The organism is Reyranella sp., from assembly GCF_965229815.1.
In the GTDB taxonomy this organism is placed as follows: Bacteria; Pseudomonadota; Alphaproteobacteria; order Reyranellales; family Reyranellaceae; genus Reyranella.
On sequence record NZ_CBDDJN010000006.1, the window covers coordinates 617,435 to 671,745 of the forward strand.

A 54,311-nucleotide genomic window follows, 5' to 3' on the forward strand; every position below is an offset into this window, starting at 1 on the left:
GCTCTACGACCTGCTGCTGCAGGACGATCGCCGGGCCAGCCCGTACTGCTGGCGCATCAAGCACGTCCTGAAGCACAAGGGACTCGCCTGGCGCGACGAGCCGGTGGGCTTCACCGAGAAGGAGAAGATCGCCTTCGCCCAGTCGAACACCGTGCCGGTGCTGCACGACGGGCAGACGGTGGTGAAGGACAGCTGGGCGATCGCGCGCCATCTCGACGCGGCCTATCCCGATAAGAAGCTGTTTCCCGACGAGGCCGCGCTGGCCTACGCCCAGTTCGTGGCCGGCTGGGTCGACACGGCTGTGCAGCCGGCCCTGTTCCCGATCATCGTCGGCGACCTCTACGGTCGCGTGCGCAAGGAGGACCAGCCGTACTTCGCCGAGACCCGCGGCAAGCGGCTGGGCACCACCGATTTCGCCGGCTTCCAGGCCAAGGCACGCGACAAGGGCGTGCCGGCCTTCCGTGCCGTGCTGGAGCCGGCGCGGCGCATGCTGCGCGAGCGGCCGTTCCTCGGCGGCACGCAGCCGGCCTATCCCGACTTCGCCCTGATCGGCGCCTTCCTGTGGGCCCGCGTCGCGAGCCCGCTGGAACTGCTGGAGGCCGACGACCCGGTCGCGGCGTGGCGCGAGCGCATGCTCGACCTGCACGATGGAATGGGCCGCAAGGCCAAGGCGGCGTGAAGTACGACGCGGTCGTCTTCGACCTGCTGACGGCCCTGATCGATTCCTGGACGCTGTGGAACGACGTGGCGGGATCGCCGGAGACCGGCCTGCGCTGGCGCCGCCGCTATCTCGAGATCACCTACGGCCGCGGCGCCTACCGGCCCTACGAGACGCTGGTCCGCGAGGCGGCGGCCGATAGCGGGCTGCCCGCGTCGCTGGGCGAGGCGCTGGAGCGACGCTGGGACGAGCTGCGGCCCTGGCCGGAGGCGCGGGACGTCCTGGCCGGCCTGCGGGTGCCGCTCGGCGTGGCGACCAACTGCTCCGTGCGTCTCGGCGCGCGGGCGGCCGCCGCGGTCGGCGTGCCGTTCGCGACGGTGGTGACGGCCGAGAGCGCCGGCTTCTACAAGCCGAGGCCCGAGCCCTACCGCGCGGTGCTGGCGGCGCTCGGCACGGCGCCGGCGCGCACCCTGTTCGTCGCCGGCTCGCCGTCGGACGTGCCGGGAGCGCAGGCCGTCGGGATGCCGGTCTTCTGGCACAATCGCATCGGGCTCGCGGCGCCGGCAGGCGCCCAGCCGCAATACCATGCACCGTCGCTCGAGCCGCTGGCCCGCCTGTTGGCGGCCGGCGGCGAGGGCTAGGATGAGGAAACAAGAGGAGGAAGCCGTGGCTGAAGCCGCCCCATTCCGGCCCGAGGAGCATCGCTTCGGGCCGACCCACTGGTTCGAGGACCTCGCGGTCGGCCAGACGTTCTACATCAACTCGCGCACGCAGACGGAATCGATGTTCGCGGCCTTCCAGCTCGCGAGCGGCGACAATCATCCGATTCATTACGACCGCGAGTACTGCCGCGCGCGCGGCCACCGCGACATGCTGGCCCACGGGCTGCAGGTCGCCATCCAGGGCGCCGCCGGCGGCGGTATCTTCCCGCACGTGATCGGCGACGCGCTGGTCGGCTTCCTCGAACAATCCTCGCGCTTCCTGAAGCCGGTCTATTGCGGCGACACGCTCTATCCGATGCTCGAGGTGACGGCGCTCAAGCCCGGGCGCACGACCGGCGTGGTCACCATGAAGCTCACCATCCACAACCAGGCCGGCGTGCTGGTCTGCGACGGCGAACACAAGTACCTTGTGCGCAAGCGGCCGGAGGCCGGAAGGGAAGGGTCATGATCGGCGTCATCGCCAAGCTCACCATCAAGCCCGGCAGCAACGCCGATTTCGAGGCCACCATGAAGGCCTTGCAGGCGAAGGTCCGGTCCGACGAGCCCGGCAACAAGCTCTACGCCCTGCACAAGACCGACGACGCCAACGTCTATGTCATGCTGGAGCGTTACGAGGACCAGGCGGCGCTCGACGCCCATCGCGCGGCGCCGCACTTCAAGGAGCTCGGACGGAAGCTCGGCGACTATCTCGCCGGCCGCCCCGAGGTCCAGGTGATGCAGGAGGTCTGACGCCGGCAACGGCGCGATCGGCTGCATGGACGGATTGTTCCACCGCCATACCAAGCCCGGCACCGCGCCGGGCACGCTCGCCGGCCGCGCCCCGGTCGCCGACGAGGCGCTCGACTTCACGCTGGTCGAGTACACGCCGGACGACGTCCAGGTGCTGCACGGCGTCGAGGTCGACGAGTGCCGCTTCCATCTCGGCACGCCCGGCCATACCTGGATCGACGTCGCCGGCCGGCCGAGCTCCGACATGCTGCGCGACCTCGGCATGGCCTTCAACCTGCACCCGCTGGCGCTCGAGGACGTGTTCCACGCCAACCAGCGCAGCAAGCTCGATCTCTACGAGGGCCAGGGCTTCATGGTGCTGAACGATCCCGCCTACGAGGACGGCGTGCTGATCCCCCGCCAGGTCAGCATCTTCTTCGGCGAGAACTACGTGATCTCGTTCCACGACCACAAGATCGACATCTTCAAGCCGGTTCGCGACCGGGTGCAGACCGCGGGCTCGCGCCTGCGCACCTTCGGCGTGGACTATCTCGTCTATGCGCTGATCGACCTGGTCGTCGATCGCAAGTTCCCGCTGATCGAGGCGATGTCGACGCATCTCGAGGCGCTGGAGGACGAGGCGCTGGAGAGTCCGACGCCCGACACGCTCTACCACATCCACCAGGCGCGGCGGGCGCTGGTCGTGTTCCATCGCGTCCAGTGGGCCGAACGCGAGACGGTGCTGGCGGTGATGCGGCCGGAAGTGCCCTTCATCATGCCCGAGACCCGCACATATCTGCGCGACTGCTTCGACCATGCCGTGGCCGTGCTCGAGCTGGTCGAGAGCTACCGCGAGATGTGCAACGGCCTCATGGAGGTCTACCTGATGTACGCCTCGAACCGCATGTCCGAGGTCATGAAGACGATGGCGGTGATCACCGTCTTCTTCATGCCGCTGAGCTTCCTGGCCGCCGTCTACGGCATGAACTTCGACCGCGAATCGGGGAACATGCCGGAGCTGGGCTGGCGGTACGGATACGATTTCTTCTGGGTCGCCGTCGCCGTCATCGTCGCCGGCCTGCTCTTCTGGCTGAAGCGCAGGCGGTGGCTATGAAGCATCGACTGTTCGGCTCGGAGCTCTCGCCCTACTCGGTGAAGGTGCGCTCCTATCTCCGCTACCGCGGTGTCGATCACGACTGGATCCCGCGCTCGCCCGCCGTGCAGGCGGAGTTCCAGAAATACGCCAAGCTGCCGCTGGTGCCGCTCCTGGTGACGCCGGACGGCGAGGGGCTGCAGGATTCGACGCCGATCATCGAGCGCTTCGAGGCCGCCAGCCCGTCGCTGGCGCCCGAGGACCCGGCGCTCGCCTTCCTCTCGGCGCTGCTGGAGGAGTACGGCGACGAGTGGGGCAACAAGTGGATGTTCCACTATCGCTGGCGCTATGCCCCCGACATCTGGTCGACCGCCGAGCGCATCGCGCGGCAGATGATGGAGGCCGAGGGCACGCTCGCCGTGGCCCGCGCCCGCGCCGCGGTGGCCGAGCGCATGACGGGGCGGCTGGGCTTCGTCGGTTCCAGCGCGGCGACCGAGACGGCGATCGAGGCGTCGTTCCGCCGCGCGCTGGATCTGGTCGAGGCCCATCTCCAGCATCGCCCGTACCTGCTGGGCGGCCGCCCGGCGATGGCCGATCTCGGCCTGTGGGCGCAGTTCTACGAGGCGGCGACCGATCCCACGCCCGGCGCGATCATGCGCGAGGTCGCGCCCGCGGTGATGGGCTGGGTGCAGCGCATGCTCGACCCGAAGGACGAGGGCGGCTTCGAGGCCTGGCCTGCCCTGGCGCCGACCCTGATGCCGCTCCTGACGGAGGAGGTCGCGGGCTGGTTCCTGCCCTGGTCGACCGCCAACGCCGCCGCCATCGCGGCCGGCGACAAGAGCTTCACGATCCGGCTGGGCGACACGGAATGGACCCAGGAGCCGCAGAAGTACCACGCCCGCTCGCTTGGCGAGCTCCGCCGCAAGTATGCGGCGGCCCGCGGCGCCGAAGGCCTGGAGGAGATCCTGGAGAAGGCGGGCTGCGCGACGTACCTGGCATGAGGCTGCGCCGGCTCGGCGTCGCCGCGACGCTCGCCTGCGTCCTGGCGACGGCCGCCTCGGCCAACGACACGTCGGCGGCGCTCGGCGCCGGCGGCCTGCAGTTCGTGCAGAACGACGACGTCGAGATGCGTTCGGAGGATCTGTTCGTCTCCGCCGCGGAGATTCGCGTCCGCTACGTCTTCCACAACAGGTCGGCGCGGGACGTCACGACCATCGTCGCCTTCCCGATGCCCGAGATCCCCTACAGCGAGAGCGCGTCGCTGAGCATTCCCGATCCGGCGGCCGAGAACTTCCTCGACTTCCGCACCGTCGTCGACGGCCGTCCCGTCGAGGCGGCCGTCGAGCGGCGGGTGATCTCGCTCGGCCTCGACCGCACCGGGCTGCTGGAGGGGCTCGGCGTGCCGCTGATGCCGTACAGCGAGAAGACGCGGGACGCCCTCGACGCGCTGCCGGCCGACAAGGCGGCGGAGCTGATCCGGGTCGGTCTGGCGCGCGCCGAAGAGTACGACCTCGGCAAGGGCATGAAGCAGCATCTCTCGCCCTTCAACTGGACGCTGCGGACGACCTACTACTGGACGCAGACCTTTCCGGCGGGAAAGGACATGGTGATCGAGCATCGCTACCGGCCGAGCGTCGGTTCCTCGGTGGGAACCCGGCTCGGCGAGGAGCCGCGCGATCCGCCGCACGTCGCCGAGCGCCGCCGCATCGTCGAGACGTTCTGCCTCGACCGCGCATTCATGACCTCGGTTGCCCGCGCGAAAGGGCAGTTCACCGAGGAGCGCATCCGCTACATCCTGCGGACCGGTTCGAACTGGGCCGGGCCGATCGGCGACTTCACGCTCACCATCGACAAGGGCGCGGCCGCGAACCTCGTGAGCTTCTGCGGCACCGACGTGCGCAAGATCGGGCCGACCACCTTCCAGATGAAGGCGAAGGAGTTCTATCCCGCCCATGATCTCGACGTGCTGATCCTGAAGCCGGCCCGCTGATCCGGACTGGCGGCCGGTGGTCCCCGAGCCTCAGCCCAGCGACGTCACGACCAGCACGACGCCCGACAGGCCGAGGAAGCCCAGCACCAGCCAGCGGAAACCCGTGTCGCTGACCCGGCCATAGACGGCGAGACCCAGCCGCGCGCCGGCGAAGCTGGTCGGCACGGTGATGAGGGCCCACAGCAGGAACGTCTCGTCGAGCAGCCCGGCCACGGCGGCGGCCAGCAGCGCCGTGGCCAGGATGGTCATGTTGAACGGCTGGTTCACGCCGCGCTGCTCGTTGCGGTTCCAGCCGCGCAACTGCGTCCAGATGATCGGGGCGGGACCGCTCAGGCTCGCCATGCCGCCCATCACGCCCCCCAGCAGGCCGATCGCGCCGTCGGCCAGCCGGCCGCCGCCGGTCACGATCGGCGGATGGCGCACGAACGCCATCCAGGCGCTGTAGAGGATGAGCAGCAGGCCGACGCCGAGCTTCAGCGGCTGGACGTGGATGTACTGCAGCAGGGTAATGCCGATCGGCACGCCGGCGACACCGGCGGCGAGGAAGGGCCACAGCCGCGGCCAGCGCACGCCGTGCCAGATGCGGCGCAGCGCCTGCAGGTGGCCCGTTACGGAGCACAGCGCCACCAGCGGTGCGGCGGTCACCGGCAACATGGCCTGCAGCCAGAATCCCATCGCCACCAGCGCGTAGCCGGTGCCGGTGAGGCCGTTCACGAAGCCCGCGGCGAGGGCGCCGCCGACGACGATCGCGATGTCGCCGGTCGGCGGCAGGGTCACCCGGTCAGGCCCCGGCGGTGAAGGCCTGGATGCCGGTCATGGCGCGGCCGAGGATCAGCGCGTGCACGTCGTGGGTGCCCTCGTAGGTGTTCACGGCCTCGAGGTTCATGACGTGGCGGATCACGTGGTACTCGTCCGACACGCCGTTGCCGCCGTGCATGTCGCGGGCGACGCGGGCGATGTCGAGCGCCTTGCCGCAGTTGTTGCGCTTGATCAGCGAGATCATCTCCGGCTGGGCGTGGCCCTCGTCCTTGAGGCGACCGACGCGCAGGCAGGCCTGCAGGCCGATGGCGATCTCGGTCTGCATGTCGGCGAGCTTCTTCTGCACGAGCTGGTTGGCGGCCAGCGGCCGGCCGAACTGCTTGCGGTCGAGCGTGTAGTTGCGCGCCTGCTTCCAGCAGAACTCGGCGGCGCCCAGCGCGCCCCAGGCGATGCCGTAGCGGGCGTTGTTCAGGCAGCCGAACGGACCGCCCAGGCCCGAGACGTTGGGCAGCATGTTCTCGACCGGCACGAACACCTCGTCGAGCATGATGGCGCCGGTCACCGAGGCGCGCAGGCTGAACTTGCCCTCGATCTTCGGCGTCTCCAGCCCCTTGAAGCCGCGCTCGACGATGAAGCCGCGGATCGCGCCGCCGTCGAGCTTGGCCCAGATCACCAGCACGTCGGCGATCGGCGAGTTGGTGATCCACATCTTGGAGCCCGAGAGCTTGAAGCCGCCGGGTACGGTCACGGCACGGGTCTTCATGCCGCCCGGATCCGAGCCATGGTCGGGCTCCGTCAGGCCGAAGCAGCCCACCCACTCGCCGGTGGCGAGCTTGGGCAGGTACTTCATGCGCTGCTCCTCGCTGCCGTAGGCGTAGATCGGATGCATGACCAGCGAGGACTGGACGCTCATCGCCGAGCGGTAGCCGGAATCGACGCGCTCGACCTCGCGTGCCACCAGCCCGTAGCTCGTGTAGTTCGCGCCGGCGCAGCCATATTTCTCGGGCAGGGTCGAGCCCAGCAGGCCGAGCGCGCCGAACTCGTTCATGATCTCGCGATGGAACTTCTCGTGCCGGTTCGCCTCCAGCACGCGGCTCATCAGCTTGTCCTGGCAGTAGTCGCGCGCCACGTCGCGGATCGCGATCTCCTCCTCGGTGAGCTGGTCGTCGAGGAAGAACGGGTCCTCCCAGTCGAACGGCTTGGCGTCGGCGCGGGTGCCCTTGGCGGCGCTCTTCATCGGGGTGGCGGCGACTGACATTGGCTTCTCCTGGCGGTGTCCGCCGGGGTTTAACAGGGACGGGAAGCCGCGCCAACCGCGCTCGGCCGGCGGGGCCGGGCTCAGAGCGTGCCGCCCGTGCTCTCCCGGCCGGTCAGCGCCCGGAAGATCTCGAGGCTCAGCCGCCCGAAGGCCTCGGAGGCGCGCAGTTCCACGGTGCGCGGCCGCGGCAGGTCGATCGCGAGATCGGCCGCGATCCGGCCGGGCCGGGGCGACATCACGACCACGCGATCCGACAGGAAGATGGCCTCGGGGATCGAATGGGTGACGAACAGGACGGTCTTGCGGGCCTCGCGGGCGACGTCGCGCTCGCCCCAGATGCGCAGCAGCTCGAGGGCCATGTCGTCGCGGGTCATGGCGTCGAGGGCGCCGAACGGCTCGTCCATCAGCAGCAGCGGCGGGTCGAGCAGCAGGGCGCGGCAGAGCGCCGCCCGCTGCTGCATGCCGCCCGACAGTTCGCGCGGCAGCTTGTCGCCGAAGCCGCCGAGGCCCGCCATCTCGAGCAGCTCGCCGGCGCGCCCGCGCAGCTTGGCCGCGTCGAGGCCGGCCAGCTCGGCCGGCAGGAGCACGTTCTGCAGGATCGAGCGCCACTTCAGCAGGATCGGCGCCTGGAAGACCATGCCGATGTCGGGGATCGGCGCGTCGACCGTGCGCCCGCCCACCGTCACCGTGCCGGCCGTGGCCGGCCGCAGCCCGGCCACGATGCGCAGCAGGGTGGACTTGCCGCAGCCGCTCGGCCCCACCAGCGAGACGAACGCGCCGGCGCCGACCGACAGCGAGATGCCGGCGAGGGCCTCGACCGGGCCGCTCGCCGCCTCGTACGTCATGCCGACCCGGTCGAGGTCGATCAGTTGCTTGCTCACGTCAAAGACGGCGAGAGGCGTCCGGATGCCGACGGTTACTTCGGCATCTCGACCTTGGGCAGGAACTCGGTCGAGTAGACGGCCTTGCAGTCGACCTTCTTGGGCAGGCCCATGTAGGTGTTCACGAGGTCGACCGAGTCGCACATCTTCTTCTCGTCGATCCAGCCGATGCCGTTCTTGGCGTAGCGCTCGGTCTTCATCAGGCCGAGCCCGATCATCATGTTAGGCGTCATGACCGCGACGTCGACCTCGGGCACGCGCTTCTTGAAAATCTCCATGGCGGCCTTGGGATCGGCCATCACGTCGCGCCAGCCCATGTAGGAGGCCTCGAGGAAGGCCTTCAGGGCGGCCGGACGCTCCTTCATGGTCTTGGCGCTGGCGATGATCGACATGGAGTACATGTCGAAGCCGAAATCGGCCCATGGCATCATCACCACGTTGCCCTGTCCCACGGCCTTCTCGTAGAGCGGCAGGCCGGTGGAGTAGTCGCCGACGCCGTCCATGCGCTTCTCGGCGACGGCGGCGATCTTGGCGGCCGGCTCGATGTTGACCCAGGTGACCTTGGCCGGGTCGATGCCGTTCACCTTGGCGAAGGCCGGGAACATCTGGCGCTGGCTGTCGCCCGGAGGGGCGCCCAGCGTCTTGCCCTCGAGGTCCTTGGGCTTGGCGAGCGGCTTCTCCTTGAGGCTGAAGATGTTGAGCGGAGTCTTGTCGAACACCATGCCGACGGTCTTCACCGTGGTGCCGCGGCCGACCGAGGCGATGACCACGGCGGCGTCGGCGAGGCCGGCGTCGGCGCGGCCGGTATCGACCTTGGCGATCGCGTCGCCCGAACCCTTGGAGTTCTCGAGCGTCACGTCGAGCCCCTTGGCCTTGTAGTAGCCCTTGTCGAGGGCGACCCAGTAGGCGGCATGGTCGCCGACGGCGAACCAGTTGAGCGCGAAGGTGAACTTCTCCTGCGCCGAGGCGCTTCCCGCCGCCGCCAGCAGCGCGGCGAGCGCAAGTGACAATGTCCTGGTCATGATCTGCTCCCTTTTGCCCTTCCCCGTATCAGTATCAGTCGATGCCTTCCGCCCACGGCGCCCACAGCTTCGCCGCCAGCACGACGGCGCCATAGAGCACCAGCCCCACGACGGAGATCCAGATCAGCGCGGCGAACGCCACCGAGGTGTTCATGCTGCTCTGGGTCGTCACGATGACGTAGCCCAGTCCCTTCTGCGACGCCACGAATTCGCCGACGATGGCGCCGACGACGGCGGCCGTGGCAGTGATCTTGAGCGCGCTCAGGATGTAGGGCAGGGCGTTGGGAATGCGGATCTTGACGAAGATCTTCCATTTCGGCGCGTTGAACACGCGGCCGAGGTCGAGCATGTCGGGCTCGACCTGGCTCAGGCCCACGGCGGTGTTGATCACCACCGGGAAGAAGCCGATCAGCGCGCCCATCAGCATGTTCGGGAAGATTCCGTAGCCCATCCAGATGAGGAAAAGCGGCGCGATCGCCACCTTGGGCAGCGTGTTGACGAACACCAGGAAGGGCACGAGCGCATTGGCGATCAGCGGCGACCAGGCGATCGCCACGCCGAGCCCGATGCCGAGCCCGGCCGCGAGGAAGAAGGCGCCGATGATCTCCAGCGAGGTGACCCACAGGTGCTGCAGCCACGCGGTGTCGCCGTGCCACAGCGCGCTCCACACCGCGACGGGCGAGGGCAGCAGATACTCGCGGATCTCGCCCACGCTGACCGCGAGCTGCCAGCTGGCGAGCAGGAAGGCGAACAGCGCGACGGTCGGCCAGTACTGGCGCAGCAAGGACTGGAATTTGATCATGCGCAGCCGCACATTCGGGCACACTGCAGAAGCGTCTGATTACCGTCAAGCTTGAGGATCATTGGTGAGACTGGCCCTGTGCAACGAGGTTGTTCGCGACCTTCCGTTCGAACGTCAATGCAGCCTGGCGGCCGCTCTCGGCTATGGCGGCCTCGAGCTGGCACCCTTCACGTTCGGCGACGATGCATGGCGCATGCCGGCCGCGCAGCGTGCCGACATCAGGAACAGATGTTCGGACAGCGGATTGGAGGTTAGCGGCCTGCACTGGCTGCTGGCGGCGCCGGCCGGTCTCTCGATCACCACCGCGGACCGTGCCGTCTGGCAACGGAGCGTCGACGTCCTGCTGGCCTCGATCGATCTCTGTGCCGAGCTGGGCGGCAGCTACCTGGTGCACGGCTCGCCGGCTCAGCGCCGCGTCGCCACCGGCGACGACCGGGCGCGCGCCGAGGAAGCCTGGCTGCTGGCCGGCGAGCGCGCCGCCGCCAACCGCGTCGCCTACTGCCTGGAGCCGCTGGCCCGGCCCGACTGCAACTTCGTGAACACGCTGGCCGAGGCGGCCGAGATCGTGCGTCGGCTGGGCAATCCCGCGCTCCGGATTATGGTCGACACGCTGGCGGCCGGGCTGATGGAGCCCGAGCCGGTGGCCGACGCCATCCGGCGCTGGATGCCGACGGGCCTCGTGGCGCATGTCCAGTTCAACGACCGCAACCGCCGCGGCCCGGGGCAGGGCGAGGACCGCTTCGCGCCGGTCATCCGCGCGCTGCGCGAAACCGGCTATGGCGGCTGGATCGCGATGGAGCCTTTCGTCTATGAGCCTGACGGGCCGGCCTGCGCGGCGCGGATGATCGGCTATGTCGCGGGCCTGCTGGAGTCGAGCACATGAAGGTCAGGCTGGAAGAGGTCGAGCGCTACGAGCGGCACGTGAAGATGCGGCTCGCCTTCCGCTTCGGCGTCATCACCGTAACCGATGCCACGCAGGCGGTGATCCGCGCCCGCATCGTGCTGCCCGACGGCAGCCGCAGCGAGGGCGTGGCGGCCGAGGCGCTGGCCGCCAAATGGTTCGAGAAGAGCCCGCAGTTCACCGACGCCCAGAACCTCGACCAGCTTCGCCAGGCGCTCGACCTCGCCATCGGGCTCTACCGCGACCAGGGCGTCGATACGCCCTTCGGCCTGTTCGCCCGCACCTATCTCGAGCAGCAGAAGCGCGGCGCCGGGCTCGGCCTCAACCCGCTGGTCGCCGCCTACGGGCCGGCGCTTCTCGACCGGGCGATCCTCGATGCCGTGGGCAAGGCGACGGGACAGTCCTTCGCCACCATGATCACGGCGAATGTCCCCGGCATCTGCACGACCGCGCTCACGCCCGACATCGAGGCGGCGGAGGTCGAACCCTTCCTGTCGCGGCTGAAGCCCGGCCCGTCGATCGCCGTGCGCCACACGGTGGGCCTGGTCGACCCGCTGACGGCGGCCGACCGCCCGCCCTCGGAACGGGTGAACGACGGGCTCCCCGAGACGCTGGAGGAGGTCGTCTCGCACTATCGCGGCCGCTACTACAAGCTCAAGGTCGGCGGCGATATCGCGGCCGACCTCGACCGGCTCGGCCGCATTGCCGCCGTCCTCGACGCCGGAGTCGGGGCGGGCGCTGGCGACTACCGCGCGACGCTCGACGGCAACGAGCAGTACGATGACGTCGAGGGCATCGTCGAGCTGTGGCGCAGGGTCGAGGAGACGCCGGCGCTGGCGCGGCTTGCCAAGGCGACGCTGTTCATCGAGCAGCCGATCAAGCGGGCGGTGGCGCTGTCGCGCTCGGTCGGGCCGCTGGCGCGGCTGCGCCCGGTGATCATCGACGAATCCGATGGCGAGCTCTCGTCCTTCCCGCGCGCGCTGCGGCTCGGCTACACCGGCGTCTCGAGCAAGAACTGCAAGGGCTTCTACAAGTCGATCCTGAACGCCCTGCGCGTCGCCCATCTTGGCGCCGGGCACTTCATGTCGGCCGAGGACCTCACGACCTGGCCCGGCGTCAGCGTGCAGCAGGACCTCGCCCTGGTCTCGCTGCTGGGCATGACCCATGTCGAGCGCAACGCGCATCATTTCATCGACGGCATGGGTTTCGCGCCCGAGGCCGAACAGCGCGCCTTCGCCCAGGCCCATCCCGACCTCTACGAGATGCGGGACGGCAAACCGGCCCGCCTCAAGGCCGTCGGCGGCTCGCTGGCGCTGGGCTCGCTCGACGTGCCGGGCTTCGCCGTCGGGGCCGACATGGACTTCACCTCGATGACACCGATGACCGTGGGAGCCGCGACATGACCCTGCCGACCAGGTTCGACAGCGTGGAGGCCGTCGAGGACTTCATGACCGCGCCGTCGGCGGCGCTGGTCGCCGACCTCGCCCGCGCGCCGGGCGACATCATCGTGCTGGGTGTCGGCGGCAAGATGGGCCCGACGCTGGCGCGCCTGGCCAAGCGTGCGGCGCCCGAGCGGCGCGTCATGGGCGTCGCCCGCTTCAGCGAGCCGGGCGTGCGAGAGGCGCTCGAGACCGCCGGCGTCGAGCCGGTCGCGGCCGACCTGCTCGACCGTGCGGCGATCGAGGCGCTGCCCAAGGCAGCCAACGTCGTCTTCATGGCCGGCCGCAAGTTCGGCGCCACCGGCGACGTGCCGCTCACCTGGGCGATGAACGTGCAGGTGCCGGCGATGGTGGCCGAGGCGTTCCGCGAATCGCGTATCGTCGCCTTCTCGACCGGCTGCGTCTATCCGTTCGTCCCCGTCGACAGCGGCGGGGCCAGCGAGGAGGTGGCGCCGGTGCCGCCGCCCGGGGACTACGCCACCTCCTGCGTCGGCCGCGAGCGCATGTTCGAGTACTTCTCGAACCGTCACGGCACGCCGGGCCGCCTGTTCCGCCTGAACTACGCCATCGACATGCGCTACGGCGTGCTGCACGACATCGGCCGCAAGGTGCGCGACGACGAGCCGATCGACTTGTCGATGGGCCACGTCAACGTGATCTGGCAGGGCGATGCCAACGAGGTGGCGCTGCGCTGCCTGGCCCATGCCACGACGCCGACCACGCCGATCAACGTCACCGGTCCCGAGACGATCGAGGTCCGCTGGCTGGCCGGCGAGTTCGGCAAGCTGCTGGGGCGCCATCCGAAGTTCACCGGCACGCCGGGCGCCACCGGGTGGCTGAACGATTCGCGGCGCATGGTGACGGAGTTCGGCCCGCCCGCCGTGCCGCTCGCCCGCATGATCGAATGGACGGCCGACTGGCTTTCCCGCGACATGGCCACCCTGAACAAGCCCACGCACTACGAGGTGCGCGATGGCAAGTACTGACGCCGCGGCGGCGCCCGGCGAATCGCTCGACGTCCGGCCGATCGACGCCGACGAGAGCGAGCGCGTGTGGCCGCTGTCGGTCGAGGCCGGCTGGAACCAGAACCTGGCCGACTGGCGCTTCATGCTGGGCGCCGGCCGCGGCTTCGGCTGCATCGGTCCCGACGGCGGCTGGCAGGCGAGCTCGCTGGTCCTGCCGCTCGGCCGCCAGCTCGCCTGGATCAGCATGGTGCTGGTGACGAAGGACCGCCGGCGCGGCGGCGTCGGCACCGGCCTGCTGAAGCGCTGCATCGACGAGGTGCGGGCGGCGGGCGCCGTCGCCGGCCTCGACGCCACGGAGCAGGGGCGGCCGATCTACCTGCCGCTGGGCTTCCGCGACCTCTATCCCATCGCGCGCTGGCATTTCGACGCCGTGACCGGCGCGGCTATGCCGCCTCCGGCCGGCGTCGCGCTACGTCCCGTCGCGGTCGCCGACCTGCCGCGGCTCGCCCTCTACGACCGGCCGCTGAGCGGCATGGAGCGGCCGTCGATCCTGGCGCATCTCGCGCTGCGCCAGCCGGGCCGCGCCTGGGTCGCCGAGGACGCGGCCGGGAAGATCGTCGGCTACGCGCTCGGCCGCGAGGGCCGCGTCGCGACCTCGCTCGGACCCGTGGTCGCCGACAGCGAGGCGATCGCGCTCGCCCTGATCGGCCGGGCCGCCACGGCGGCGCCGGGCCCCTTCATCATCGACGTGCCCTCGGCGCATGCCGCCGTGCGACCGTGGCTGGAAGCCCAGGGCGCGGTCACCCCGCGCGGCTACATGCGCATGACCCTCGGCACCGCCGACCGCCTCGATGATCCCTCTCATGTCTTCGCGCTGGCGGGACCGGAGCTTGGGTGAAGGCCCGCTGTCATCCCGAGCGCAGCGAGAGACCTTCTGCTGCCCAAAGGCCCCTCGCTGCGCTCGGGGTGACAATGGCGGCTGACCGGTCGGCGCTTCGCGATGCTAGGATGACCGCATGACCTCCTCCCTTCATTGGCGCGACCTGCCGGCGCCGGTCCTCTCCCTCCTGCGGCAGGGCTCGGTGATCCCCGCACATCCGCTGGCGCTCGATGCCGACCGCAAGTTCGACCGGCAGTCGCAGCGCGCGATCAGCCGCTACTATGTCGATGCGGGCTCCGGCGGGCTGGCGGTCGGCGTCCATTCCACACAGTTCGCGATCCGCGAGGTCGGGCTCTACCGACCGGTGCTTGAGCTCGCCATCGAGACGGCGCGCGACTGGACCGACCGGCCGCTGGTCATGATCGCGGGCGCCGTGGGCCGCACGCCCCAGGCCGTCGAGGAGGCGCGCACGGCGCGGTCGCTCGGCTACCACGCCGTGCTGCTGTCGCTGGCGGCGCTGAAGGGCGCCAGCGAGGACGAGCTGATCGAGCACTGCACGTCGGTCGCCCGCGAGATGCCGCTGGTCGGCTTCTACCTGCAGACGGCGGTGGGCGGCATCCCGCTCAGCCGCGCCTTCTGGGCGCGCTTTGCGGCGATCGACAATGTCGTGGCGATCAAGGTGGCGCCGTTCAACCGCTACCGCACCCTCGACGTCGCGGTCGGCATCGTCGAGGCCCAGGCCGAGGACCGCGTCACCCTCTACACCGGCAACGACGACCATATCGTCGCCGACCTGCTGACGCCCCTCGTGGTGCGCACCGGCAACCGCGAGGTGACGCTGCGCTTCCAGGGCGGGCTGCTCGGGCACTGGAGCGTGTGGACGCGCGGCGCCGTCGGCCTGCTGGAGAAGCTCAAGCTGTCGGTGAAGGCGGGCGCCATCCCGCCCGAGACGCTGGCGCTCGATTCCTTCGTCACCGACTGCAACGCGGTCGTGTTCGACGTCGAGCATGACTTCGCCGGCTGCATCCCGGGCTGCCACGAGATTCTGCGCCGCCAGGGGCTGATGACCTCGATCGAGTGCCTCGATCCGCACGAGACGCTGAGCCCGGGTCAGAGCGACGGCATCGACAGGCTCTACGCGACCTATCCCGAGCTGAACGACGACGCCTTCGTCGCGGCCAATCTCGCGCGCTGGCGGAACTGAGGTGGAAGATCTTTTCGAAACCTACGACGCGCTCGCTGTCGGCCGGCTTGTGCGGACCGGCAGGGTGGGCGTGCGCGAGCTTGTGGACGCCACGCTGGCGCGGCTGCGCACGCTGAACAAATCGCTGAATGCGATCACCGATTTCTACGAGGGCGACCTGCTTGAACGGTCGATCGCCGGGGCCGGCGACGGGCCGTTCCAGGGCGTGCCGTTCCTGGTGAAGCAGCTTATGGCCGACTGCGCCGGCACGCCGACCACCGTCGGCTCGCGCTTCTTCGCGCACGAGCCGGTGGCCGCCGCCGACAGCGCCGCGGTCTCCCGGATGCGCCGGTCGGGCCTGGTCATCGTCGGCCGCACCAACACCAGCGAGTTCGGGCTCGCGCCCACCACCGAGCCCGCCTTCGGCGGCCCCACGCTCAATCCGTGGCGCGAGGGACTGTCGTCCGGCGGCTCGTCCGGCGGTTCGGCCGCCGTCGTGGCGGCGCGCGGCCTGCCGATGGCGCATGCCACCGACGGCGGCGGCTCGATCCGAATCCCTGCAGCGCTGTGCGGCCTGTTCGGGTTCAAGCCCTCGCGGGGCCGGGTGAGCCTGGCGCCGATCGGCGAGACACTGGCCGGTGCCGGGGCCCAGCACTGCGTGTCGATCTCGGTCCGCGACAGCGCGGCGCTGCTCGATGCCCTGGCCGGCAGCGAGCCCGGCGATCCCTACACCGCGCCGCCCGCCGGCTCGTTCCTGGCGGCGAGGTTGCGTCCGCCGGGCAGGCTGCGGGTGGCCTTCCTGCGCCAGCCGGTCGGCGGCCAGCCGCTCGATCCCGTGCTCGTCGGCGCCGTCGAACAGACGGCGGCGCTGCTGGAGGAGCTCGGCCATTCGGTGGAGGAGGCGGCGCCAGACTACGATGCCACCGCAGCAGGCCAGGCGCTGGGCACGGTCATGGCCGCCAACACCTTCACCAACATCCAGCTCCGCGCCAACGGTCGCGTGCCGGGCAATGGCGACCTCGAGCCGGTGACGCTGGCCGCCGCCGAGCAGGGACGCGCCGTCACCGCCCACGACTACATCCGCGCGGTCCAGACCTTCCACCGCACGGGACGGCAGCTCGGCACCTTTTTCGAGCGCTTCGACGTGCTGCTGTCACCGACGCTGGGCTGCGTGTCACTGCCGCTCGGCACGGTGCGCATGAGCGATCCGGCCGAGCAGTTCCAGCAGGCTATGGCGTCGCTGGTCGCCTTCACCTCGGTGTGCAACGTGGCGGGCGTGCCGGCCATGTCGGTGCCGCTCGCCTGGACCGACGACGGCCTGCCGATCGGCCTCCAGTTCGTCGCCCGCTTTGGCGCCGAGGAGACGCTGTTCTCGCTGGCGGGTCAGCTCGAGCAGGCGCGACCCTGGCGCGACCGCCGGCCATCGGGAGGAAGAGGGGCATGAGCACCATCTCGAAGACCATCATCGTCGGCTTCGTCGCCGGCGCGCTGTCCGTCCTGGTTTTCCACCAGGCCGGCTTCTGGTTCACCAACGAACTCGGCCTGACGCGCGCCGCCCTCTACAGCCTGCGGCCCGTGCCGCCCCTCGGCGTGCCGGCCATCGTGTCGTCGGCCTTCTGGGGCGGGCTGTGGGGCATCCTGGGCGCCTTCCTGCTGCGCAACATGAAGGGCGGCGCCGCCATCCTGGGCTGGATCCTGTTCGCCGCCGTGATCGTCACCCTGGTGAACTGGTTCGTCGTGCTGCCGATCAAGGGCCTGCCCATGGGCGGCGGTTTCCGCCTGCCGGGCGTCGTCGTGGTGCCGCTGGTCTATGCCCTGTGGGGACTGGGCATGGGCGTGATCGCCGCCCTGATGCGGCGCGCCTACGGCTGGCGGTAGCTCCCTCGATGCGCTGGGCAGGGGCGGCCGCCATCGGCTTCGTCGCCGGCACGCTTTCCATGGTGGTCGTGACGCAGGCGATGCTGTGGCTGTTCGTCCGCTACGGGCTCGACCCGCAGACATCGCTTCCGGCGGCAGGAGCGGGGCCGCCGGTCCAGCACGTCGTCGTGCCGTTCGATGTCGCCGCTTCCCTGTGGGGCGGCCTGTGCGGTGCGGTCGCCGCGCTGCTGGTCGACTGGCTGTTCGGCCGCCGGGCCGGCCTCGCGGCGCCGATGCTGTTCGTGGCGGTGCTGCTGATCGTCCAGCGGTTGCGCGGCGAGGCGCTGCCGTTCTGGAGCGTCGAGCTGGCGCTGGGCTTCGCCGTCGCCTGGGCGATCGTCACCTGGCTGTTCGTCATGGCGGGTCGCGCCGCGGTCGCGCGTCTGCAAGGGAGGAAGAAATGAAGATCGTCGACGCCCAGGTGCACATCTGGGGCGCCAACACGCCCGAGCGGCCATGGCCGGCGCGCGCCGAGCCGCATCGTGCGCCGCTCGGCAAGGACGAGCTGCTGGCCGAGATGGACAGGGCCGGCATCGCCGGTGCGGTCCTGGTGCCGCCCTCGTGGGAGGGAGACCGCAATGACCTCGCGCTCGCGGCTGCAGCCGCCCATCCCGAGCGCTTCTGCGTCATGGGCCGCTTCGATCCCGAGGCGACCGGCGCGCGCGGGCAGATCGCCGGCTGGAAGGACCGGACGGGCATGCTCGGCATGCGCTTCACCTTTCACACCGGGATCCTGCGCCAGCCGCTGCTCGACGGACGCTTCGACTGGGTGTGGGGCGAGATGGAGAAGGCCGGCATCCCGGCCATGGTCCTGTTCCATCACGAGTACATGCACCTCGCCGACCGCATCGCCGAGCGCTACCCCGGTTTGCGCCTCGTGCTCGACCATCTTGGCCTGAAGAGCGGCAAGGAGGTGAGCGAGGCCGACAACTTCGCGACCCTCGACAACGTGCTCGCCCTCGCGAAGCGTCCCAACGTTGCGGCCAAGGTCTCGGCGATGCCCTGCTATGCGGCGGACAAGTCATGGCCCTACCGTTCCGTGCATCCCTACATTCGCCGCGTTTTCGACTCATTCGGCCCCGATCGGACGTTCTGGGGAACGGACTGGTCACGTTTGCCTTGTACCTACCGACAGGGAATCACCATGTTCACGGAAGAGATGCCGTGGCTGAAAGGCGCCGATCTCGAGAGCGTCATGGGTCGCGGCCTCTGCCAATGGATCGGATGGAGGATCTGATGTTCGGTACCAAGCGCACCTTGCCCTTCTGGACCGCCCGTACGCCGCGCGTCGATGTCGAGCGGGCCCTCGCCTCGGGACGCAAGGATCGTCCCGCCGAGCGCCGCCCGACGGACGTGCGCTCGGCCCGCGCCGCCCGCGCGCTCGCCGACGCCCGCGCCCGCCGCCGCGTCGCGGCCGAGGCGGAGCAGAAGAGCCGCTTCTCGGAGGGGTGACGGGACTACCGTATCCCCGACGTCGCGAAGGCTGACACGAGCTGGCGCTGGGCCAGCAGGTAGAGAACGAGGACGGGGAGGGCGGCCAGGAAGGCGGTGGCCATCAACGGTCCCCATTCGCCGCCCTGCTCGCCCGTCGTGGCGAACAGCTTCAGCCCGATCGCCAGGGTCTTGTGCTCGGTCGCGTCCAGGATCAGGTGCGGCCAGAGGTAGAGGTTCCAGGCGCTGAGCCAGGACAGCACACCCATCGCCGCCACGGCGCCCCAGACATTGGGCAGGGCGATGGTGAGGAGTTGCCGCCACGGGCCGGCGCCATCGATGCGGGCCGCCTCGAACAGTTCGCGCGGCAGCGCCTTGAAGGCCTGCCGCAGGAAGAAGACGACGAAGCCGCAATGGCCGATCGTGGGCACGATGACGCCGCCCAGCGTGTCGTAGAAGCCGAGGCCCGCGACCGCCACGTAGGTCGGCAGCAGGGTGATGACGTAGGGCACCGTCAGCGTCCCGACCAGCAGGGCAAAGGCCGCCTCGCGGCCGCGAAAGCGCATCACCGCGAAGGCGAAGGCCGCCGGCAGGGCGAGGATGAGCTTGCCGGCCGCGATTGCGCCGGCAACCACGACCGAGTTCACGAACCAGGTCCCCACCGGATGCAGCCGGAAGGCGGCGGCGAAGTTGCCCAGGGTCGGGTTGTCGGGCCACAGCGACAGGGTGGAGCGGAACACGTCCTGCGGCGGCGCCAGCGCCGTGCGCAGCATCCAGAGCAGCGGGAACAGCGTCGCCGCGCAGGCCAGCAGGAAGACGAGGTGCAGCGCGAGCTGGCGGTTGAGCCGCAGGCGCGTCGGAGCGCGGACCTCCAGGTCCGCTCGGGAAGCTCGATGCGGACCTGGAGGTCCGCGCTCCAGAAGAGTGTCAGTCGTAGTGGACATGCCGCTCGCCGAACCGGAACTGCGCCCAGGTGATGCCGGCCACGATGGCGGCGATCACCACCGCCACGGCGGCGGCCTCGCCGAACTGGAAGTGCCGGAAGCCGCGCTCGTAGAGGAAGTAGAGGAGGTTGCTCGAGGTACGGTAGGGGCCGCCCTCGGTCAGCACGTCGACCGCGCCCACGATCTCGTCCAGCACGACGATGAAGGTGGTGACCGCGGCGAAGAACAGGGCCGGCGAGATCAGCGGCAGCTCGATGTCGAACGCCTGTCGCCACGGGCCGGCGCCGTCGATGCGCGCCGCCTCCGTGACGTCGTTGGGCACGTTGGCGAGTGCTGCGAGGAAGATCAGCAGGTTGAGCCCGAAGCTCTTCCAGAAGGCGACGGCGACCACGCTCCACAGAGCGAGGTCGGGGTCGCTCAGCCAGCGCTGCGGCGCCACGCCCAGCGTTCCCGCCAGCGTGTTGAGGTAGCCGACCGTCGGATTGAACAGCCACAGCCACACGACCGCGGCGACGGGAAACGACAGGACCGACGGCGCGAACAGGACGGTGCGGTAGAGGCGGGCGAGGAAACCGCCGCGCACCCGCACCAGCGCGAAGGCCAGCGCCAGCGGCACGCCGACCTGCAGGGGCACCAGCGCGGCGAGATAGAGGCCGGTGTTGCCGAGGGCGAGGTGGAAGTCGGGATTGGCCAGCGTGCCGCGATAGTGGTTGAGGCCGCGCCAGGTCGCCTCCTGGCGCAGCAGGCTCCAGTCGAAGAACGACAGGACCAGCGTCGCGCCCATCGGCAGCCAGACGAAGACCGTGGCGGCGGCAACCGCGGGCCCGGCGAACAGCCAGGGCGACGCCGCGATGCGCCGCCACGCTGGCATCATGCGACGATCAGCTTGGAGACCGCCTCGCGGTCGCTGCGCAGGCCCTCGGCGACCGGCACCGCGCCGTTCACGATCCTGGTGATCCAGTCGATGTGCACGGTCAGCGCCTCGAGCCCGCGGCTGCCCGGCCAGATCGTCTCGCTGGTGAGGCCGCCTTCGAGCTGCGCATGCGCCGCCTCGTTGCCCGGCTTCACCGGGATGTCGTTGGTGGTGACGTTGAGGTAGCCCGTCGCCAGCCAGATCTCGAAGCCTTCCTTGCTGGAGACGAACTCCATGAACTTGTAGGCGCCGTCCTGCTGCTCTTTGTTCTTCGAATAGACGGCCAGGAAGTTGCCGCCGGAGTTCATGCGCCGCGGATGGCCGGCGAGGCCCGGCATCTGGGCGAGGCGCAGGTCGAAGGAAACGGCCTGGCGCACGCCGGACTGCCGGCCCGAGGAGGAGGCCATGACGCCGATCGCGCCGGCCTGGAAGGCGGCCAGCATCTCGGGGATGGTCATGACGCGCCAGAAGCCGTCGCGGCGCGGCTGCACGAAGGCCTCGATGCCCTTCACCGCCGCGGCGCTGTCCATGACCGGCTTGCCGTCGGCGTCGATGACGTCGCCGCCGGCATTCTGGATGAAGGCCTGGGGCAGCCACTCGTTGACCTCGTAGCAGAGGCCCTGCTTGCCGGTCTTCTCCTGGAGCTGGCGCACCATGGGATAGAGTTCCTCGACCGTCTTCGGCTCGGCCTTCGGATCGAGGCCGGCCTGGGTCCAGAGCGCCTGGTTGATGTAGAGCACCGGCGTGCTCATCGACCAGGGCAGGCCGATCGGCACGCCGCCGATCGAGGCCAGCGGCCGCACGGCGGGGCGGAACTTCGCCAGCAGCGCATCGGTGCGCTCTTGTCCGAAGATCTGGCGGAAATCCTGGGCGCCCAGCGTCTTCTTGGCGAAGTCGCCCAGCTTCCAGCCGGTCGTCATCAGCGCCGGGCCGCGGCCGGCGGCGATCGACGACATCGCCTTCTGGGTGATCGATTCGTAGGTCGTGCCGTCCTGGCGGCTGACCACGGTGACCCCGGTGCCCTTGTCGTTGAACGCCTTGATCACCTTCTGCACCGGATGCTCGGCGCCGGAGAACAGGTGGACGAAGTCGATCTTCACGTCACTGGCGAGCGCGGCGCGCGGCAGGATCGCGGGCGCCGCCAGCGCGGCGGCGCCCAGGGTGAAGGAACGGCGGTTGACGGCACGGGACATCGCGACCTCCGGCGAACGGGGAAAAGCCGGAAGCCCATCTGGTCCCGTCACATGTCACGCCGATGACCGGCGGATGAGGGTTCGGTTGCCAGGATGTGTATGAGGTTGTCGGGTCGACCGCGCTATCGGCCACGATGTTCGACGCCATGGAGCCTCCGCTCAACTTCAGCGGGCAAACCCGAAAGTTTAGTTGCGCACAAGGTGATACAACCTCTAGATTGAACGAAGGGAACCTTGGGGGAGGGGGAGATGCGCGCCATCGCGCTGATTTTCATTGCTTTTTTCGTAGGTGCCTGCGCCGGTCGAGCACCGGCTCCCGTTGCCGTTGTGCAACCACAGGACCGCTATTTGGACTGTGCCGCGATCAATGCGGAAGTGAAGTCCAACACGGAGAAGTTGTCCGAGCTCGGCAAGGAGGAGGGCAACAAGGTCGCCCAGAACGTCGCTGCCGGCGTCGCCGGCCTGGTGATCTGGCCGCTTTGGTTCGCGATGGACTTCCAGAATGCGGCCGGCAAGGAAGTCACGGCGCTTCAGTCGCGGCAGCAGTACCTGGCGACCCTGGCCGAGCAGCGCTGCGGCGCCGTCGTGCCGGTCCCGGTCCAGACAGTCACGCCCACGCCGACGGCTCCGGCCCAGCCGGCCACGCCGACGGCCGGCGGAGCCGCTCCGGCCGCCGTGGTTCCCGTGTCGGCGACGTCGGACCTGATCGATTGCGTCGACACCGACGGGTCCGTGAGCAAGGTCGCCGGCTCGTCGTGCCCGCCGGGCTGGAAGCCCGCTCAGTAGATCGAGAGGCAGAAGCCCGACGGGGCGCCGCACGCCGTCGGCATCCCGCCGCCCGCTTCGCGGGCACCTCCCCGCGCCGACGCGCAGGGAGGGAAGCAAGATCGCCCGCCCTCACGCTCTGCGGAGGGGGCGGGGGCCGCGGGCTCGCGTGTCAAATCCCTGGGCGAGCACGGCTTGATTGAAGATGGCTAGTGGCGACCGTACGCTTCCAGGATTGGAGGATACGGCTGCAATGGCGAGCAGTGTCGATCTCGGTGACGACCCTGCATAAGGCCGGCACGCGGCGCGCGCTGCTGCGCGGCGGTCTGGCCGCGGGCGCCATGCTGCCCGTGGCGGGCTGCACCTCGGCATCGGCGCCGACCTACCAGGAGGCGATGCCCGGCGGCGACGTCACGATCTACGCAATTGCCGCCGGCTGGCACACCGAGATCGCCCTTCCGGTCGACGCCATCCCCGATCCCCTGCGGCGCGTCACGCCCGACTTCCCGGGGGCCCGCTACCTCGCGTTCGGCTGGGGCGAGCGCAACTACTACATGATGCGCGCGCCCACGCTCGGCGATGCCATGAGCGCGCTGTTTCCCGGACCGGCGGTGCTGCTGGTGAGCCCGCTCGACCGGCCGCCGCGGGATACGCGGCCCCATGCGCAGGTGTTCGAGCTCGGCCTTTCGACCGCCGGAGTCGCCCGGCTGTCGGACTATCTGTGGATGGCGTTCGAAAAGTCGGGCGACGACACGACACGGCGCCTCGCGGCGGGACCCGCGCCCGGGAGCATCTTCTTCGCTGCGACCGGGACATACAGTTCGAGCTACACCTGCAACACCTGGACCGCCGAAGGTCTGCGCGTGGCCGGCGTGCCGGTGAGTCCGACGGGCGTCGTCTTCGCCGACCAGCTGACCGACCAGCTCAGGTCGCTGCCCGCCCGTTGATGGCAATGGTCACTTCCTCCCCAGCGAAGCCCGGGAGGTGCCCGCGGGGCCGGACGGGTCATGGGCTGCAGGTGGCAGGCGTCAGACCGCCCGCGTCACCGTCTCCGAGCCGCCGCCCCAGACCGGCAGGTAGGTCATCTTGACCCCGGCGCCGCCGGTCAGGATGGGATGGATGGCGTCGGGGGCGCGGGCGATGCCGCCGACGGCCTGACCCTGGTCGAACAGGTAGCGCTGCACGCGGGCGAGATCCCAGCCGTCGTGGCGGACGATCTTCTCGGCCATCTCGAGCGGCAGCAGGAAGACCTGCTCGCCGCGCTCGTTCTTGCGATGGACGCTCGACATCACGATGGCCGCCCGCATGCCCTCGGCGATCGGCGCCAGGATGGCCTCCGGTGTCGCACCCTCGCCGTCGTCGGGCAGGACCTCGGCGGTTCCCGACAGGCCGAGCACGGTGACGGCGCTCGCCGCCGGGCCGAGGCCGCGGCGGGCGGCGAGGGTGGGGAAGGGACCATCGTCGCGCTCGGCGAAGCAGAACGTGTACTTGCCGGGCTGGCCCATGGTCGCCATGTCGCCCACCTCGGCGCGCGCGCCGCCGATGTTGCGCAGGCAGAGGGCCAGCGCCCGGCCGATGCAGGCATTGGCCCGGTTGCCCGGCCCCAGGCAGTTGGTGCCGGCGTTGAGGCCGAGCCGGCGGGCGACCGGGCCGTGGACGCAGAGCGCCACGCAGGCCGTGCCGGTGGTGGTGGCGATTCCCAGCAGGTTGAACTCGGCCTCGAGCGTGGCCACGGCCGCGGCGAGCACGACCGGCAGCTCGGCCGGGAGACATCCGGCGATGACGCACTGGTAGGCCACGGTCTCTGGCGTGAGGTCGCCGAACAGCGGGGGCATCATCCCGTGCGATTGCGTGCGGTCGGCGAGGCCCGCGACCATGGCTTCGAGCCGGCGCCGGGTCGGGGGCACCAGCGGCAGGCCATCCGACAGCTCGGCGTCGGCCAGGATCTGCTGGGCGTTCTCCCAGCCCGTCGCCTCCTCGACGACCGGCCAGCCGCACCAGTCCGTCATGGGCCGGCGCTCAGCCGGCGATCCGCACGCACGACACCGAGGTGCCGCCGAACGACGGGATGAAGGCCGAATGCTTGCCCGGGCCGCCGGCGACGGTGATGTGGATGTCGTCGGGCGAGCGGCCGATGGTGAACCAGTCGCCGTCCGGCTTGTGGCCGGTGCTGATGTAGGTGTCCTGGTTCTCCTGCGAGATGCGCGAGGCATGGACGCGGGCGCGCCGGAACAGTTCCTGGCGGATCGAATCGATCGTGTAGCCGTCGCGCTTCAGGGTCGCGGCGTGCTCGGGCCCGATCACCACCATCATCGGTCCCTTGCCGTAGATCGTGTTGGCGCCCGGCGTCGACATCGAGCCCGCGAAGGTCGTCAGCAGCCCGTCGCCGGTGGTGCTGCCATGGTCGTTGAGATTGTGCGGGCCCTCGCCCGACATCACCGTCACCACGCTGTCGTTGGGCGCGAAGCCGCGCTGCACGTGGTAGGGCGTCCAGGGATTCTCTTCCTCGTTCTCGCCGAAGCAGAACGTGTACTTGGCCGGGTTGCCCTGGGTGGAGCGGTCCATCTCGCCCGGCTTGGCGCCGGCGATGTTGAGCAGCATCAGCCCCAGCGCGCGGCCGATCGTGGCGTTGGGCCGCCAGCCCTGGCCGAAGCAGTTGGAGCCGCAGTTGATGCCGAGCTTGTGGCGGATCGGCCCGCTCACCATCACCATCGGCGCGCAGGAATGCGTGGTCGCCAGCGTGCCGTGGAGATTGTACTCGGGGTCGAGCACGCCGCGCATCGCCGCCGCGACGACCGGGAAGTACTCGGCCTTGCAGCCGGCCATGACGGCGTTGGCCGCAAGGCTCTGCAGCGTCGGCACGACCTGGCGCGGCGGGACCGGCGGGATCGGCCGGTTGTCGCCGCGCACCGTGTCGACGAAGGTCGCCACCTTCTCCTCGGTGGGGACGTAGAGCGGCATGCCGTCGCTCCAGCCCTGCTCGGCGGCGAAGTCGTTGAAGGCCTCGACGTCCATGTCGCCGACGTCGATCACTTCCTGCTCGGCGATGTCCTTCATCACTTCTTACCCGTGGCTTCGGCCAGTCCCCTGGTTGCCGCTTCGATGCGCTCGCGCAGTTCGTCGGCATTCAGCCCGCCGATGGGATGCTTCACGACGATCAGCCGCGGTTCGACCTTGCGGGCCTTGGCCTGGGCCAGGACCAGCGGCTTGAACGTCTCGGTGGCGATCACGTAGGCCGTGATGCCGCGCTTCTCGAGTTCGATGCTGTCGTGGAAACTCCACGAAGAACAGCTCCCTCAATCGGCTATGGCGAGCAGCGCTCCCCGGTAGTTCGCCGCCACCTTCTCGAGCACGTCGGCGGGGGCGGGCTGGCTGGCGCTGTTCTTCGACAGGAAGTCGATATTGTCGATGGCGCGGGTGGCGCCCAGCTTCTCGCGGATGCCGGCCAGCAGCTCGCGCGCGTTCGGCTTGGAGTTCGAGACCAGCGCGATCGCGTCGGTCATCCAGTTCACCGGCTTCAGCGCCAGCTTCTCCTGGGTGGTGGCCGAGAGGCCAAACGAGGGATTGACGATTCGCATGGAGTTATCTCCTTCTGAATTTCGAACCCGCTGTCATCCCGAGCGCAGCGAGGGACCTTTCCCGAAGGCTCAAAGGCCCCTCGCTGCGCTCGGGGTGACACCTTTCAGCGCCTTCACGACGGCTTCACCCGCGCGCTGGCCGTCAGCGATGGCGTCGGCCAGATGGGATCGGGCGCCGGCGCGAACGTCGCCCGCGGCGAATGCCGCCGGCGCCGAGGCGCGGCCCCCATCGTCGACCACGATATGCCCGGTGGCGTCGCGTGCAAGCGAATCCGGCAGGAATTCCGCAGCGGGAGACTGGCCCTCGTAGACGAACACCGCGCGGGCCGGAATGCTCTTTCGCATGCCGCCACTCTCGACCACGACCGACTGCAACCCGTCGCTGCCTTCCAGTCCGACAATGCGGCCGGCGATCAGGCCGATGCCGTCGGGCACGCGCGCGGGCGCTTCCGCCACCATCGTGACCTCGCCGACGAACCCCTTGAGTTCGACGGCCTCGTGGGGCGCCCATCCGGCGGCGCCCGCCACCACCACGGGCTCGCCGGCATAGAGCGGTCCGTCGCACGAGGCGCAATGCGAGAGGCCGCGCCCCTCGAATGCTTCCTCCTCGGGCAGGCCGAGTTTGCCCTTGGCGAGGCCGGTCGCCACCACGATGGCGCGGGCGGTGTGATGCTCGCCCTCGGCGGTGTCGACCCTCCACGGCTCGCCGCCCGCCACCGTCACGACCTCGCCGAAGCCCAGCTCGACGCCCGCGTCGGTCGCGGCCTCGGCGAGCTCGGCCGAGACGGTCGGCCCGTCGGCGCCGCCGGGATAGTCGTGCAGCGCCGTCAGGTTGATCAGCGCGCCGCCCGGCGCGAGCTTGTCGAGGCAGAGGGTCCTGAGGCCGGCCTTGGCGGCTTCCGTGGCGGCGGAAAGCCCGGCCGGACCGGCGCCGATGACGATGACGTCGTAGGAGGGGGTGGTCATGGGCGCACTAACCGACGTTTGGCGCCAAAGTTCAAGCCGGCCGAACAGGTCTGTTTCGCTCCTCCCCGTGTATGACCGGATGACCGGCGCGCGAGAAGGTCAGGCATGATCCGCGGGCGGCACGGTGATGCGCAACGGCGTCGCCGGCAACGTCGGACAGCCGGGAGAGAATGTGGCGAACGTCGAGGCGAGCCGGCGCTGCGACGATGACTTGGGCCATCAGCGGCGCGGGGGCGCCAACGTCCGGTCGATGTCCTGCTCTGCTCCTCGAGAGAGCAAACGTCGCCGCACGCGACAGCCGCTCGCGCTTCTCTCGAGGGGGCGATTGCGGATTGTGCATCGGAAACGACCATGGCCCCCTCCGTGGTCCGGTAGAGGGAGCTCAGCATCGGAAACGCTCAGCCCGGTTGCACTGCCATGCATTGCTGCGGTGCGCGGGCGGTCGGCTCAGGACGGTGCTTCACCTCCGCGCGCGCCGAGCGCCATGGCGACGTAGGCCCAGCCGGCGAACACGAGCGAGATACCGGCAAGGGTCGCGGGCGTGAACGAATGGCCGTAGGGCAGCTTCATCACCAGGAGGATGCTGACGATCAGGGCGACGCTGCCCGACGTGACGAGCCAGTACATCTGGCCTGCTGCCGGACCTTCCAGGCCAAGACGATCTGCGTCGCCCCGTGGACCGCGAACAGGATTGCGATCAGGATCGTGATGGTGACGATGCCGGCAAAGGGATCGAGATGGATCAGGGCGCCGCCGGCGACGGCCAGCGCGCCCAGCATCAGATGCCAGATGAAGCCCGTCCAATACAGTATCTTGGCGGCCTGCATGGTATGGAGCCCGCCGCTCACGACGAGCACGCTGCCCAGCACATTGTTGGCTGGGATGGCGGACAGTGCCGGCACCGCGATCGCCACCGCCCCGGCAACGACCAGCACGGCACCCAGCAGGACGAGCCACAGCCAGTTGAGGTGAAAGACCTCGGCGACGTGCCGGCGCGCTTCCGGGCCGGTGTCTTCGATGCTCATGTCCGGCCTGTCGCTCGACTCGTCGCGACAGCCTCAAAGCCGGGCTATCATGGTGCAGCGGTGCGGCAGGTCCAATGACGACAGGCAAGCAGCAGAACGAACCTGGCGGATCGGTCCGCCGAAGCGTGCTCGGCGTGCCGCTTGCGCTGGCGCTGACCGTGCTCGCGGTCGTCTGCGCGCTGGCCTTCTCGTGGTATTTCGCGGCGAGCCTGCTGCTGCTGTTCGCCGGCGTCCTCTTTGGCGTGCTGCTCGACGCCTGCACGCGCGGCCTCGCCCGCACCGTTCCGCTGCCGCGGCCCTGGCGCTTCGGCTTGGTCGTGCTCGTCTTCGGCTGCCTCGCGGCCCTGGCGATCGCCTGGGGCGTCGATCGCGCACCGGCCCAGGTTCGCAACCTCGTGCGGGTGATGGATACCCAGCTCGGCGTGCTCGAGAGCCACCTGGCGGCCTTCGACATCGACCTGTTCGGGCCGGGCGGCCGGCAGGACCTGTCGCACCTGATCGCCGATCCCGGGCGCCTGTTTGGCCATGTCCACCACGCCGTGAGCGGCGCTTATGCGGCGCTGATCAACGTCATTGTCATTCTGTGCCTCGGCCTGTTCTTCGCCGGCAATCCCGCCGGCTACCGCGAGGGGCTGCTGAAGCTCGTGCCGCCCGGCGCGCGCCCGCGCTTCCGCAGCGTGCTCGACGAGATGTGCCGGGTGCTGCGCGGCTGGCTGCTCGGGCAGCTCGTGCGCAGCGCGGTGGTGGCGGTGATGCTCGCCGTCGCCCTGCATCTGCTCGGCGTGCCGGGCGCCGGCCTGCTCGGGCTGCAGGCGGGGATCGCCAACTTCATCCCCTATCTCGGTCCGCTGATCGCCGCCTTCCCGGTGGCGCTGGTGGCGATGCCGCTCGGGCTGCCGCTGCTGGCCTGGGTCATGATCGTCTACTTCACGATCCAGACCATCGAGGGTTTCGTGATCGCCCCGCTGATCCACAAGGGGGCGGTCGACGTGGCGCCGGCGTGGACGCTGTTCGCCATCGTCGTCTTCGGCGCAATGTTCGGCGCCATCGGCATGGCGCTCGCCGCGCCGCTGGTCGCCGTCGGCCGCATCGCCGTGCTGCGGTTCTACGTCGAGGACGGGCTGCAGGATCGGGCGTAGCCGATCGCGGGGACTGTATATCGAGCGCCTCGACCATGGCGCGGTACTGCCGCCGCCGCGCGTGCTGGAGCGAGGTGATGCCGTTGCGGTCGCCGATGGTCTTGTCGGCGCCCGCCGCCACCAGCGCCCGGGCGGTGGCGACGTGGCGTTCGCCGCCGTCGCCCAGCACCACCGCCCCGATCAGCGCCGTCCAGCCCAGGTTGTTGACGTGGTCGAGCGGCGCACCGGCCTTGATGAGCGCCTTCGCCACCCCTTCGTGTCCCAGGTGCGCCGCGGCGATCAGGGCGGTGCCGTCGTAGCGGCTGGTGACCGCCCGCGGATTGCCGCCGAGCTCGATAGCTAGCTCGACCAGGCGGACATCGTCTTTGACCGCTGCGATGGTGTTGATGTCGTAGCGGTCGTTCTCAAGCGCATTGATGTCGCCGCCATGAAAACGGCGTGCGACCGGCGGCGTCGCGCGCGTTGGGATCGGCGTTGGCCGCGACCAGGCTGCGGATGTCGTCGGCGCACCCTCACGCCGCCTTGTGAAGTCCGGTGTAGGCCGCGAGGCCCGTCGGGCCCGGCGGCACCTGGGCGTGGGCGCCCACGCCTGCCGCGAGCAGCACGAGGCCCGCGATGAACAGGCGAACAGGCATCCTCTACCGTGCCGGTCCTATTCCCTGCTCGATGCGCCCGAGCAGGTAGGGGAAGAACGGGTTCGACGACGCGCGCAGCAGGGCGTCGAGATTCAGGATCAGCACGCCGCGCTCGCCGCGCGGGGCGATGGCGCCGAGATGGACGCCGAAGAACTCGTCCGCCTTGTCGGGCTGCATGCCGTAGAGCGAATCGCCCATCGGGAAGGGCAGGGCGACATGGCTCAGCGAGAAGAGGCCGGGCGGAAAGGCCATCGCCAGCGGCCGCGTCTCCGTCGTCGTGGCGCCGGCCTCGGTCACCTGCTCGACGACCTCGTAGCCGTCGGCCGCGGCGTTGGTGATGACGACGGTGCGGAAGCGCCGCGGCGGATCGGGAAGGATGCGCGTCAGAACCGCTTCGGCCGCGTTGCGCAACAGCGGACCGACGACGGCGGCGCGGTTGAGGTCGAACAGCACGAGCTCGCTGCCGTTGGCCGGTAGGTGCGCATAGAGCGCCGACAGGATCGCGGGCGTGCTGACCGTGAAGTCGACGACCGACTGGAAGGTGAGCACCGGCGGCAGGCGGTCGAGCCCGCCGGCGCGGCCCAGGCGGGCGATGCGCTCCTGCAGGGCCACGGTGAGGCGATGCGTCTGGCGCGCGCCGTTGACCGGGAACGAGTTGTACTTGAACGGGTTGAACTCCGGCACGATGCCGAGCCACGCCGCCTTGGCGAAGGCCGGCAGCAGGGCGGGCAGGGCGGCGAAGCCGACGAAGCGCGCGAAGCTCGTGATGCCAATCATGGGCGAGATCAGGATTAGCTGGTCGGGCCGCGCCAGCTTCTGGTCCTCGAGGGCGTCGAGGGCATACTTCAGCGCCAGCGCGCCGCCGTTCGAGAAGCCCACGATGTGCAGTGGCGTCGCGGGTCCCGCGCGCCGCCGCGCCTCGCGCACGGCCAGGCGCGTCGCGGCGTCCCAGTCCTCCCACTCGACGTCGGTCAGCCCCGCGGGCACCGTGCCGTGCGCCGGCATGCGGATCGCCACGACGACGTAGCCCAGCTCGCGGTAGCGCCGGCCGACGTGGCGCAGGCTGTAGGGCGAATCGGTCAGGCCGTGCAGCAGCACGACGGCGCCGGCCGGCGTGCCCTCCGGCTCGAGCATGTAGGAGCGGTTGAAATCCTGCTTGAAGCTGCCGGGAAAGATCGGGCTGCCGGCATAGTAGCGGTTGCCGAGCGCGTGCGACGAAGCCTCGACCTTGTCGACGACCTCGCGGCGCACGTCCTTGAACAGCGCCTCCTCGGCCTCGAGGTAGTCGGCCCAGTCGGCCTTGTCGATCTCGGCCGCGCGCATCTCCTTGGGCACATGGGTGTGCCAGGGTTCGAGCGGCGGCCCGCGCTGCGTATCCCAGGCGCGCACGGCCAGCAGGGTGGCCGCGATCACGACCAGCACCAGCAGGAGACGTCGCAGGATCCGGAGGAGGCGGCGGCTCACAGGCTGTTCTTGTAGATCTTGCCGTCTTTCATGATGACGACGAAGTTCTTCCCCGGCTGCTCGATCAGCCGGATGTCGGCGATCGGATCGCCGTCGACCAGCAGGAGATCGGCCAGCGCCCCTTCCTCGACCACGCCGAGCTTGCCGGGGTAGGGATTGCGCAGGCCGGACAGCGCCAGCAGCTCGGCGTTGGTGCCGGTCGCCATGACCAGGACCTCGGCCGGCGTGTACCAGCGCACCAGCTTGGTCAGCAGCGCCCCCTGGCGCGTCGCCAGCTGCCCTGAGAACAGGACGTCGGTGCCCCACGCCGTGCGGATTTTGTGCCGCTTGGCCAGCTCGTAGGTCCGGTCGGTTCCGGCGAACACCTGGCGCGCCTTCATGCGCTCGAACGAGCCCGGCGGAAAGGCCTCCGCCAGCTCGTCGGGCAGCGCCTGCATGCTGAGCCAGATGCCTTTCTCGGCCATCAGCTCGGCGGTCTGCTGGTCCATCAGGTGGCCGTGCTCGATGACCTTCACGCCGGCGTCGATGGCCCGCCGGATCGCCGCCGGCGTGTAGGCGTGCACCGTGACGTAGGTGCCCCAGTTCCCGGCGGCTTCGACGGCGGCGCGCAGCTCGGGCTCGGTGAAGGTGGAGACGTCGAGCGGGCTGTGCGGCGAGGCAACGCCGCCGCCCGCCGTCAGCTTGATTTGCGAGGCGCCCAGCATGAGCTGCTCGCGCACCCGCACGCGGACCTCGTCCGGGCTGTCGGCGATCATGGCGGCGCCGAGCTGCTCCTGGCGCGACTGCGGCGCGCCGACGGTGCGCGGCAGCTCGAACGGCTGCCGGAAGTCGCCATGGCCGCTGGTGATGCTGATGATCGCCCCGGACGGGAAGATGCGCGGGCCCGCGACGGTGCCGTCGTCGATCGCGCGCTTCAGTCCGAACACCGGCCCGCCCACGTCGCGCACGGTCGTGAAGCCGCGCATCAAGGTGTTGGTCGCCTCGGCGCCCGCCAGCAGGTTGAGATAGCCGACGTCGCCGGTCATCATGGTCGCCACGGAGGGCCGCACCATCATGGCGTGCCAGTGATTGTCGATGAGCCCGGGCATCAGCGTGCGGCCGGCGCCCGCGATCCGGCGGGTGCCTCCGCTGGTGCCAGTGCCGGCATCTACTGGAATCGGATCCTTGGAGATCTTTTCGATGTTGTTGCCGCGGACGAGGACGTTCGTGGCCGCGCTCAACGCGCCCGACTTGCCGTCGAAGAGGCGGACGTTCTCGAACAGCGTGACCGGCGGCTCATTGGACGGGGCCTGGGCGAACGCCGAGCCGAGGAGACCGAGGACGGCCGCCAGGACGGTCAACGCGCGAACAACCATCGCAGTCTCCATGATCGGGCAGAGGGAAGAGTGTCGGGAAAGTCGGCGATGGGCAACTCCGCGCAAGCACGCGCCGGTGCTGCATGACGACGGCGAATGCTCCAAAGAAAACCGACGATCTGGTCACTGCGGAGCCGTCATGAGAGCGGCAAGCGAAACGATCGGTGTCGAGTTCGGAGCCGGGCTTGGTGATCTGCAGGGCTATCCTGTCGACACGCGTCGCTTGATGACGCGGCCTGTCTGCCTAGGATGCGACCCCTCAGCGTCCGCTGCGTGTGGCTGTCGCCAGTCAGATAAGCGCTAGCAAGCAGGCGGTTTGCACGGCCCGGCCTGCATAACGCGCCAACATATCATTTGCGTCGGTACATACCCACAGTGAAGATATTCTAAAGGGGCATCTTCAAATGGCCGATAGCAAGAGTCGGGGCAGCAGCCGGGCTTGTCGTTTGAATTCGTCGGCGACGAAGTTCTTCGGACCTCGCCAACGCAGGACGCACACGAAATGCGGGAAATTCGCAATCCCCTATCGCGAGTTGCATCCAGCCTGCCGCGGTGTCCCTGCGGGCTCGCCGCGCCGACATGGTCCGCGACTTGCACGCCGGTCCTCGGGCGTCCACCGGCCGTTTCACGCCGCCATGGTGGATAGTTCGCTTGCGCTGGCGCGCGGAAGCGTCGTAGGTCGAAGGAGCAGGGAAAAACAAATGCAATGGCGTACTTTTCGCAACAACTCATAAACGCCATCACGCTGGGGGCCATCTACGGGCTGATCGCCATCGGCTACACGATGGTCTACGGCATCATCGGCATGATCAACTTCGCCCACGGCGAAGTGTTCATGATCGGGGCCTTCATCTCCCTGATCGGCTTCATGATCTGCAGCCTGCTCGGCATCTCCTCGGCGCCGGTGGCGATCGTGCTGGTGCTGCTGATCGCCATGGCCTTCTCCGCGGTCTACGGCTGGGCCGTGGAACGGGCCGCCTACCGGCCATTGCGCGGCTCGTTCCGGCTGGCGCCGCTGATCTCGGCGATCGGCGTGTCGATCGCCCTCCAGAACTACGTCCAGCTCGTGCAGGGCGCGCGGCCAAAGCCCGGCGGCCAGATCGTGTCGGGCGGCTTCACCCTGTTCAGCTCGGACGGATTCGACGTGGTGGTGAGCTGGCTGCAGATCATCATCGTGATCGTGACGGTCGTGCTGATGGCCGGCTTCACCTGGCTGATCGCCGCGACGCCGCTGGGACGCCGACAGCGCGCCTGCGAGCAGGACATGAAGATGGCGTCGCTGCTCGGCGTCGACGTCGACCGCACCATCTCGCTGACCTTCGTGCTGGGCGCGGCGCTGGCCGCCGTCGCCGGCATGCTGTTCCTGATGTACTACGGCGTCATCGACTTCTTCATCGGCTTCCTGGTCGGCATCAAGGCCTTCACCGCCGCCGTGCTGGGCGGCATCGGCTCGCTGCCGGGCGCCATGCTGGGCGGGCTGCTGATCGGCCTGATCGAGGTCTTCTGGGCCGCCTACTTCTCGAGCGAGTACAAGGACGTCGCCGCCTTCGCCATCCTGGTGCTGGTGCTGATCTTCCGGCCGACCGGCCTGCTCGGCAAGCCCGAGATCGAGAAGGTCTGAGGCGATGGCGCAGGCCCTGCCGAGGATGCTGAAGGACGCGGCGCTCACGGCCTTCGTCGCCGCCGCCCTCGGCATCTTCATCGTCGGCTTCCGCACCGTCGATGTGGGCTCGCGCACCGGGCTCGCCTTCGACTACGAGTTCGTCGACCTCGCCGTCGCGCTGGCGATCATCTTCCTCGGCCGGCTCGGCCTGTCGCTGGCCGCGGCGGGCCAGCGCTGGCCGGCGCTGGCGCTGGGCGCGCTGATGGTGGCGGCCGGCGTCTCGCCGCTGCGGCTGCCGTCCGGCTTCCTGCACTGGTTCGTGGCGCTGGGCGGCGTGCTGCTGCTGGTGCGCGCCGCTTGGCCGTGGGCCGATGCGGCGGTCTCCGCCGCCGGGCACACGAGCGGCGGCAAGCTGGTACGCGATCTCGGCGGCCGCTGGCTGGGCTGGGTGCTGCTGGTCGTGGCGATCGGCCTGCCGTTCTCGCCGCTCGCCGACCAGAAGACGATGGACCTCGGCGTGCTGATCCTGACCTACGTCATGCTGGGCTGGGGCCTCAACATCGTGGTCGGCCTGGCGGGCCTGCTCGACCTCGGCTACGTCGCCTTCTACGCCGTCGGCGCCTATGCCTATGCGCTGCTCAGCACGGAGCAGGGGCTGGGCTTCTGGGCCGTGTTGCCGCTCGCGGGCATGATGTCGGCGACCTTCGGCATCCTGCTCGGCTTCCCGGTGCTGCGCCTGCGCGGCGACTATCTCGCCATCGTCACCCTGGGCTTCGGCGAGATCATCCGGCTGGTGATCCTGAACTGGTTCGACCTCACCAACGGGCCGGCCGGCATCGGCTCGATCCCCGGACCGACCCTGTTCGGCGCGGTGTTCTCCGAGACCGCGCCCGAGGGCAAGCAGACCGTGTCGCAGATGCTCGGCATCCCGTTCGACAGCAACCATCGCCTGATCTTCCTCTACTACGTCATCCTGTTGCTGGCGCTGATCACCAACCTCTTCACCCAGCGCATGCGCCGCCTCCCGGTCGGCCGCGCCTGGGAGGCGCTGCGCGAGGACGAGACGGCGTGCAAGGCGCTCGGCATCAACCCGACCAACACCAAGCTCACCGCCTTCGCGGTCGGCGCCATGTTCGCCGGCTTCGCCGGCTCCTTCTTCGCCGCCAAGCAGCGCTTCATCAGCCCCGAGAGCTTCACCTTCATCGAATCGGCCATCATCCTCGCCATCGTCGTGCTGGGCGGCATGGGCAGCCAGATCGGCGTCGTGCTGGCGGCAGTGCTGCTGATCGGCCTGCCGGAATGGTTCCGCGAGCTCGGCAACTACCGCATGCTGGCGTTCGGGCTGGCCATGGTGCTGATCATGGTGTTCCGGCCGCGCGGCCTGATCGGCCATCGCGAGCCGTCGATCCGGCTGCATCCGGCGCCTTCCGGCGGCAGCGGATGAACACGGCCGCTCCCCTGATCGAGGTCGAACATCTCACCATGCGCTTCGGCGGCCTGGTGGCGGTCGACGACGTCTCCTTCCACGCCCAGCCGCGCCAGATCACCGCCATCATCGGACCCAACGGCGCCGGCAAGACGACGGTCTTCAACTGCATCACCGGCTTCTACAAGCCAACCGTGGGGCGCCTGCTGCTGCGCGGCGATCGCGAGTTTCTGCTGGAGCGCATGCTCGGCCACGAGGTCGGACAGCGCGCCCGCGTCGCGCGGACTTTCCAGAACATCCGCCTGTTCCCGGCGATGACGGTGCTGGAGAACCTGCTGGTGGCGCAGCACAACAAGCTGATGCTGGCCTCCGGCTACAGCATCTTCGGCCTGCTCGGGCTCCGGCGTTACGCCGTTGCCGAGAAGGAGGCGGTGGCGCTGGCCCGCCTGTGGCTGGAGCGGATCGGGCTGGTGGAAGCGGCCGACCGGCCGGCGGGAGAGCTGCCCTATGGCGCCCAGCGTCGGCTCGAGATCGCCCGGGCCATGTGCACGGGCCCGCGGCTGCTCTGCCTCGACGAGCCGGCGGCGGGGCTGAACCCGCGCGAATCGGCCGAGCTCAACCAGCTCCTGGTGTCGATCCGCGACCGGGACGGGATCGGCGTGCTGCTGATCGAGCACGACATGAACGTCGTGATGCGGATCTCCGACCATGTCGTGGTGCTCGACTACGGCCGCAAGATCGCCGAGGGCGCGCCCGACGTGGTGCGCAACGACCCGGCCGTGATCCGCGCCTATCTCGGCGCGGACGACTCTTCGGATTCCTCTCCCCCGGCAGGGGGAGAGGGCAGGTGAGGGGCTCCGGCGTGCGTCACCCCCTCTCCCCGCCTCTCCCCCTGGCGGGGGAGAGGAGCAAGAACTCGAACGCCTCTCCCCCGCTAGGGGGCAGGGCTATCGCATTTGATCGATTTCTCCGTCATCCCGAGCGGAGCCGCCTGAAGGGCGGCGCAGTCGAGGGACCTTTCTTGTTGGTGCTCCGACAAAACAGGTCCCTCCACTCCGCCTCGCTACGCTCGGCTCCGGTCGGGATGACGGGATTTGCAGTCACATGCGACAGCCCTGCCCTGGCGGGGGAGAGGAGCAAGAACTCGAGCGCCTCTCCCCCGCCAGGAGGAGAGGTGGGGAGAGGGGGAATCGACCCCTGTCTCGTTCGTTCGGGGAACCAAATGTCTTCCGCTTGGATCGAGCGCCATGGCTGAGCCGCTGCTGTCCGTGCAGGGCGTCGAGACCTTCTACGGCGCCATCCAGGCGCTGCACGGCGTCGACCTCACCGTGGGCCGCGGCGAGATCGTGACGCTGATCGGGGCCAACGGTGCCGGCAAGTCGACCCTGCTGATGACGATCTGCGGCAGCCCGCGCGCCCGCGCCGGCCGCATCCTGTTCGACGGCGCCGACATCACGCAGATGCCGACCCACGAGATCGTGCGGCTGGGCGTCGCCCAGGTGCCGGAGGGGCGGCGAATCTTCCCCCGCATGAGCGTGTACGAGAACCTGCAGATGGGCGCCACGCTTGGCGACCCGGCGCACTTCCAGCACGACCTCGAGCGCGTGTTCGCGATGTTCCCGCGGCTGGCCGAGCGGCGCGAGCAGCGCGGCGGCACGCTGTCGGGCGGCGAGCAGCAGATGCTGGCGATCGGCCGCGCGCTCATGAGCCGGCCGCGCCTGCTGCTGCTCGACGAGCCGTCGCTCGGCCTGGCGCCGCTGATCGTGCGCCAGATCTTCGAGGTGATCGGCCGCATCGCGCGCGAGGAAGGGGTGACGATCTTCCTGGTCGAGCAGAATGCCTTCCACGCGCTGCGGCTGGCCGATCGCGGCTTCGTCCTGGTCAACGGCCATGTGCGGCTGAGCGGCAGCGGCCGCGAGCTGCTGGCCAACGAGGAGGTGCGGGCGGCCTATCTCGAGGGCGGCCACGGATGAGCCCGCTCGACACCGTCATGACCGAGTGGTTCGGCGACACGCTGGCGATGGTGCTGGTGTTCAACCTGGTGCTGGTGGCGCCGGCCTCGTTCGCCGCCGGCCACGCCGTCGCCCTGACGTGGCGGTCTTGGGGGCAGGCGGTGTTCTACACCGCGCTCCTCTCCGCCGCGCTGCGCTTCCTCGACTATGCGCTGGCTCAGGGCGAGCTGTGGTCGATCGGCGGCTTCCTGCTGGGCTGGGTGGTGCAGCTCGCGGTCGCGGCCTTCGCCTTTCGTCTAACCCGCGCCCGCCAGATGGTGCGCCAGTATCCGTGGTTGTACCGCCGCAAGGGCTTGCTGGGCTGGGAGGAGCGGCCCTAATCTGATGCCAGCTCCACGCCCGTGGAGGTCCCGAGTCAACCAGGGGGTCCTAGCATGAAGAAGACTTTTGCCGCGCTGGCCGCGGCGGCCATGACGTTCTCGGCGACGGCCGCCTTCGCCCAGATCAAGATCGGCGTGGTCGGTCCGATCACCGGCCAGTACGCCGCCTTCGGCGAGCAGATGGTCAAGGGCGCGACCATGGCGGTCGACGAGATCAACGCCGCCGGCGGCGTCAACGGCCAGAAGCTCGAGCTGATCACCGGCGATGATGCCTGCGATCCCAAGCAGGCGACGGCCGTGGCCAACAAGATGGTCTCCGACAAGGTCGTGTTCGTGGCCGGCCATTTCTGCTCGGGCTCGTCGATCCCGGCGTCCGACATCTACAAGGAAGGCAAGATCCTGCAGATCACGCCAGCCTCGACCAATCCCAAGCTGACGGACGACGCCGTCAAGAAGGGCAACACGACGATCTTCCGCACCTGCGGCCGCGACGACGTGCAGGGCGCCACGGTCGGCGCCTACATCCTGAAGAACAACAAGGGCGCCAAGGTCGCGATCCTTCACGACAAGTCGGCCTACGGCAAGGGCGTCGCCGACGAGACCAAGAAGGCGCTCAACAAGGGCGGCCTCAAGGAGACGATGTACGAGGCCTACAACGACACCGACAAGGACTTCACGGCGCTCATCAACAAGATGAAGCAGGCCAAGATCGACATCATCGTGCTCGGCGGCTACCACACCGCCGGCGCGCTGATGATCAAGCAGGCGCGCGAGCAGGGCCTGATGGCCAAGCTGATGGGCTTCGACGCGCTCGAGACGGCGGAGTTCGCCCAGCTCGGCGGCGCCGCCACCGACGGCGTGCTGATGTCGTTCCCGCCCAAGGCCGAGGACGATCCGAAGAACGCCGCCCTGGTGAAGAAGTTCCGCGACGCCAAGTTCAACCCGGAGGGCTACACGCTGTTCACCTACGCGGCGGTGAAGGTGTGGGCCGAGGCGGCGAACAAGGCCAAGTCGACCGACCCGGCCGCCATCGCCAAGGTGCTGCGTGGCGGCAAGTTCGACTCGACGGTCGGCGTGCTGGAGTTCGACGAGAAGGGCGACATCAAGAACCCGGTCTACGACATCTACGTCTGGAAGGACGGCAAGTCCTCGCCGATCAAGAAGTAGACGCTGTATCGAGACGGAAAGGGCCCGGCATCGCCGGGCCCTTTTTCTATGGCTATGCCGCAACCGGAGCGCGGCGGCGAAGCCTGCCCGGCGGCTGGCCGTAGACCTCGGCGAACACGGCATTGAAGCGGCGCAGGCTGGCGAAGCCGGCGCGCGCGGCGATCTCGGTCATCGGCAGCCGCGTCTGATCGAGCAGCCGCTTGGCCCTCTGGACGCGAAAGGTCCGCGCGACCTGCAGCGGGCTCGCGCCGACCTGGCGCTCGAACAGCCGGCCAAGGTGGCGCGACCCGATGCCGAGGCGCGCCGCGAGGTCCTCGACGCGGGCGCCGTCGAGCGCCCCGTCGCGGATCAGCCGCATCGCCCGATGTACGGTCGTGCGCGACCCCTGCCAGGCCGGCGAGAAGGGGGCGGCCTCGGGCCGGCAGCGCAGGCAGGGGCGGAAGCCTGCCGCCTCGGCGGCCGCCGCCGTCGGATAGAACGTGACGTTGCGGCCGAGCGCGGGACGCACCGGGCAGACGGGCCGGCAATAGATCCGGGTCGTGCGCACGCCGGAGAAGAAGCGGCCGTCGTAGCGGCGGTCACGCCGCACGCGGGCGCGCTCGCATTCGGCCGCTTCGGGCATGGCGATGGAGTCCGATTCCGGCGAGCCGGCCTTTGGGGCCCGTGTTACGCGGCGCGGCATGAAGAAGACACTGCATCACGGCCACGCGGGCCGCAAATGTCTGTAGCGAAACAGAGAGCCGCCCGCCTCGCGTCGTCGGGCGCCACCGGCGAACGCGACGGCCCGGCGGGATGGCGGGTCGCCTGGGCGGCCTTCATCGTCGCGGTGTTCGGCTGGGGCGTCGGCTTCTACGGACCGGGCGTCTACCTCGCCGCGCTGCACGACCGCCACGGCTGGTCGATCTCGACGGTCTCGGCGGCGATCACCGCCCACTACCTCACGAGCGCGGCGCTGATCGCCGGCCTGCCGAATGCCTACCGGCGGTTCAGCGTGGCCCGCGTGACCATCGCCGGCGCGGTGTTCGCGGCGGCGGGCGCCGTCGCCTGGACCTCGGCGCGCGAAGTCTGGCAGCTCGTGCCGGCGCTGCTGCTGAGCGGCCTCGGCTGGTCGGCGATGAGCGGCGCCGCACTCAACGCCATGGTGTCACCGTGGTTCGACCGCGACCGGCCCCGGGCGATGAGCACAGCCTTCAACGGGGCGAGCGTCGGCGGCCTGCTCTTCACGCCGCTGTGGGCAGGGCTGATCGCCGCGGCCGGCCTGCCGGTCGCCGGCATCGTCGTGGCCGTCACCACGGTGCTCGTCGTCTGCCCGCTGGCCTGGTGCCTGCTGCGGCGGCAACCCGGTGCGGAGGCGGGAGCGGGCGCCGCTGCGGCACCGACGTCGCGCCGCACGCTCCTGCGGCAGCCGCGCTTCGTCACCCTGTCGGCCGCCTTCGCCCTGGGCCTGTTCGCGCAGATCGGCCTGTTCGCGCATCTGATCTCGCGGCTCGCGCCGGAGTTCGGCGAGGCCACGGCGGCGCTCGCCATCAGCCTTGCCACGCTCTGCGCGGTGATCGGCCGGACGCTGATGGCGCGCGCGCTGGGCGGCTACGACCGCCGCGTGGCCGCCGCGGCCAACTTCGCGATGCAGGCCGTGGGCTCGCTGCTCCTGGCCTTGGGCGCTGGCGCGCCGGTCCTGGCCCTCGGCTGCGTCCTGTTCGGCCTCGGCGTCGGCAACCTGACCTCTCTGCCGCCGCTGATCGCCCAGCGGGAGTTCCGGCCAGCCGACGTGGGGATGGTGGTGGCGCTTCTGACCGCCATCAACCAGGCGGTATTCGCCTTCGCCCCGGCGGTCTTCGGCGGTCTGCGGGATCTTGCCGGTGGCTACATCGCGGCCTTCCTGCTCGCAGCCATCGTGCAGATCCTCGCCGCGGCCATCGTCGCCGGCGGGTCGCGCCACGACCTCCCGATTTCGTGAGCCGATTCAATGTCTTGTGCCGGCATTCCCACGATTTTGCGCAACGGTGACACCGCGCCCCCGGATATGGTATCCGGGGGCTCAACACTTAGAGGGGATCGATCGTCGAGATGCCGGGGGGCGCCATCGCGGTCGCGTCGGATCATGCCGGCTTCGACCTGAAAGAGATTCTCAAGCGCGACCTGGTGGAGGCCGGTCTCGACGTGCTCGATCTTGGCACGGATTCGACCCGGTCTGTCGACTATCCGGACTACGGCCACGCCATGGCGCGGGCCGTCGCCTCGGGCCAGGCCGTGCGCGGCGTGCTGGTCTGCGGCTCGGGGATCGGCATCTCCATCGCCGCCAACCGCCATCCGGAGGTGCGGGCGGCCCTGGTGCACGACGTCACCTCGGCGCGGCTCGCCCGGCTGCACAACGACGCCAACGTGGTGGCCTTCGGCCAGCGCACGATCGGAACCGAGACGGCGCGCGAGGCGCTGAAGGTCTTCCTCGACACCGAATGGGAGGGCGGCCGCCACGCCGCCCGGGTCGCCAAGCTTTCGAAGGATTGCACACGATGAGTCAAGCCGCTGCCACGGTCGCCGAGACGCCGTTGCCGATGTTCACGCAGGGCCTCGCCGAGGCCGATCCGGCGATCGACGCCGTGCTGAAGGGCGAACTGCACCGCCAGCGCGAGCAGATCGAGCTGATCGCCTCGGAGAACATCGTGTCGCGCGCCGTGCTCGAGGCGGCGGGCTCGGTGCTGACCAACAAGTATGCCGAGGGCTATCCCGGCCGCCGCTACTACGGCGGCTGCGAGGAGGTCGACAAGGCCGAGCAGCACGCGATCGACCGCGCCTGCAAGCTGTTCGGCTGCTCGTTCGCCAACGTCCAGCCGCACTCCGGCGCCCAGGCCAACCAGGCCGTGTTCATGGCGCTGCTGCAGCCGGGCGACACGTTCATGGGCATGGCGCTCGACCAGGGCGGCCATCTCACCCACGGCTCGCCGGCCAATCAGTCGGGCAAGTGGTTCAAGGTCGTGTCCTACGGGCTGAAGCCGGACTCCCACCTGATCGACTACGAGCAGATGGAGACGCTGGCGCGCGAACGGAAGCCCAAGCTGATCGTCGCCGGCGCCTCGGCCTATTCGCGCCACATCGACTGGGCGCGCTTTCGCAAGGTGGCCGACGAGATCGGCGCTTTCTTCATGGTCGACATGGCCCATTATGCCGGGCTGGTCGCGGCCGGCGTCTATCCCAGCCCGCTGCCGCACGCCCACGTCACCACGACGACGACGCACAAGACGCTGCGCGGCCCGCGCGGCGGCATGATCCTCGCGACCGATCCCGAGATCGGCAAGAAGATCAACTCGGCGGTGTTCCCCGGCCTGCAGGGCGGGCCGTTGATGCACGTCATCGCCGCCAAGGCGGTGGCCCTCGGCGAGGCGCTGCAGCCGTCGTTCAAGGCCTATGCCCAGAACGTCGTCGACAATGCCCGGGCGCTCGCCGCGGCGCTGACCGAGCGCGGCCTCAAGATCGTCTCCGGCGGCACCGACAGCCACGTCATGCTGGTCGACCTGCGGCCCAAGAAGGCGACCGGCATCTCGGCCGAGAAGGTGCTCGACCGGGCGGGGATCACCGTCAACAAGAACAGCATCCCCGGCGATCCCGAGAAGTTCACCGTCACCTCCGGCGTGCGCCTTGGCTCGCCGGCGGGCACGACGCGCGGCTTCGGCGTCGCGGAGTTCCGCCAGATCGGCCACCTGATCGCCGACGTGCTCGACGGCATCGCCAAGAACGGCCCGGACGGCGACGCCCAGGTCGAGGCGCAGGTCCGCGCCAAGGTGCACGCTCTTTGCGCGCGCTTTCCCATCTACCGCGACTGACACAAGCGCAAGCGATCACAGGGGGAGAAGATGCGCTGTCCATTCTGCGGCCACGAGGACACACAGGTTAAGGACTCGCGACCGACCGACGACAATTCGGCGATCCGCCGGCGGCGCTACTGCCCGTCCTGCGGCTCGCGCTTCACGACCTTCGAGCGCGTCCAGCTGCGCGAGCTGACCGTGGTCAAGAAGAACGGCCAGCGCGTCGCCTTCGACCGCGACAAGCTCGCGCGCTCGATCACCGTGGCCTGCCGCAAGCGGCCGGTCGATCCCGAGCGTATCGAGCGCGTGGTGAACGGCATCGTGCGTCGCCTCGAGAGCTCGGGCGAGAGCGAGATTCCCTCGACGCAGATCGGCGAGCTGGTGATGGACGCGCTGCGCGCCCTCGACCCCGTGGCCTACGTGCGCTTCGCCTCGGTCTACCGCAACTTCCGCGAGGCCCGCGATTTCGAGGAGTTCATCTCCGACCTCGCCGAGACCGCCAGCCTCAAGGACTGACGGCATGATGCGCGCGGCGCTCGCGCTGGCGCGCCGGTCGCTCGGGCGCACCTGGCCGAACCCGGCCGTGGGCTGCGTCATCGCGAAGGACGGGTCGATCATCGCCCGCGGCCGCACGCAGGATGGCGGCCGCCCGCACGCCGAGGTCGATGCCCTGGCGCGGGCCGGGGCGGCGGCGCGGGGCGCCACCGTCTACGTCACCCTCGAGCCCTGCTCGCACTTCGGCAGGTCGCCGCCCTGCGCCGACGCCCTGGTGCGCGCCGGCGTGGCCCGCGTCGTGTCGGCGATGGAGGATCCCAACCCGGCGGTGAACGGCCAGGGCCACGAGCGCCTGCGCGCGGCGGGAATTGCGGTTGAGGTCGGCGAGGGGGCGGCCGAGGCCGCCGAGATCAATGCCGGGTTCCTGTTGCGCATCCGTGACGGGCGGCCGCTGGTCCATCTCAAGCTGGCGGCCTCGCTCGACGGCCGCATCGCGACGGCGGCGGGCGAGAGCCGGTGGATCACCGCGGCGGCGTCGCGGGCCGACGGCCAGCGCCTGCGCGCGACTCACGATGCGATCCTGGTCGGCATCGGGACGGCGGCCGCCGACGATCCCGAGCTGACCTGCCGGCTGCCCGGCCTCGCGGCCTATTCGCCGGTGCGTGTCGTGGTCGATTCGCGGGCCCGCCTGTCGCCGGCCTCCCGGCTCGCCGCGACGGCGCGGCAGGTGCCGGTGTGGCTCCTGTGCACCGATGCCGCGCCGGCGCCGGCGCGTCGGGCCTTGCAAGAATGCGGTGTCGAGGTCATGACGGTCGCGGCGGCCGCCGACGGGCGGGTCGACGCGGCGGCGGCGGCGCAGGCGCTGGGCGGGCGCGGGCTGACACGGGTCCTCGTCGAGGGCGGCGGCGCGGTCGCGGCGGCCTTCCTGAGGGCCGGCCTGGTCGACCGCATCACCAGCTACCGCGCCGGCCTGGTGCTGGGGGCAGACGGCCGCTCTGCGGTCGGGCCGCTGGCGCTGGAGCGGCTGGATTTCGCGCCCCGGTTCCGCCTGGTTTCGGCCCGCGCCTTGCTGGGCGACACGGTGGAAAGCTGGGCGAGAGGGGAATAATTAAGGTCGAATGTTCACGGGCATCGTCACCGACGTCGGCGAGATCCTCTCGGTCAGGCCGGGCAGCCAGTCCGGCGACCGCCGCTTCGTGGTGCGCACGCGCCACGACATGGCGCCGATCGCCATCGGCGCCTCGATCGCCTGCGCCGGCTGCTGCCTGACGGTGGTGGAGAAGGGCGGCGACTGGTTCGCCGTCGAGGTCTCGGCCGAGAGCCTCGACAAGACCCATCTCGGTACGTGGGCCGAGGGCAGCCGGCTCAATCTCGAACTGTCGCTCAAGGTCGGCGACGAGCTGGGCGGGCACCTCGTCTACGGCCATGTCGACGGCGTCGGCTCGATCGTCTCCATGACCCCCGAGGGCGGCAGCGTCCGCTTCGTCTTCGAGGCGCCGACCGAGCTGGCGCGCTTCGTCGCCGCCAAGGGATCGGTGGCGGTCGACGGCATCTCCCTCACCGTCAACGAGGTCGACGGCAACCGCTTCGGGGTGAACATCATCTCGCACACGCAGGCGGTCACCACCCTGGGCCAGGCCAGTCCGGGCCAGAGGGTCAACCTTGAGGTCGATATGCTCGCGCGTTACGTTGCGCGACTGCTGGAGCACGGAAGACCATGAGCGCGCTCGAAAAGGACGCCTGGCGGATCACCTTCGCCGAGGTCAAGGCCGCGGCGGAGGACATCATCGAGGAGGCCCGCAAGGGCCGCATGTTCATCCTGGTCGACGACGAGGACCGGGAGAACGAGGGCGACCTCGTGGTGCCCGCCCAATGGGCGACCGCCGATGCCATCAACTTCATGGCCAAGCACGCGCGCGGCCTGATCTGCCTCGCGCTGACCCGCGAGCGCGTCGAGCAGCTCGGCCTGCCGCTGATGGCCAAGAACAACGGCACCCGCCACCAGACCGCCTTCACCGTCTCCATCGAGGCGCGCGAGGGCGTCACCACGGGCATCTCGGCCGCCGACCGCGCCCGCACCGTCGCGGTGGCGATCGACCCGTCCTGCGGCCCCTCGGACATCGTCACGCCGGGCCACGTCTTCCCGCTGGTGGCGCGCGACGGCGGCGTGCTGGAGCGCACCGGCCACACCGAGGCGGCGGTCGACCTCGCCCGGCTGGCCGGGCTCACGCCGGCCGGCGTCGTCTGCGAGATCATGAACGACGACGGCACGATGGCCCGTCGCAACGACCTGATCACCTTCGCCCAGCGCCACGGGCTCAAGATCGGCACCATCTCCGACCTCATCGCCTACCGGCGGCGCTACGATTCGATCGTCAAGCGGCTCAGCGACACGACCTTCGCGAGCATCTACGGCGGCGACTTCCGCTGCGTCGTCTACGTCAACAAGGTGACCATGTCGCAGCACATCGCCCTGGTGAAGGGCGACCCGGCGGCGGGCGGCCCGGTCATGGTGCGCATGCACGCGGTCAACATCTTCACCGATGCGCTCGGCCAGCGCGACCACGGCCGCGGCGGGGAGATCGAGGCCTCGATGGAGGAGATCGCCAAGGAGGGGCGGGGCGTGATCGTGCTGATCCGCGAGCCGCTCACGGTGATGCTGTCCGAGCAGCGCCGCCGCGCCGGCGAGCCCATCGAGCCGGCCGGCGGCGAGCTGCGCGACTACGGCGTCGGCGCCCAGATCCTGATCGATCTCGGCGTCCGGGAGATGGTGCTCCTGACCAACAGCAAGAAGAGCGTCGTCGGGCTCGAAGGGTTCGGCCTCAAGATCGCCGGCCAGAAGCCGGTGCCCGGCCGGCCGTCCCGCAAGTCCTGAATGCGCTGACCATGTCGACACGCACGGAAAATCCGACCGCCCGGCCGGCGGTCGACGGCGTCGGGGGCGCGCGCCTCCTGATCGTCGAATCGCGCTATTACGCCGAGATCGCCGACGCGCTGATCGACGGCGCGGGCCGCGAGATCGAGAAGAACGGCGCGACCTTCGAGCGTGTCGTGGTGCCGGGCGCCTTCGAGATCCCGGGCGCGATCGCCCTGGCGGAGGGCCGCTACGACGGTTTCGTGGCGCTTGGCTGCGTCATCCGCGGCGAGACCACCCACTACGACTATGTCTGCGGCGAGAGCGCCCGCGGGCTGATGGATCTCTCCATCCAGAGGAAGCTCGCCATCGGCTACGGCATCGTCACCGTCGAGACGATGGAGCAGGCCAAGGCCCGCGCCTTCGTGGCCCGCGGCGACAAGGGCGGCGACGCCGCCCATGCCTGCCTCGCCATGGTGGCGCTCGGCCGCCGCTGGCGGAACACGTGAGCGCCGCCCCGACGGCCGGTGGCCCGCCGCCGCCCAGCCGGCGCCAGGCGGCGCGGCTTGCGGCTGTGCAGGCGCTCTACCAGTGGCAGGAGGGCGAGCACGGCACGGCCGAGATCATCGACCAGTTCCTGCAGGTGCGCACCGGCGAGCCGGGCGAGGGCGGGATGCGGCGCGACGCCGACCGGCCGCTGTTCAAGGACGTGGTCGAGGGAACCGTGTCCCACCGCGAGGCGCTCGAGCAGACCGTGACGGAAGCGCTGGCCCAGGGCTGGACCTGGACGCGGATCGACCGGCTGGTGCGGGCGATCCTGCTGGCCGGGACCTACGAGCTGATGCACCGGCGCGACGTGCCGCCGCGCGTGGCCATCAACGAGTATGTCGCCATCGCCCATGCCTTCTACGACCAGGGCGAGCCGAGCTTCGTCAACTCGGTGCTCGATCGCGTGGCGCGTCAGGCGCGGTCCGCCGAGCTCGCGAGCTAGGCGATGGCGCGCCGCCGGCGCATGGGCGAGTTCCAGCTCATCGCCCGCTACTTCGCGCCGTTGGCGCAAGGCTTCGCCGGCGCCGGCGGGCTGCTGAGCGACAATGCCTTCCTGCCGGCCGACCCGCGCCGCGACATCGCGGTCAAGACCGATACGGTGGTGGCCGGCGTTCATTTCCTGGACGACGAGAAGCCCGGGCTGGTGGCCGCCAAGGCGCTGCGCGTCTGCCTGTCCGACCTCGCCGCCGGCGGCGCGACGCCCTTCACCTACCAGCTCTCGCTGGCGCTGCCGCGCACCTGGACGGAGCGCTGGGTCGCGGGCTTCGCGCGTGGCCTGGCGGCGGACCAGCGGCGCTACGGCATCGTGCTGTGCGGCGGCGACACGGTGGTCACGCCCGGACCGCTCACCATCACCATCACCGCCTTCGGTCGGGTCGCAAGCGGCTGCGGCCTGACGCGCGCCGGCGCGCGCGCCGGCGATCGCCTGTGGGTCAGCGGCACGATCGGCGACGGCGCGCTCGGTTTGCTCGCCGCTCGCGGGCAGCTCTCGGCGCCGTCGCTGGAGCGGCGCTATCGCCGTCCCGAGCCGCGCTGCACGCTGGGACCGCGGCTGGTCGGCATCGCGACCGCCGTGGCCGACGTCTCGGACGGTCTGCTCGCCGACGCCGGCCACATCGCCCAGGCGTCGCGCCTCGCCATCAAGATCGAGCGCGAGCGCGTGCCGCTCTCGGCAGCCGCGCGCCGGGCGCTCGCGGCCGAGCCCGGCCTGTGGGCGCCGGTGCTGGGCGGCGGCGACGACTACGAGCTCGTGATGGCCGTGCCGCCGCGCCGCGAACGGGCGCTGCTGGCGGCGGCCCGCGCCGCCGGCGTGCCGGTGACGCCGATCGGCACTTGCGCGGCGGGCGAGGGCGTGACGCTCCTGGTCGACGGCCGCCCGGTCCGATCCCCGGTCGCGGGCTACGTCCACTTCTAGGTCGCTGCCAGCCTCCTGAATTCGCAGGGCAGGACCGCCCTGCGCACGTGCCTTATTCCTTGGGTGGCGCCCGGCCCGCGACTAGAGTGCCGGCCCAATGGATGGATCGATCAAGGTGGAGGGAGCGCAGGCGGTATCGGGCGGCGGCATGCCGCGCCGGTCGCTGCGCAATATCGGCCTGCTGGCCGTCTGCCAGGCGCTGACCCAGAGTTGCAACACGCTGATGTTCGCCTCCTCGGCGCTGGCGGTGCTGACCATCGTGTCGCCCGAGCTGCGCATGTGGGCCAACCTGCCGGTCACCATGCAGCATCTCGGCGTCATGCTGTCGGTGTTCCCGGCCTCGCTGCTGATGATGCGGCGCGGTCGCAAGTTCGGGTTCCGCACCGGCTCGCTGATGGGAATGATCGGCGCGTCCTGCGCGGCGATCGGCCTCGGGATGGCGAGCTTTCCGGTGATGTGCCTCGGCGGCCTGTTCCTGGGCTATGCCGTCGCCAACATGCAGCTCTACCGCTTCGCGGCCGTCGAGCTGGCGCCCGGCGCCTTCCGGGCCCAGGCCATCTCCTATGTCACGGCCGGCGGCATCGTGGCCGGCATCGTCGGTCCGGCCCTGGCCCGCTTCACGCCGCACCTCTGGGTGCCGATCTTCCAGGCGAGCTTCTGCGCCGTCGTGCTGATCCATGCCGTCGTCTTCGTCGTGCTCGGCTTCATCGAGTTCCCGCCGGTCAAGTCCGAGGACACGACCGGCCCGCAGCGGCCGCTGCTCGAGATCGTCACCCAGCCCGCCTACATGGTGGCCTGCGCCGGCGCCATGATCGCCTTCGGCGTCATGTCCTTCGTGATGGCGGCGTCGCCTCTGGCCATCGTGCAGTGTGGACTGGCCGCGACCGAAGCGCCCGTCACCATCTTCGTGCACGTCATGGGCATGTTCGTGCCGGCCTTCTTCACCGGCCACCTGATCGCCCGCCATGGGGTGTTCAACGTCATGTTCGCCGGCGGCGCGATCCTGGTGCTGGGCGTCATCGTCGCCCTGCTGGGCGTCAGCGAATGGCATTTCCGCATCGCGCTCGGGCTGAACGGGCTCGGCTGGAACTTCCTGTTCGTCGGCGCCACGACGCTCCTCACCACGACCTATCGCGCGCCGGAGCGCGGCAAGGCGCAGGCCTTCAACGACTTCATGGTGTTCGGCACGACCGCGGCGGCCAGCCTGCTGGCCAGCATCGTGCTCGAACTGCAGGGCTGGGCGGTGCTGAACTACCTGGCGCTCGCCCTGGTGGTGGTGGCCCTTGCCATCATCGGCCTGTTCCGCCTGCGCCAACCCCACCGCGCCTGAAGCCAAGCCCTTGACGCATCGTCTCTTTTGGCCCGTGCGGGTTGCGCGGATTGTGGCGTTCTGCCATTTTCCGGCCGCCTTGCGCCGGGGGAGACCTGAAGCTTCGGCATGCGCCAGGCGGGAAATGCCGTCTAAACAATAGGTTAGCCAAAAATGTCTACCGTTCTCTGGGCCGTCGTAGCCTGCGGCATCATCGCCGTCCTGTACGGCATCGTGACCGCGTCGCGGGTCATGGCCGCCGACTCCGGCACCGCCCGCATGCAGGAGATCGCGCAGGCCGTGCAGGAGGGCGCCGCCGCTTACCTTCGCCGTCAGTACACGACCATCGCCATCGTCGGCGTGGTCGTGCTGGTCCTGCTCTTCCTCTTCCTCGGCAAGTACGCTGCCGGCGGCTTCCTGATCGGCGCCGTCCTGTCGGGCGCCACGGGCTTCATCGGCATGAACGTCTCGGTGCGCGCCAACGTGCGCACCGCGGTCGCCGCGCAGAAGAGCCTGGGGCAGGGCCTCGACCTCGCCTTCAAGTCGGGCGCGGTCACCGGCATGCTGGTGGCGGGCCTCGCGCTCCTGGGCGTGGTCGGCTACTTCATGCTGTTGCGCAACATGGGCGTCGCCTCGGGAAGCCGGGAAATGATCGACGCGCTGGTGGCGCTCGGCTTCGGCGCCTCGCTGATCTCGATCTTCGCCCGTCTCGGCGGCGGCATCTTCACCAAGGGCGCCGACGTGGGCGGCGACATGGTGGGCAAGGTCGAAGCCGGTATCCCGGAGGACGACCCCCGCAACCCGGCCACCATCGCCGACAACGTGGGCGACAATGTCGGCGACTGCGCCGGCATGGCGGCCGACCTGTTCGAGACCTACGCGGTGACCACCGTCGCCACGATGGTCCTGGCCTCGATCTTCTTCGCCGGCAACGCCGAGCTCGTCGACAAGCTGATGGTCTATCCCCTGGCCATCGGCGGCGCCTGCATCATCACCTCGATCATCGGCACCTACTTCGTCCGCCTCGGCTCCGACGGCGGCATCATGTGGGCCATGTACAAGGGCGTGATCGCGGCCGCCGTGCTGTCGATCCCGGCGATCTGGTTCGTCACCGACTGGGTGATCGGCACCGGCACCATGCTCACGGTCGGCGACCGCACGTTCAGCGGCATGACGCTCTTCCTGTGCTCGCTGGTCGGGTTGGCCATCACCGGCTTGATCGTGTGGATCACCGAGTACTACACCGGCACCGACTACCGGCCGGTCAAGGCGGTGGCCCAGGCCTCGGTCACTGGCCACGGCACCAATGTCATCGCCGGCCTCGCCATGTCGATGGAGGCGACGGCCCTGCCGGCGCTCCTGATCTGCGCCGGCATCGTGGTCTGCTACGTGCTGGCGGGCCTGTTCGGCATCGCCATCGCCACGACCGCCATGCTGGCGCTGGCCGGCATGGTGGTGGCGCTCGACGCGTACGGCCCGGTCACCGACAATGCCGGCGGCATCGCCGAGATGGCGGGACTGCCGAAGGAAGTGCGCAAGAACACCGACGCGCTCGACGCGGTCGGCAACACTACCAAGGCGGTGACCAAGGGCTATGCCATCGCATCGGCCGGCCTCGGCGCGCTGGTGCTGTTCGCGGCCTACACCTCGGACCTCGACTACTTCATCGCCCAGGGCAAGCTCGGCATCACGGCCGTCAGCTTCTCGCTGCAGAACCCCTATGTCGTGGTCGGCCTGCTGATCGGCGGCGGCCTGCCGTACCTGTTCGGCGGCATGTCGATGCTGGCCGTCGGCCGCGCCGCCCAGGCGGTGGTCGAGGAAGTGCGCCGGCAGTTCCGCGAGAAGCCCGGCATCATGGCCGGCACCGATCGTCCGGACTATGGTCGGGCGGTCGACATGCTGACCCGGGCGGCGATCAAGGAGATGATGATCCCGTCGCTGCTCCCGGTTCTGTCGCCCATCGTGCTGTACTTCGTGATCGCGGCGATCGCAGGCAAGGCCGATGCCTTTGCCGCCGTCGGCGCCATGCTGCTCGGCGTGATCGTGACCGGCATCTTCGTCGCCATCTCGATGACGGCGGGCGGCGGTGCCTGGGACAATGCCAAGAAGTACATCGAGGAGGGCCATTTCGGCGGCAAGGGCTCGGAGGCGCACAAGGCCGCCGTGACCGGCGACACCGTGGGCGATCCGTACAAGGACACGGCCGGCCCGGCCGTGAACCCGATGATCAAGATCACCAACATCGTGGCCCTGCTGCTGCTGGCCGTGCTCGCGCACTGACCGGACGCCACGGCACCAAATAAAGAAGCCCCGGTCGCAGGACCGGGGCTTTTTCTTTGCGGCCGTGCCGCGGCGGCGATGGGCGGCGGGCGGTCAGCCGCCGCCGGTCGGCGCGCCCGGATTGCTCTGCTGGCGCGGGCCGCTGAACTTGCCGACGTTGCCCAGGATCTGCTCGAGGATGGTGAGCTCCTTGCCCGAGGTCGGCGTGATGCGCGAGACCATGGTGATGTTCCGCGCATCCTTGAGGTCGTAGTACTTGATGGTGGCGACGCGGCCGGTGTCGTTGAACGTGATCTGGATCACGCTCTGCTCGGCGATCCAGGGCCGGGAGGGGCCCCAGGTCTCCTGCCGCTCGCTGATGTAGTACCAGACGTTGGGATTGAAGGTAGCGACCGCCGAGGGCGACCCGACCAGGCGCACAACGTCGTCGCGGCTCTGGGTGCCGACCTCGAGCTTGTCGACGGCTCCGGGAGCCGGCGCGAAGCCGCGCAGGTCGCCGTAGGGTTCGCAGGCGGTCAGCGCGAGGCCGGCGACAGCGATGGCGAACGGGACGGTGCGACGCATGGACGGCTTCTTGGGTTCGTTGGAAAGAGGGGCCACAACATGTCGCGATGGTCTCGCCGGGTCAACCGCGGGAGCAGCAGGAGATCAGGACTTGTTCAGGCGCAGGAATCCCGAGGAGACGTTCGCGGCCGCGGTCTACGCGCGCACGGCCGGCGAGGCGCGGCGGCCCGAGCTGTTCGAGGCCTGCGGCATTCCCGACACGCTCGACGGGCGGTTCGACGCGCTCGCCCTGCATGCCGCCCTGATGATCGACCGGCTGCGCCGCGAGCCGGACGGTGAGGTGCTGGCCCAGGCCTTCTTCGATGCCATGTTCCGGCATCTCGACCTGACGCTGCGCGAGATCGGCGTCCAGGACCTCGGCGTGGGACGCCGCATCAAGATCATGGCGGAAGGCCTGCACGGGCGATCGCTGGCCTACCGCGACGCCCTGGCCGGCAGCGGCGACCTGACGCTCGCGGACGTTCTGCGCCGCAACGCCTATGGCGGGAGAACCGCGGAGGACGGCCACGTCGCTTGCCTGGAGGCCTATGTCCGCCAATATGAGACGATCCTGGCGGCCACGTCCCGTCGGGATCTTGCCAGGTAGATCAGAAAAATGCCGCAACTATCAAATAACAAAGAGAAATCTGAAATCGAGCGTCTGGTCGATCTCGATCGGATGGGCCCCGCGGGCGCTGCGCTGGAGATCGCCCCGACCGAGAGCGAGCGGGCGGCGCTGGCGAAGCGGTTCGGTTTCCTCGGTCTGCCGGCCTTTTCGGCGCGGGTCACGGTCGACAGCCGCCCGGGCGCGCGGATCGTCGTCGAAGGGCGGCTGCGTGGGCGCATCGTGCAGGCCTGCGTGCTGACCCTCGACCCGGTGACCCAGGATCTCGACGACGCCTTCCGGGTCGTGTTCCAGCGCGATCTCGAGGACGAGCACGATCCCGAAAGCGGCGAGGCGGTGCTGAGCGCCCAGGTGGATGCGCCCGAGCCGCTCGACGGGAACGTGCTCGATGTCGGCGAAATCGTCGCCGAGCAGCTCTCCCTGGCCGCCGATCCCTATCCGCGGCGGCCGGGCGTCAACCTCGAGGACGTTCTGCCGCGGCCGCGCGGCGGGGGCCGGGAAAGGCCCGGCGACCGCCCGCGGCATCCGTTTGCCGGCCTGGCGGCGCTCCGAGACAAGCCGCGCCGGGACCGCTAAATTGTTGCGGCGGTGAGACGTATTGGCTAGAGAGAGCGCCCTGCCGCGCCTCTAGAGCGCGGCCGCAGCTTTTTTAGGGGCAGGCGCGATGCCGCCCCTCCGTGGAGATCGTCATGGCCGTTCCCAAGAAGAAGGTTTCGAAGTCCCGCCGCAACATGCGCCGGGCGCACCACGCCATTCCGTCGATGGCCTACACTGAGTGCAAGAACTGTGGCGAGCTCAAGCGGCCCCACGCGGTCTGCTCGCACTGCGGCTACTATCGCGAGGACATGCCGGTCCTGGCCGACGCCGCGTCGGCCGAGAAGTAGCGTCCACACGCGGCCGGCGATGGGCTGGCACAGGACGGAAGGATCGCCGTGACAAGCGTCGGGAAGATGATTCTGGCGCTCGACGGCATGGGCGGCGACAACGCGCCCGACGTCGTCGTTGAGGGTGCCGACATCGCCCGCGAGCGCTACCCGGGCACGTCCTTCCTGTTGTTCGGCGATCCCGCCCGGCTGAAGCCCCTGGTCGACAAGCGCAAGGGCCTGGCCAGCGCGCTCGAGATCGTGCCGGCCGAGGATGCCGTGCTTGCCGAGGACAAGCCGAGCTTCGCGCTGCGGCGCCGGCGCAAGTCCAGCATGTGGCTCGCTGTCGAGGCGGCGGCGCAGGGCAGGGCAGATACCGTCGTCTCCGCGGGCAACACCGGCGCGCTGCTCGCCATCTCGATGTTCGCGATGCGCATGCTCGATGGTGCTCATCGCCCGGCG

At 69.8% G+C, this 54,311-nt stretch carries 61 protein-coding genes and 1 pseudogene (2 of these 62 running past the window's edge); 42 read left to right on the forward strand and 20 right to left on the reverse strand.

Annotated features, from left to right (window positions below):
- The 7 genes in view from ACO073_RS14310 to ACO073_RS14340 are tightly spaced (at most 25 nt apart) and all read left to right on the forward strand, a layout consistent with a single transcriptional unit that may run on beyond the window.
- Window positions 1-679: the 3' portion of a glutathione S-transferase N-terminal domain-containing protein gene (locus ACO073_RS14310; RefSeq protein WP_421998197.1), read on the forward strand. It extends 8 nt beyond the left edge of the window; the window shows 679 of its 687 coding nt (coding positions 9-687); its start codon lies off the left edge, out of view; its stop codon occupies window positions 677-679.
- A complete protein-coding gene (locus ACO073_RS14315; RefSeq protein WP_421998199.1) occupies window positions 676-1,299 on the forward strand; it encodes an HAD family hydrolase in 624 nt (207 codons plus the stop codon). Before ACO073_RS14310 ends, ACO073_RS14315 begins: the two co-directional genes overlap by 4 nt.
- Window position 1,300: 1 nt before the next feature.
- Window positions 1,301-1,828, forward strand: a complete 528-nt coding sequence (locus tag ACO073_RS14320; RefSeq protein ID WP_421998201.1) for a MaoC family dehydratase — start codon at window positions 1,301-1,303, stop codon at window positions 1,826-1,828.
- Window positions 1,825-2,109: a putative quinol monooxygenase gene (locus tag ACO073_RS14325; protein ID WP_421998203.1), complete on the forward strand. Its 285-nt coding sequence runs from the start codon at window positions 1,825-1,827 to the stop codon at window positions 2,107-2,109. Before ACO073_RS14320 ends, ACO073_RS14325 begins: the two co-directional genes overlap by 4 nt.
- 25 nt (window positions 2,110-2,134) lie before the next feature.
- Complete coding sequence (gene corA / locus ACO073_RS14330) at window positions 2,135-3,202, forward strand: magnesium/cobalt transporter CorA (protein ID WP_421998205.1); 1,068 nt, start codon at window positions 2,135-2,137, stop codon at window positions 3,200-3,202.
- Window positions 3,199-4,182, forward strand: a complete 984-nt coding sequence (locus ACO073_RS14335) for a glutathione S-transferase family protein (protein WP_421998207.1) — start codon at window positions 3,199-3,201, stop codon at window positions 4,180-4,182. The genes corA and ACO073_RS14335 overlap by 4 nt, the downstream gene beginning before the upstream one ends.
- On the forward strand, window positions 4,179-5,171 hold the full coding sequence (locus ACO073_RS14340; RefSeq protein WP_421998209.1) for a DUF4424 domain-containing protein: 993 nt from the start codon (window positions 4,179-4,181) through the stop codon (window positions 5,169-5,171). The genes ACO073_RS14335 and ACO073_RS14340 overlap by 4 nt, the downstream gene beginning before the upstream one ends.
- Window positions 5,172-5,201: 30 nt before the next feature.
- Here ACO073_RS14340 and ACO073_RS14345 read toward each other — a convergent pair whose 3' ends face one another.
- The 5 genes from ACO073_RS14345 to ACO073_RS14365 all read right to left on the reverse strand — a co-directional run bounded on the left by ACO073_RS14345 (window position 5,202) and on the right by ACO073_RS14365 (window position 9,893).
- Complete coding sequence (locus ACO073_RS14345; protein WP_421998211.1) at window positions 5,202-5,948, reverse strand: sulfite exporter TauE/SafE family protein; 747 nt, start codon at window positions 5,946-5,948, stop codon at window positions 5,202-5,204.
- A 4-nt stretch (window positions 5,949-5,952) separates the two neighbouring features.
- Entirely contained in the window at window positions 5,953-7,167 is a 1,215-nt protein-coding gene (locus tag ACO073_RS14350; RefSeq protein WP_422002143.1) for an acyl-CoA dehydrogenase, read from the reverse strand.
- A gap of 101 nt (window positions 7,168-7,268) precedes the next feature.
- The gene (locus tag ACO073_RS14355; RefSeq protein WP_421998213.1) at window positions 7,269-8,069 is read right to left on the reverse strand and encodes an ABC transporter ATP-binding protein; all 801 of its coding nucleotides are present in this window, start codon (window positions 8,067-8,069) and stop codon (window positions 7,269-7,271) included.
- 35 nt (window positions 8,070-8,104) lie between these two features.
- Entirely contained in the window at window positions 8,105-9,091 is a 987-nt protein-coding gene (locus ACO073_RS14360) for an ABC transporter substrate-binding protein (RefSeq protein ID WP_421998215.1), read from the reverse strand.
- A 34-nt stretch (window positions 9,092-9,125) separates the two neighbouring features.
- A complete protein-coding gene (locus ACO073_RS14365) occupies window positions 9,126-9,893 on the reverse strand; it encodes an ABC transporter permease (protein WP_421998217.1) in 768 nt (255 codons plus the stop codon).
- Window positions 9,894-9,957: 64 nt separating this feature from the next.
- Here ACO073_RS14365 and ACO073_RS14370 point away from each other — a divergent pair, with 64 nt between their 5' ends.
- The 10 genes from ACO073_RS14370 to ACO073_RS14415 all read left to right on the forward strand — a co-directional run bounded on the left by ACO073_RS14370 (window position 9,958) and on the right by ACO073_RS14415 (window position 18,630).
- Window positions 9,958-10,776 (forward strand): sugar phosphate isomerase/epimerase family protein, encoded by an 819-nt coding sequence (locus tag ACO073_RS14370; RefSeq protein WP_421998219.1) that lies wholly within the window; start codon window positions 9,958-9,960, stop codon window positions 10,774-10,776.
- A complete protein-coding gene (locus ACO073_RS14375) occupies window positions 10,773-12,197 on the forward strand; it encodes a mandelate racemase (RefSeq protein ID WP_421998221.1) in 1,425 nt (474 codons plus the stop codon). Before ACO073_RS14370 ends, ACO073_RS14375 begins: the two co-directional genes overlap by 4 nt.
- Window positions 12,194-13,219, forward strand: coding sequence for an NAD-dependent epimerase/dehydratase family protein (locus ACO073_RS14380; RefSeq protein WP_421998223.1), 1,026 nt, complete (start codon window positions 12,194-12,196; stop codon window positions 13,217-13,219). Before ACO073_RS14375 ends, ACO073_RS14380 begins: the two co-directional genes overlap by 4 nt.
- Window positions 13,206-14,096 carry a hypothetical protein gene (locus ACO073_RS14385; protein WP_421998225.1) on the forward strand — a complete coding sequence of 297 codons (891 nt, stop codon included), beginning with the start codon at window positions 13,206-13,208 and terminating at the stop codon, window positions 14,094-14,096. Before ACO073_RS14380 ends, ACO073_RS14385 begins: the two co-directional genes overlap by 14 nt.
- Before the next feature lie 118 nt (window positions 14,097-14,214).
- A complete protein-coding gene (locus ACO073_RS14390) occupies window positions 14,215-15,282 on the forward strand; it encodes a dihydrodipicolinate synthase family protein (RefSeq protein WP_421998227.1) in 1,068 nt (355 codons plus the stop codon).
- 1 nt (window position 15,283) lies between these two features.
- Complete coding sequence (locus ACO073_RS14395) at window positions 15,284-16,705, forward strand: amidase (RefSeq protein WP_421998229.1); 1,422 nt, start codon at window positions 15,284-15,286, stop codon at window positions 16,703-16,705.
- Complete coding sequence (locus ACO073_RS14400; RefSeq protein ID WP_421998231.1) at window positions 16,702-17,139, forward strand: hypothetical protein; 438 nt, start codon at window positions 16,702-16,704, stop codon at window positions 17,137-17,139. The genes ACO073_RS14395 and ACO073_RS14400 overlap by 4 nt, the downstream gene beginning before the upstream one ends.
- An 8-nt stretch (window positions 17,140-17,147) precedes the next feature.
- Window positions 17,148-17,582, forward strand: a complete 435-nt coding sequence (locus tag ACO073_RS14405; RefSeq protein ID WP_421998233.1) for a hypothetical protein — start codon at window positions 17,148-17,150, stop codon at window positions 17,580-17,582.
- Entirely contained in the window at window positions 17,579-18,415 is an 837-nt protein-coding gene (locus tag ACO073_RS14410; RefSeq protein WP_421998235.1) for an amidohydrolase family protein, read from the forward strand. Before ACO073_RS14405 ends, ACO073_RS14410 begins: the two co-directional genes overlap by 4 nt.
- Window positions 18,415-18,630, forward strand: a complete 216-nt coding sequence (locus ACO073_RS14415; protein WP_421998237.1) for a hypothetical protein — start codon at window positions 18,415-18,417, stop codon at window positions 18,628-18,630. Before ACO073_RS14410 ends, ACO073_RS14415 begins: the two co-directional genes overlap by 1 nt.
- Window positions 18,631-18,635: 5 nt before the next feature.
- Here ACO073_RS14415 and ACO073_RS14420 read toward each other — a convergent pair whose 3' ends face one another.
- The 3 genes from ACO073_RS14420 to ACO073_RS14430 are packed head-to-tail and all read right to left on the reverse strand — an operon-like array spanning window position 18,636 to window position 21,659.
- Complete coding sequence (locus tag ACO073_RS14420) at window positions 18,636-19,553, reverse strand: carbohydrate ABC transporter permease (protein ID WP_421998239.1); 918 nt, start codon at window positions 19,551-19,553, stop codon at window positions 18,636-18,638.
- A complete protein-coding gene (locus ACO073_RS14425) occupies window positions 19,537-20,427 on the reverse strand; it encodes a carbohydrate ABC transporter permease (protein ID WP_421998241.1) in 891 nt (296 codons plus the stop codon). The genes ACO073_RS14420 and ACO073_RS14425 overlap by 17 nt, the downstream gene beginning before the upstream one ends.
- The gene (locus ACO073_RS14430) at window positions 20,424-21,659 is read right to left on the reverse strand and encodes an extracellular solute-binding protein (protein ID WP_421998243.1); all 1,236 of its coding nucleotides are present in this window, start codon (window positions 21,657-21,659) and stop codon (window positions 20,424-20,426) included. The genes ACO073_RS14425 and ACO073_RS14430 overlap by 4 nt, the downstream gene beginning before the upstream one ends.
- Before the next feature lie 375 nt (window positions 21,660-22,034).
- Here ACO073_RS14430 and ACO073_RS14435 point away from each other — a divergent pair, with 375 nt between their 5' ends.
- Both ACO073_RS14435 and ACO073_RS14440 read left to right on the forward strand, forming a co-directional pair.
- Window positions 22,035-22,445: a hypothetical protein gene (locus tag ACO073_RS14435; protein WP_421998245.1), complete on the forward strand. Its 411-nt coding sequence runs from the start codon at window positions 22,035-22,037 to the stop codon at window positions 22,443-22,445.
- 254 nt (window positions 22,446-22,699) lie between these two features.
- The gene (locus tag ACO073_RS14440) at window positions 22,700-23,371 is read left to right on the forward strand and encodes a DUF2459 domain-containing protein (protein ID WP_421998247.1); all 672 of its coding nucleotides are present in this window, start codon (window positions 22,700-22,702) and stop codon (window positions 23,369-23,371) included.
- Between the two features lie 81 nt (window positions 23,372-23,452).
- Here ACO073_RS14440 and ACO073_RS14445 read toward each other — a convergent pair whose 3' ends face one another.
- The 6 genes from ACO073_RS14445 to ACO073_RS14470 form a co-directional block, all read right to left on the reverse strand.
- The gene (locus tag ACO073_RS14445; RefSeq protein ID WP_421998249.1) at window positions 23,453-24,433 is read right to left on the reverse strand and encodes a hypothetical protein; all 981 of its coding nucleotides are present in this window, start codon (window positions 24,431-24,433) and stop codon (window positions 23,453-23,455) included.
- Between the two features lie 10 nt (window positions 24,434-24,443).
- Entirely contained in the window at window positions 24,444-25,481 is a 1,038-nt protein-coding gene (locus ACO073_RS14450; protein WP_421998251.1) for a hypothetical protein, read from the reverse strand.
- Entirely contained in the window at window positions 25,481-26,002 is a 522-nt protein-coding gene (locus tag ACO073_RS14455) for a UGSC family (seleno)protein (RefSeq protein WP_421998253.1), read from the reverse strand. The genes ACO073_RS14450 and ACO073_RS14455 overlap by 1 nt, the downstream gene beginning before the upstream one ends.
- A 69-nt stretch (window positions 26,003-26,071) precedes the next feature.
- Window positions 26,072-26,968: an NAD(P)/FAD-dependent oxidoreductase gene (locus ACO073_RS14460; RefSeq protein ID WP_421998255.1), complete on the reverse strand. Its 897-nt coding sequence runs from the start codon at window positions 26,966-26,968 to the stop codon at window positions 26,072-26,074.
- 447 nt (window positions 26,969-27,415) lie between these two features.
- Window positions 27,416-27,595 carry a hypothetical protein gene (locus ACO073_RS14465; RefSeq protein WP_421998257.1) on the reverse strand — a complete coding sequence of 60 codons (180 nt, stop codon included), beginning with the start codon at window positions 27,593-27,595 and terminating at the stop codon, window positions 27,416-27,418.
- Window positions 27,559-27,993 (reverse strand): DUF308 domain-containing protein, encoded by a 435-nt coding sequence (locus tag ACO073_RS14470; RefSeq protein WP_421998258.1) that lies wholly within the window; start codon window positions 27,991-27,993, stop codon window positions 27,559-27,561. Before ACO073_RS14470 ends, ACO073_RS14465 begins: the two co-directional genes overlap by 37 nt.
- 74 nt (window positions 27,994-28,067) lie before the next feature.
- Here ACO073_RS14470 and ACO073_RS14475 point away from each other — a divergent pair, with 74 nt between their 5' ends.
- Entirely contained in the window at window positions 28,068-29,132 is a 1,065-nt protein-coding gene (locus ACO073_RS14475; RefSeq protein WP_421998259.1) for an AI-2E family transporter, read from the forward strand.
- A gap of 154 nt (window positions 29,133-29,286) precedes the next feature.
- Here ACO073_RS14475 and ACO073_RS14480 read toward each other — a convergent pair.
- From ACO073_RS14480 to ACO073_RS14495, 4 genes and pseudogenes are all read right to left on the reverse strand, one after another.
- A pseudogene (locus tag ACO073_RS14480) lies at window positions 29,287-29,601 on the reverse strand (ankyrin repeat domain-containing protein); the annotation flags it as partial.
- A gap of 43 nt (window positions 29,602-29,644) precedes the next feature.
- The gene (locus tag ACO073_RS14485) at window positions 29,645-29,767 is read right to left on the reverse strand and encodes a hypothetical protein (RefSeq protein WP_421998260.1); all 123 of its coding nucleotides are present in this window, start codon (window positions 29,765-29,767) and stop codon (window positions 29,645-29,647) included.
- A 3-nt stretch (window positions 29,768-29,770) separates the two neighbouring features.
- Entirely contained in the window at window positions 29,771-31,231 is a 1,461-nt protein-coding gene (locus tag ACO073_RS14490) for an alpha/beta hydrolase (RefSeq protein ID WP_421998261.1), read from the reverse strand.
- Window positions 31,228-32,586 (reverse strand): amidohydrolase family protein, encoded by a 1,359-nt coding sequence (locus ACO073_RS14495; protein ID WP_421998263.1) that lies wholly within the window; start codon window positions 32,584-32,586, stop codon window positions 31,228-31,230. Before ACO073_RS14495 ends, ACO073_RS14490 begins: the two co-directional genes overlap by 4 nt.
- Before the next feature lie 706 nt (window positions 32,587-33,292).
- Here ACO073_RS14495 and ACO073_RS14500 point away from each other — a divergent pair.
- From ACO073_RS14500 to ACO073_RS14525, 6 genes are all read left to right on the forward strand, one after another.
- Window positions 33,293-34,207 carry an ABC transporter permease subunit gene (locus ACO073_RS14500; RefSeq protein ID WP_421998264.1) on the forward strand — a complete coding sequence of 305 codons (915 nt, stop codon included), beginning with the start codon at window positions 33,293-33,295 and terminating at the stop codon, window positions 34,205-34,207.
- A gap of 4 nt (window positions 34,208-34,211) precedes the next feature.
- The gene (gene livM / locus ACO073_RS14505; RefSeq protein WP_421998265.1) at window positions 34,212-35,633 is read left to right on the forward strand and encodes a high-affinity branched-chain amino acid ABC transporter permease LivM; all 1,422 of its coding nucleotides are present in this window, start codon (window positions 34,212-34,214) and stop codon (window positions 35,631-35,633) included.
- The gene (locus ACO073_RS14510; protein ID WP_421998266.1) at window positions 35,630-36,466 is read left to right on the forward strand and encodes an ABC transporter ATP-binding protein; all 837 of its coding nucleotides are present in this window, start codon (window positions 35,630-35,632) and stop codon (window positions 36,464-36,466) included. Before livM ends, ACO073_RS14510 begins: the two co-directional genes overlap by 4 nt.
- Window positions 36,467-36,862: 396 nt before the next feature.
- The gene (locus tag ACO073_RS14515) at window positions 36,863-37,588 is read left to right on the forward strand and encodes an ABC transporter ATP-binding protein (protein ID WP_421998267.1); all 726 of its coding nucleotides are present in this window, start codon (window positions 36,863-36,865) and stop codon (window positions 37,586-37,588) included.
- Window positions 37,585-37,947 (forward strand): DUF6867 family protein, encoded by a 363-nt coding sequence (locus ACO073_RS14520; protein ID WP_421998269.1) that lies wholly within the window; start codon window positions 37,585-37,587, stop codon window positions 37,945-37,947. The genes ACO073_RS14515 and ACO073_RS14520 overlap by 4 nt, the downstream gene beginning before the upstream one ends.
- A gap of 54 nt (window positions 37,948-38,001) precedes the next feature.
- Window positions 38,002-39,114, forward strand: a complete 1,113-nt coding sequence (locus ACO073_RS14525; protein WP_421998270.1) for a branched-chain amino acid ABC transporter substrate-binding protein — start codon at window positions 38,002-38,004, stop codon at window positions 39,112-39,114.
- 52 nt (window positions 39,115-39,166) lie between these two features.
- Here the strand turns inward: ACO073_RS14525 and ACO073_RS14530 are convergent, their stop codons facing one another.
- Window positions 39,167-39,736, reverse strand: coding sequence for an Ada metal-binding domain-containing protein (locus ACO073_RS14530; RefSeq protein ID WP_421998271.1), 570 nt, complete (start codon window positions 39,734-39,736; stop codon window positions 39,167-39,169).
- Window positions 39,737-39,832: 96 nt separating this feature from the next.
- On the opposite strand from ACO073_RS14530, the gene ACO073_RS14535 reads away from it, so the two are divergent.
- From ACO073_RS14535 to ACO073_RS14590, 12 genes are all read left to right on the forward strand, one after another.
- The gene (locus ACO073_RS14535; RefSeq protein WP_421998272.1) at window positions 39,833-41,071 is read left to right on the forward strand and encodes an MFS transporter; all 1,239 of its coding nucleotides are present in this window, start codon (window positions 39,833-39,835) and stop codon (window positions 41,069-41,071) included.
- Between the two features lie 110 nt (window positions 41,072-41,181).
- On the forward strand, window positions 41,182-41,631 hold the full coding sequence (gene rpiB, locus ACO073_RS14540; protein ID WP_421998273.1) for a ribose 5-phosphate isomerase B: 450 nt from the start codon (window positions 41,182-41,184) through the stop codon (window positions 41,629-41,631).
- On the forward strand, window positions 41,628-42,935 hold the full coding sequence (gene glyA / locus ACO073_RS14545; protein ID WP_421998275.1) for a serine hydroxymethyltransferase: 1,308 nt from the start codon (window positions 41,628-41,630) through the stop codon (window positions 42,933-42,935). Before rpiB ends, glyA begins: the two co-directional genes overlap by 4 nt.
- Window positions 42,936-42,965: 30 nt before the next feature.
- Window positions 42,966-43,433, forward strand: coding sequence for a transcriptional regulator NrdR (nrdR, locus tag ACO073_RS14550; RefSeq protein WP_421998276.1), 468 nt, complete (start codon window positions 42,966-42,968; stop codon window positions 43,431-43,433).
- A gap of 4 nt (window positions 43,434-43,437) precedes the next feature.
- A complete protein-coding gene (gene ribD, locus ACO073_RS14555; RefSeq protein WP_421998277.1) occupies window positions 43,438-44,520 on the forward strand; it encodes a bifunctional diaminohydroxyphosphoribosylaminopyrimidine deaminase/5-amino-6-(5-phosphoribosylamino)uracil reductase RibD in 1,083 nt (360 codons plus the stop codon).
- Between the two features lie 10 nt (window positions 44,521-44,530).
- Entirely contained in the window at window positions 44,531-45,133 is a 603-nt protein-coding gene (locus tag ACO073_RS14560) for a riboflavin synthase (protein WP_421998278.1), read from the forward strand.
- Window positions 45,130-46,287 (forward strand): 3,4-dihydroxy-2-butanone-4-phosphate synthase, encoded by a 1,158-nt coding sequence (ribB, locus tag ACO073_RS14565; protein ID WP_421998279.1) that lies wholly within the window; start codon window positions 45,130-45,132, stop codon window positions 46,285-46,287. Before ACO073_RS14560 ends, ribB begins: the two co-directional genes overlap by 4 nt.
- 11 nt (window positions 46,288-46,298) lie before the next feature.
- Window positions 46,299-46,775: a 6,7-dimethyl-8-ribityllumazine synthase gene (locus tag ACO073_RS14570; protein WP_421998280.1), complete on the forward strand. Its 477-nt coding sequence runs from the start codon at window positions 46,299-46,301 to the stop codon at window positions 46,773-46,775.
- Entirely contained in the window at window positions 46,772-47,257 is a 486-nt protein-coding gene (gene nusB, locus ACO073_RS14575) for a transcription antitermination factor NusB (protein ID WP_421998281.1), read from the forward strand. The genes ACO073_RS14570 and nusB overlap by 4 nt, the downstream gene beginning before the upstream one ends.
- A gap of 3 nt (window positions 47,258-47,260) precedes the next feature.
- Window positions 47,261-48,229: a thiamine-phosphate kinase gene (gene thiL, locus ACO073_RS14580; RefSeq protein ID WP_421998282.1), complete on the forward strand. Its 969-nt coding sequence runs from the start codon at window positions 47,261-47,263 to the stop codon at window positions 48,227-48,229.
- Between the two features lie 97 nt (window positions 48,230-48,326).
- On the forward strand, window positions 48,327-49,559 hold the full coding sequence (locus tag ACO073_RS14585) for an MFS transporter (RefSeq protein WP_421998283.1): 1,233 nt from the start codon (window positions 48,327-48,329) through the stop codon (window positions 49,557-49,559).
- A 153-nt stretch (window positions 49,560-49,712) separates the two neighbouring features.
- Window positions 49,713-51,818 carry a sodium-translocating pyrophosphatase gene (locus ACO073_RS14590; protein ID WP_421998285.1) on the forward strand — a complete coding sequence of 702 codons (2,106 nt, stop codon included), beginning with the start codon at window positions 49,713-49,715 and terminating at the stop codon, window positions 51,816-51,818.
- 93 nt (window positions 51,819-51,911) lie between these two features.
- On the opposite strand, the gene ACO073_RS14595 is transcribed toward ACO073_RS14590, so the two are convergent.
- Window positions 51,912-52,382 (reverse strand): outer membrane protein assembly factor BamE, encoded by a 471-nt coding sequence (locus ACO073_RS14595; protein WP_421998286.1) that lies wholly within the window; start codon window positions 52,380-52,382, stop codon window positions 51,912-51,914.
- A gap of 91 nt (window positions 52,383-52,473) precedes the next feature.
- Between ACO073_RS14595 and ACO073_RS14600 the strand changes: the two genes are divergently transcribed.
- From ACO073_RS14600 to plsX, 4 genes are all read left to right on the forward strand, one after another.
- Complete coding sequence (locus tag ACO073_RS14600; protein WP_421998287.1) at window positions 52,474-52,968, forward strand: ubiquinol-cytochrome C chaperone family protein; 495 nt, start codon at window positions 52,474-52,476, stop codon at window positions 52,966-52,968.
- A gap of 72 nt (window positions 52,969-53,040) precedes the next feature.
- Window positions 53,041-53,562 carry a YceD family protein gene (locus tag ACO073_RS14605; protein ID WP_421998288.1) on the forward strand — a complete coding sequence of 174 codons (522 nt, stop codon included), beginning with the start codon at window positions 53,041-53,043 and terminating at the stop codon, window positions 53,560-53,562.
- Between the two features lie 113 nt (window positions 53,563-53,675).
- A complete protein-coding gene (gene rpmF, locus ACO073_RS14610) occupies window positions 53,676-53,870 on the forward strand; it encodes a 50S ribosomal protein L32 (protein WP_421998290.1) in 195 nt (64 codons plus the stop codon).
- A 66-nt stretch (window positions 53,871-53,936) separates the two neighbouring features.
- Window positions 53,937-54,311: the 5' portion of a phosphate acyltransferase PlsX gene (gene plsX / locus ACO073_RS14615; RefSeq protein WP_422002145.1), read on the forward strand. It continues 681 nt past the right edge of the window; only the first 375 of its 1,056 coding nucleotides appear in the window; the start codon lies at window positions 53,937-53,939; its stop codon lies off the right edge, out of view.

Bases quoted from the DNA above. Each gene is read 5' to 3' on its own strand.
- ACO073_RS14320 (WP_421998201.1), top strand. From the start codon at position 1,301: ATGAGGAAACAAGAGGAGGAAGCCGTGGCTGAAGCCGCCCCATTCCGG.
- ACO073_RS14325 (WP_421998203.1), top strand. From the start codon at position 1,825: ATGATCGGCGTCATCGCCAAGCTCACCATCAAGCCCGGCAGCAACGCC.
- corA (WP_421998205.1), top strand. From the start codon at position 2,135: ATGGACGGATTGTTCCACCGCCATACCAAGCCCGGCACCGCGCCGGGC.
- ACO073_RS14335 (WP_421998207.1), top strand. From the start codon at position 3,199: ATGAAGCATCGACTGTTCGGCTCGGAGCTCTCGCCCTACTCGGTGAAG.
- ACO073_RS14340 (WP_421998209.1), top strand. From the start codon at position 4,179: ATGAGGCTGCGCCGGCTCGGCGTCGCCGCGACGCTCGCCTGCGTCCTG.
- ACO073_RS14350 (WP_422002143.1), bottom strand. From the start codon at position 7,167: ATGAAGAGCGCCGCCAAGGGCACCCGCGCCGACGCCAAGCCGTTCGAC.
- ACO073_RS14360 (WP_421998215.1), bottom strand. From the start codon at position 9,091: ATGACCAGGACATTGTCACTTGCGCTCGCCGCGCTGCTGGCGGCGGCG.
- ACO073_RS14365 (WP_421998217.1), bottom strand. From the start codon at position 9,893: ATGATCAAATTCCAGTCCTTGCTGCGCCAGTACTGGCCGACCGTCGCG.
- ACO073_RS14375 (WP_421998221.1), top strand. From the start codon at position 10,773: ATGAAGGTCAGGCTGGAAGAGGTCGAGCGCTACGAGCGGCACGTGAAG.
- ACO073_RS14380 (WP_421998223.1), top strand. From the start codon at position 12,194: ATGACCCTGCCGACCAGGTTCGACAGCGTGGAGGCCGTCGAGGACTTC.
- ACO073_RS14385 (WP_421998225.1), top strand. From the start codon at position 13,206: ATGGCAAGTACTGACGCCGCGGCGGCGCCCGGCGAATCGCTCGACGTC.
- ACO073_RS14390 (WP_421998227.1), top strand. From the start codon at position 14,215: ATGACCTCCTCCCTTCATTGGCGCGACCTGCCGGCGCCGGTCCTCTCC.
- ACO073_RS14400 (WP_421998231.1), top strand. From the start codon at position 16,702: ATGAGCACCATCTCGAAGACCATCATCGTCGGCTTCGTCGCCGGCGCG.
- ACO073_RS14405 (WP_421998233.1), top strand. From the start codon at position 17,148: ATGCGCTGGGCAGGGGCGGCCGCCATCGGCTTCGTCGCCGGCACGCTT.
- ACO073_RS14410 (WP_421998235.1), top strand. From the start codon at position 17,579: ATGAAGATCGTCGACGCCCAGGTGCACATCTGGGGCGCCAACACGCCC.
- ACO073_RS14415 (WP_421998237.1), top strand. From the start codon at position 18,415: ATGTTCGGTACCAAGCGCACCTTGCCCTTCTGGACCGCCCGTACGCCG.
- ACO073_RS14420 (WP_421998239.1), bottom strand. From the start codon at position 19,553: ATGTCCACTACGACTGACACTCTTCTGGAGCGCGGACCTCCAGGTCCG.
- ACO073_RS14425 (WP_421998241.1), bottom strand. From the start codon at position 20,427: ATGATGCCAGCGTGGCGGCGCATCGCGGCGTCGCCCTGGCTGTTCGCC.
- ACO073_RS14430 (WP_421998243.1), bottom strand. From the start codon at position 21,659: ATGTCCCGTGCCGTCAACCGCCGTTCCTTCACCCTGGGCGCCGCCGCG.
- ACO073_RS14445 (WP_421998249.1), bottom strand. From the start codon at position 24,433: ATGACGGACTGGTGCGGCTGGCCGGTCGTCGAGGAGGCGACGGGCTGG.
- ACO073_RS14450 (WP_421998251.1), bottom strand. From the start codon at position 25,481: ATGAAGGACATCGCCGAGCAGGAAGTGATCGACGTCGGCGACATGGAC.
- ACO073_RS14460 (WP_421998255.1), bottom strand. From the start codon at position 26,968: ATGACCACCCCCTCCTACGACGTCATCGTCATCGGCGCCGGTCCGGCC.
- ACO073_RS14465 (WP_421998257.1), bottom strand. From the start codon at position 27,595: ATGTACTGGCTCGTCACGTCGGGCAGCGTCGCCCTGATCGTCAGCATC.
- ACO073_RS14470 (WP_421998258.1), bottom strand. From the start codon at position 27,993: ATGAGCATCGAAGACACCGGCCCGGAAGCGCGCCGGCACGTCGCCGAG.
- ACO073_RS14475 (WP_421998259.1), top strand. From the start codon at position 28,068: ATGACGACAGGCAAGCAGCAGAACGAACCTGGCGGATCGGTCCGCCGA.
- ACO073_RS14485 (WP_421998260.1), bottom strand. From the start codon at position 29,767: ATGCCTGTTCGCCTGTTCATCGCGGGCCTCGTGCTGCTCGCGGCAGGC.
- ACO073_RS14495 (WP_421998263.1), bottom strand. From the start codon at position 32,586: ATGGTTGTTCGCGCGTTGACCGTCCTGGCGGCCGTCCTCGGTCTCCTC.
- ACO073_RS14500 (WP_421998264.1), top strand. From the start codon at position 33,293: ATGGCGTACTTTTCGCAACAACTCATAAACGCCATCACGCTGGGGGCC.
- livM (WP_421998265.1), top strand. From the start codon at position 34,212: ATGGCGCAGGCCCTGCCGAGGATGCTGAAGGACGCGGCGCTCACGGCC.
- ACO073_RS14510 (WP_421998266.1), top strand. From the start codon at position 35,630: ATGAACACGGCCGCTCCCCTGATCGAGGTCGAACATCTCACCATGCGC.
- ACO073_RS14515 (WP_421998267.1), top strand. From the start codon at position 36,863: ATGGCTGAGCCGCTGCTGTCCGTGCAGGGCGTCGAGACCTTCTACGGC.
- ACO073_RS14520 (WP_421998269.1), top strand. From the start codon at position 37,585: ATGAGCCCGCTCGACACCGTCATGACCGAGTGGTTCGGCGACACGCTG.
- ACO073_RS14525 (WP_421998270.1), top strand. From the start codon at position 38,002: ATGAAGAAGACTTTTGCCGCGCTGGCCGCGGCGGCCATGACGTTCTCG.
- ACO073_RS14530 (WP_421998271.1), bottom strand. From the start codon at position 39,736: ATGCCCGAAGCGGCCGAATGCGAGCGCGCCCGCGTGCGGCGTGACCGC.
- ACO073_RS14535 (WP_421998272.1), top strand. From the start codon at position 39,833: ATGTCTGTAGCGAAACAGAGAGCCGCCCGCCTCGCGTCGTCGGGCGCC.
- rpiB (WP_421998273.1), top strand. From the start codon at position 41,182: ATGCCGGGGGGCGCCATCGCGGTCGCGTCGGATCATGCCGGCTTCGAC.
- glyA (WP_421998275.1), top strand. From the start codon at position 41,628: ATGAGTCAAGCCGCTGCCACGGTCGCCGAGACGCCGTTGCCGATGTTC.
- nrdR (WP_421998276.1), top strand. From the start codon at position 42,966: ATGCGCTGTCCATTCTGCGGCCACGAGGACACACAGGTTAAGGACTCG.
- ribD (WP_421998277.1), top strand. From the start codon at position 43,438: ATGATGCGCGCGGCGCTCGCGCTGGCGCGCCGGTCGCTCGGGCGCACC.
- ACO073_RS14560 (WP_421998278.1), top strand. From the start codon at position 44,531: ATGTTCACGGGCATCGTCACCGACGTCGGCGAGATCCTCTCGGTCAGG.
- ribB (WP_421998279.1), top strand. From the start codon at position 45,130: ATGAGCGCGCTCGAAAAGGACGCCTGGCGGATCACCTTCGCCGAGGTC.
- ACO073_RS14570 (WP_421998280.1), top strand. From the start codon at position 46,299: ATGTCGACACGCACGGAAAATCCGACCGCCCGGCCGGCGGTCGACGGC.
- thiL (WP_421998282.1), top strand. From the start codon at position 47,261: ATGGCGCGCCGCCGGCGCATGGGCGAGTTCCAGCTCATCGCCCGCTAC.
- ACO073_RS14585 (WP_421998283.1), top strand. From the start codon at position 48,327: ATGGATGGATCGATCAAGGTGGAGGGAGCGCAGGCGGTATCGGGCGGC.
- ACO073_RS14590 (WP_421998285.1), top strand. From the start codon at position 49,713: ATGTCTACCGTTCTCTGGGCCGTCGTAGCCTGCGGCATCATCGCCGTC.
- ACO073_RS14595 (WP_421998286.1), bottom strand. From the start codon at position 52,382: ATGCGTCGCACCGTCCCGTTCGCCATCGCTGTCGCCGGCCTCGCGCTG.
- ACO073_RS14605 (WP_421998288.1), top strand. From the start codon at position 53,041: ATGGGCCCCGCGGGCGCTGCGCTGGAGATCGCCCCGACCGAGAGCGAG.
- rpmF (WP_421998290.1), top strand. From the start codon at position 53,676: ATGGCCGTTCCCAAGAAGAAGGTTTCGAAGTCCCGCCGCAACATGCGC.